55 protein-coding genes, 1 tRNA gene, 1 rRNA gene, 1 pseudogene and 1 CRISPR repeat array are annotated in these 46,037 nt (G+C 48.3%); of the genes and pseudogenes, 32 read left to right on the forward strand and 26 right to left on the reverse strand.

The window, feature by feature from the left end; all coding sequences use genetic code 11:
- Positions 1–2 precede the first annotated feature (2 nt).
- Positions 3–2,470: a CRISPR direct-repeat array (repeat unit 28 nt; unit sequence GTATTCCCCGCACACGCGGGGGTGATCC).
- Between the two features lie 62 nt (positions 2,471–2,532).
- The 6 genes and pseudogenes from BLQ16_RS09945 to BLQ16_RS07135 all read right to left on the reverse strand — a co-directional run.
- Positions 2,533–3,006 (reverse strand): annotated as a pseudogene (locus BLQ16_RS09945) (phage scaffolding protein); the annotation flags it as partial.
- Between the two features lie 161 nt (positions 3,007–3,167).
- Positions 3,168–3,479 carry a YjcQ family protein gene (locus BLQ16_RS07120; protein WP_091792050.1) on the reverse strand — a complete coding sequence of 104 codons (312 nt, stop codon included), beginning with the start codon at positions 3,477–3,479 and terminating at the stop codon, positions 3,168–3,170.
- 42 nt (positions 3,480–3,521) lie between these two features.
- Positions 3,522–3,704, reverse strand: coding sequence for a hypothetical protein (locus BLQ16_RS09560; protein WP_144019677.1), 183 nt, complete (start codon positions 3,702–3,704; stop codon positions 3,522–3,524).
- Positions 3,686–4,186 carry a hypothetical protein gene (locus tag BLQ16_RS07125; RefSeq protein WP_091792051.1) on the reverse strand — a complete coding sequence of 167 codons (501 nt, stop codon included), beginning with the start codon at positions 4,184–4,186 and terminating at the stop codon, positions 3,686–3,688. The genes BLQ16_RS09560 and BLQ16_RS07125 overlap by 19 nt, the downstream gene beginning before the upstream one ends.
- A 64-nt stretch (positions 4,187–4,250) precedes the next feature.
- Entirely contained in the window at positions 4,251–4,520 is a 270-nt protein-coding gene (locus BLQ16_RS07130; RefSeq protein WP_091792052.1) for a type II toxin-antitoxin system HicB family antitoxin, read from the reverse strand.
- 150 nt (positions 4,521–4,670) lie between these two features.
- Complete coding sequence (locus BLQ16_RS07135; protein ID WP_091792053.1) at positions 4,671–4,967, reverse strand: type II toxin-antitoxin system HicB family antitoxin; 297 nt, start codon at positions 4,965–4,967, stop codon at positions 4,671–4,673.
- Between the two features lie 420 nt (positions 4,968–5,387).
- Between BLQ16_RS07135 and BLQ16_RS07140 the strand changes: the two genes are divergently transcribed.
- Together BLQ16_RS07140 and BLQ16_RS07145 are read left to right on the forward strand one after the other, a co-directional pair.
- Positions 5,388–5,642, forward strand: coding sequence for a type II toxin-antitoxin system Phd/YefM family antitoxin (locus BLQ16_RS07140; RefSeq protein WP_091792054.1), 255 nt, complete (start codon positions 5,388–5,390; stop codon positions 5,640–5,642).
- Positions 5,635–5,898 carry a Txe/YoeB family addiction module toxin gene (locus BLQ16_RS07145; RefSeq protein ID WP_091792055.1) on the forward strand — a complete coding sequence of 88 codons (264 nt, stop codon included), beginning with the start codon at positions 5,635–5,637 and terminating at the stop codon, positions 5,896–5,898. The genes BLQ16_RS07140 and BLQ16_RS07145 overlap by 8 nt, the downstream gene beginning before the upstream one ends.
- 120 nt (positions 5,899–6,018) lie before the next feature.
- On the opposite strand, the gene BLQ16_RS07150 is transcribed toward BLQ16_RS07145, so the two are convergent.
- Complete coding sequence (locus BLQ16_RS07150; protein ID WP_091792056.1) at positions 6,019–6,243, reverse strand: hypothetical protein; 225 nt, start codon at positions 6,241–6,243, stop codon at positions 6,019–6,021.
- An 89-nt stretch (positions 6,244–6,332) separates the two neighbouring features.
- Positions 6,333–6,488: a hypothetical protein gene (locus tag BLQ16_RS09660; RefSeq protein ID WP_159428029.1), complete on the reverse strand. Its 156-nt coding sequence runs from the start codon at positions 6,486–6,488 to the stop codon at positions 6,333–6,335.
- 415 nt (positions 6,489–6,903) lie between these two features.
- Between BLQ16_RS09660 and BLQ16_RS09730 the strand changes: the two genes are divergently transcribed.
- The 4 genes from BLQ16_RS09730 to BLQ16_RS07170 all read left to right on the forward strand — a co-directional run bounded on the left by BLQ16_RS09730 (position 6,904) and on the right by BLQ16_RS07170 (position 9,181).
- Complete coding sequence (locus BLQ16_RS09730; protein WP_200781893.1) at positions 6,904–7,854, forward strand: hypothetical protein; 951 nt, start codon at positions 6,904–6,906, stop codon at positions 7,852–7,854.
- A complete protein-coding gene (locus BLQ16_RS07160) occupies positions 7,847–8,113 on the forward strand; it encodes a hypothetical protein (RefSeq protein ID WP_091792057.1) in 267 nt (88 codons plus the stop codon). Before BLQ16_RS09730 ends, BLQ16_RS07160 begins: the two co-directional genes overlap by 8 nt.
- Before the next feature lie 142 nt (positions 8,114–8,255).
- Positions 8,256–8,501: a YjcQ family protein gene (locus tag BLQ16_RS07165; protein ID WP_242868974.1), complete on the forward strand. Its 246-nt coding sequence runs from the start codon at positions 8,256–8,258 to the stop codon at positions 8,499–8,501.
- Between the two features lie 458 nt (positions 8,502–8,959).
- Positions 8,960–9,181 (forward strand): hypothetical protein, encoded by a 222-nt coding sequence (locus BLQ16_RS07170; protein WP_091792058.1) that lies wholly within the window; start codon positions 8,960–8,962, stop codon positions 9,179–9,181.
- A gap of 22 nt (positions 9,182–9,203) precedes the next feature.
- Here BLQ16_RS07170 and BLQ16_RS07175 read toward each other — a convergent pair whose 3' ends face one another.
- The 6 genes from BLQ16_RS07175 to BLQ16_RS07185 all read right to left on the reverse strand — a co-directional run bounded on the left by BLQ16_RS07175 (position 9,204) and on the right by BLQ16_RS07185 (position 11,870).
- Positions 9,204–10,139, reverse strand: a complete 936-nt coding sequence (locus BLQ16_RS07175) for an IS3 family transposase (protein ID WP_200781895.1) — start codon at positions 10,137–10,139, stop codon at positions 9,204–9,206.
- The gene (locus BLQ16_RS07180; RefSeq protein WP_091792060.1) at positions 10,055–10,567 is read right to left on the reverse strand and encodes a helix-turn-helix domain-containing protein; all 513 of its coding nucleotides are present in this window, start codon (positions 10,565–10,567) and stop codon (positions 10,055–10,057) included. Before BLQ16_RS07180 ends, BLQ16_RS07175 begins: the two co-directional genes overlap by 85 nt.
- Positions 10,568–10,630: 63 nt before the next feature.
- A complete protein-coding gene (locus tag BLQ16_RS09665) occupies positions 10,631–10,798 on the reverse strand; it encodes a hypothetical protein (protein WP_159428030.1) in 168 nt (55 codons plus the stop codon).
- 23 nt (positions 10,799–10,821) lie between these two features.
- Complete coding sequence (locus tag BLQ16_RS09670) at positions 10,822–10,977, reverse strand: hypothetical protein (RefSeq protein WP_159428031.1); 156 nt, start codon at positions 10,975–10,977, stop codon at positions 10,822–10,824.
- Positions 10,964–11,134: a hypothetical protein gene (locus tag BLQ16_RS09755; protein ID WP_207645062.1), complete on the reverse strand. Its 171-nt coding sequence runs from the start codon at positions 11,132–11,134 to the stop codon at positions 10,964–10,966. Before BLQ16_RS09755 ends, BLQ16_RS09670 begins: the two co-directional genes overlap by 14 nt.
- Complete coding sequence (locus BLQ16_RS07185) at positions 11,124–11,870, reverse strand: integrase core domain-containing protein (protein WP_091792061.1); 747 nt, start codon at positions 11,868–11,870, stop codon at positions 11,124–11,126. Before BLQ16_RS07185 ends, BLQ16_RS09755 begins: the two co-directional genes overlap by 11 nt.
- 204 nt (positions 11,871–12,074) lie before the next feature.
- Here BLQ16_RS07185 and BLQ16_RS07190 point away from each other — a divergent pair, with 204 nt between their 5' ends.
- From BLQ16_RS07190 to BLQ16_RS07200, 3 genes are read left to right on the forward strand one after another with little or no spacing between them, the layout of a single operon-like run.
- Positions 12,075–12,959 carry a YitT family protein gene (locus BLQ16_RS07190; RefSeq protein ID WP_091792062.1) on the forward strand — a complete coding sequence of 295 codons (885 nt, stop codon included), beginning with the start codon at positions 12,075–12,077 and terminating at the stop codon, positions 12,957–12,959.
- A gap of 18 nt (positions 12,960–12,977) precedes the next feature.
- Positions 12,978–13,721, forward strand: a complete 744-nt coding sequence (locus BLQ16_RS07195) for an acyl-ACP thioesterase domain-containing protein (protein WP_091792063.1) — start codon at positions 12,978–12,980, stop codon at positions 13,719–13,721.
- 44 nt (positions 13,722–13,765) lie between these two features.
- Positions 13,766–14,380 carry an HD domain-containing protein gene (locus tag BLQ16_RS07200; protein ID WP_200781894.1) on the forward strand — a complete coding sequence of 205 codons (615 nt, stop codon included), beginning with the start codon at positions 13,766–13,768 and terminating at the stop codon, positions 14,378–14,380.
- Between the two features lie 83 nt (positions 14,381–14,463).
- On the opposite strand, the gene BLQ16_RS07205 is transcribed toward BLQ16_RS07200, so the two are convergent.
- The 8 genes from BLQ16_RS07205 to BLQ16_RS07240 form a co-directional block, all read right to left on the reverse strand.
- On the reverse strand, positions 14,464–15,639 hold the full coding sequence (locus BLQ16_RS07205; RefSeq protein ID WP_091792064.1) for an MFS transporter: 1,176 nt from the start codon (positions 15,637–15,639) through the stop codon (positions 14,464–14,466).
- Between the two features lie 243 nt (positions 15,640–15,882).
- Positions 15,883–17,205, reverse strand: a complete 1,323-nt coding sequence (gene thiC, locus BLQ16_RS07210) for a phosphomethylpyrimidine synthase ThiC (protein WP_091792065.1) — start codon at positions 17,203–17,205, stop codon at positions 15,883–15,885.
- Positions 17,202–17,801, reverse strand: a complete 600-nt coding sequence (locus tag BLQ16_RS07215) for a thiamine phosphate synthase (protein WP_159428032.1) — start codon at positions 17,799–17,801, stop codon at positions 17,202–17,204. The genes thiC and BLQ16_RS07215 overlap by 4 nt, the downstream gene beginning before the upstream one ends.
- On the reverse strand, positions 17,794–18,954 hold the full coding sequence (gene thiH / locus BLQ16_RS07220) for a 2-iminoacetate synthase ThiH (RefSeq protein ID WP_091792067.1): 1,161 nt from the start codon (positions 18,952–18,954) through the stop codon (positions 17,794–17,796). The genes BLQ16_RS07215 and thiH overlap by 8 nt, the downstream gene beginning before the upstream one ends.
- On the reverse strand, positions 18,947–19,741 hold the full coding sequence (locus BLQ16_RS07225; RefSeq protein ID WP_091792068.1) for a thiazole synthase: 795 nt from the start codon (positions 19,739–19,741) through the stop codon (positions 18,947–18,949). The genes thiH and BLQ16_RS07225 overlap by 8 nt, the downstream gene beginning before the upstream one ends.
- 12 nt (positions 19,742–19,753) lie before the next feature.
- Complete coding sequence (gene thiF / locus BLQ16_RS07230) at positions 19,754–20,380, reverse strand: sulfur carrier protein ThiS adenylyltransferase ThiF (protein WP_091792069.1); 627 nt, start codon at positions 20,378–20,380, stop codon at positions 19,754–19,756.
- Positions 20,380–20,574, reverse strand: coding sequence for a sulfur carrier protein ThiS (gene thiS, locus BLQ16_RS07235; RefSeq protein WP_091792070.1), 195 nt, complete (start codon positions 20,572–20,574; stop codon positions 20,380–20,382). The genes thiF and thiS overlap by 1 nt, the downstream gene beginning before the upstream one ends.
- Before the next feature lie 178 nt (positions 20,575–20,752).
- Positions 20,753–21,781 carry a PTS sugar transporter subunit IIC gene (locus BLQ16_RS07240; protein WP_091792071.1) on the reverse strand — a complete coding sequence of 343 codons (1,029 nt, stop codon included), beginning with the start codon at positions 21,779–21,781 and terminating at the stop codon, positions 20,753–20,755.
- Positions 21,782–21,888: 107 nt separating this feature from the next.
- Here BLQ16_RS07240 and BLQ16_RS07245 point away from each other — a divergent pair, with 107 nt between their 5' ends.
- The 6 genes from BLQ16_RS07245 (at position 21,889) to cuyA (ending at position 29,341) form a co-directional block, all read left to right on the forward strand.
- On the forward strand, positions 21,889–22,548 hold the full coding sequence (locus BLQ16_RS07245) for an HAD family hydrolase (protein ID WP_159428033.1): 660 nt from the start codon (positions 21,889–21,891) through the stop codon (positions 22,546–22,548).
- Positions 22,549–22,758: 210 nt separating this feature from the next.
- A complete protein-coding gene (iadA, locus tag BLQ16_RS07250; RefSeq protein ID WP_091792073.1) occupies positions 22,759–23,892 on the forward strand; it encodes a beta-aspartyl-peptidase in 1,134 nt (377 codons plus the stop codon).
- A 25-nt stretch (positions 23,893–23,917) separates the two neighbouring features.
- Positions 23,918–25,318 carry a Na+/H+ antiporter NhaC gene (nhaC, locus tag BLQ16_RS07255; RefSeq protein ID WP_091792074.1) on the forward strand — a complete coding sequence of 467 codons (1,401 nt, stop codon included), beginning with the start codon at positions 23,918–23,920 and terminating at the stop codon, positions 25,316–25,318.
- A gap of 911 nt (positions 25,319–26,229) precedes the next feature.
- On the forward strand, positions 26,230–27,630 hold the full coding sequence (locus tag BLQ16_RS07260) for a Na+/H+ antiporter NhaC family protein (RefSeq protein ID WP_091792075.1): 1,401 nt from the start codon (positions 26,230–26,232) through the stop codon (positions 27,628–27,630).
- A gap of 18 nt (positions 27,631–27,648) precedes the next feature.
- Positions 27,649–28,299 (forward strand): helix-turn-helix transcriptional regulator, encoded by a 651-nt coding sequence (locus BLQ16_RS07265; RefSeq protein ID WP_091792076.1) that lies wholly within the window; start codon positions 27,649–27,651, stop codon positions 28,297–28,299.
- Positions 28,300–28,315: 16 nt separating this feature from the next.
- A complete protein-coding gene (gene cuyA / locus BLQ16_RS07270; protein ID WP_091792098.1) occupies positions 28,316–29,341 on the forward strand; it encodes a D-cysteate sulfo-lyase in 1,026 nt (341 codons plus the stop codon).
- A 154-nt stretch (positions 29,342–29,495) separates the two neighbouring features.
- Here cuyA and BLQ16_RS07275 read toward each other — a convergent pair.
- Together BLQ16_RS07275 and BLQ16_RS07280 are read right to left on the reverse strand one after the other, a co-directional pair.
- Positions 29,496–29,582: transfer RNA gene (locus BLQ16_RS07275), tRNA-Ser, on the reverse strand.
- A gap of 4 nt (positions 29,583–29,586) precedes the next feature.
- The gene (locus BLQ16_RS07280; RefSeq protein ID WP_091792077.1) at positions 29,587–30,039 is read right to left on the reverse strand and encodes a nucleoside deaminase; all 453 of its coding nucleotides are present in this window, start codon (positions 30,037–30,039) and stop codon (positions 29,587–29,589) included.
- Between the two features lie 164 nt (positions 30,040–30,203).
- Here BLQ16_RS07280 and BLQ16_RS07285 point away from each other — a divergent pair, with 164 nt between their 5' ends.
- Positions 30,204–30,797, forward strand: coding sequence for a nitroreductase family protein (locus BLQ16_RS07285; RefSeq protein WP_091792078.1), 594 nt, complete (start codon positions 30,204–30,206; stop codon positions 30,795–30,797).
- A 67-nt stretch (positions 30,798–30,864) separates the two neighbouring features.
- Here BLQ16_RS07285 and BLQ16_RS07290 read toward each other — a convergent pair whose 3' ends face one another.
- Complete coding sequence (locus BLQ16_RS07290; RefSeq protein ID WP_091792079.1) at positions 30,865–31,371, reverse strand: acyl-CoA thioesterase; 507 nt, start codon at positions 31,369–31,371, stop codon at positions 30,865–30,867.
- A gap of 548 nt (positions 31,372–31,919) precedes the next feature.
- Here BLQ16_RS07290 and BLQ16_RS07295 point away from each other — a divergent pair.
- The 4 genes from BLQ16_RS07295 (at position 31,920) to BLQ16_RS07310 (ending at position 35,517) form a co-directional block, all read left to right on the forward strand.
- Positions 31,920–33,236, forward strand: a complete 1,317-nt coding sequence (locus tag BLQ16_RS07295) for an MATE family efflux transporter (protein ID WP_159428034.1) — start codon at positions 31,920–31,922, stop codon at positions 33,234–33,236.
- Between the two features lie 282 nt (positions 33,237–33,518).
- A complete protein-coding gene (locus tag BLQ16_RS07300) occupies positions 33,519–34,346 on the forward strand; it encodes an exodeoxyribonuclease III (RefSeq protein ID WP_091792081.1) in 828 nt (275 codons plus the stop codon).
- 32 nt (positions 34,347–34,378) lie between these two features.
- Entirely contained in the window at positions 34,379–34,747 is a 369-nt protein-coding gene (locus BLQ16_RS07305; RefSeq protein ID WP_091792082.1) for an ArsC/Spx/MgsR family protein, read from the forward strand.
- A 266-nt stretch (positions 34,748–35,013) separates the two neighbouring features.
- Entirely contained in the window at positions 35,014–35,517 is a 504-nt protein-coding gene (locus BLQ16_RS07310; protein ID WP_091792083.1) for a CBS domain-containing protein, read from the forward strand.
- 51 nt (positions 35,518–35,568) lie between these two features.
- Here the strand turns inward: BLQ16_RS07310 and BLQ16_RS07315 are convergent, their stop codons facing one another.
- On the reverse strand, positions 35,569–36,411 hold the full coding sequence (locus BLQ16_RS07315) for a metallophosphoesterase (RefSeq protein ID WP_159428035.1): 843 nt from the start codon (positions 36,409–36,411) through the stop codon (positions 35,569–35,571).
- Between the two features lie 141 nt (positions 36,412–36,552).
- Here BLQ16_RS07315 and BLQ16_RS07320 point away from each other — a divergent pair, with 141 nt between their 5' ends.
- From BLQ16_RS07320 to BLQ16_RS07375, 12 genes are all read left to right on the forward strand, one after another.
- Positions 36,553–36,879 carry a nucleoside triphosphate pyrophosphohydrolase gene (locus BLQ16_RS07320; protein ID WP_091792085.1) on the forward strand — a complete coding sequence of 109 codons (327 nt, stop codon included), beginning with the start codon at positions 36,553–36,555 and terminating at the stop codon, positions 36,877–36,879.
- A 67-nt stretch (positions 36,880–36,946) separates the two neighbouring features.
- Positions 36,947–37,747, forward strand: coding sequence for a carbon-nitrogen hydrolase family protein (locus BLQ16_RS07325; RefSeq protein WP_091792086.1), 801 nt, complete (start codon positions 36,947–36,949; stop codon positions 37,745–37,747).
- Positions 37,744–38,028, forward strand: a complete 285-nt coding sequence (locus BLQ16_RS07330; RefSeq protein ID WP_091792087.1) for a DUF503 domain-containing protein — start codon at positions 37,744–37,746, stop codon at positions 38,026–38,028. The genes BLQ16_RS07325 and BLQ16_RS07330 overlap by 4 nt, the downstream gene beginning before the upstream one ends.
- 25 nt (positions 38,029–38,053) lie before the next feature.
- Positions 38,054–38,812, forward strand: a complete 759-nt coding sequence (gene surE / locus BLQ16_RS07335) for a 5'/3'-nucleotidase SurE (RefSeq protein WP_091792088.1) — start codon at positions 38,054–38,056, stop codon at positions 38,810–38,812.
- A gap of 223 nt (positions 38,813–39,035) precedes the next feature.
- Positions 39,036–39,467 (forward strand): 50S ribosomal protein L13, encoded by a 432-nt coding sequence (gene rplM, locus BLQ16_RS07340; protein ID WP_091792089.1) that lies wholly within the window; start codon positions 39,036–39,038, stop codon positions 39,465–39,467.
- 16 nt (positions 39,468–39,483) lie between these two features.
- Positions 39,484–39,876: a 30S ribosomal protein S9 gene (gene rpsI, locus BLQ16_RS07345; RefSeq protein WP_091792090.1), complete on the forward strand. Its 393-nt coding sequence runs from the start codon at positions 39,484–39,486 to the stop codon at positions 39,874–39,876.
- A 234-nt stretch (positions 39,877–40,110) separates the two neighbouring features.
- The gene (locus tag BLQ16_RS07350; RefSeq protein ID WP_091792091.1) at positions 40,111–41,076 is read left to right on the forward strand and encodes an acyltransferase family protein; all 966 of its coding nucleotides are present in this window, start codon (positions 40,111–40,113) and stop codon (positions 41,074–41,076) included.
- 149 nt (positions 41,077–41,225) lie between these two features.
- Entirely contained in the window at positions 41,226–42,365 is a 1,140-nt protein-coding gene (locus BLQ16_RS07355; RefSeq protein WP_091792092.1) for a glycosyltransferase, read from the forward strand.
- A 31-nt stretch (positions 42,366–42,396) separates the two neighbouring features.
- Positions 42,397–43,104, forward strand: coding sequence for a response regulator transcription factor (locus BLQ16_RS07360; RefSeq protein ID WP_091792093.1), 708 nt, complete (start codon positions 42,397–42,399; stop codon positions 43,102–43,104).
- On the forward strand, positions 43,082–44,461 hold the full coding sequence (locus BLQ16_RS07365; RefSeq protein WP_091792094.1) for a sensor histidine kinase: 1,380 nt from the start codon (positions 43,082–43,084) through the stop codon (positions 44,459–44,461). Before BLQ16_RS07360 ends, BLQ16_RS07365 begins: the two co-directional genes overlap by 23 nt.
- Before the next feature lie 90 nt (positions 44,462–44,551).
- Entirely contained in the window at positions 44,552–45,532 is a 981-nt protein-coding gene (locus BLQ16_RS07370; RefSeq protein ID WP_159428036.1) for a DUF4097 family beta strand repeat-containing protein, read from the forward strand.
- Between the two features lie 300 nt (positions 45,533–45,832).
- Positions 45,833–46,037 (forward strand): 16S ribosomal RNA (locus BLQ16_RS07375); the annotation flags it as partial.

The raw sequence follows: 46,037 nt of genomic DNA on the forward strand, positions 1-46,037 counted from the left end.
GAGTATTCCCCGCACACGCGGGGGTGATCCTACGCTGTACCGTGTCCGATTCCCCGGTCGTGCGTATTCCCCGCACACGCGGGGGTGATCCTCATTGCCTTGCCCTACAAGTCCGAGCCCTGAAGTATTCCCCGCACACGCGGGGGTGATCCCGCTTGCGACGGTGTGTTCGCCCATTAGGGCCTGTATTCCCCGCACACGCGGGGGTGATCCTGAGCCGCGAGTTGCCCTACTCCCGGGAAGAAAGTATTCCCCGCACACGCGGGGGTGATCCCACCACCGGCCTGGTGGAATACGTTTTTGCCAAGTATTCCCCGCACACGCGGGGGTGATCCCCAATAATCCAATAGCACCTGCAACAAGAGCAAGTATTCCCCGCACACGCGGGGGTGATCCTCGGCCCGGTAGCTCCGGTGTCTGAGCTTGACTGTATTCCCCGCACACGCGGGGGTGATCCTGCGCCGGAGGGGGTGACGGCAGTCAGCAATACGTATTCCCCGCACACGCGGGGGTGATCCTTCTTGTGATAGTTTTTAAAGATCATCTACGAAGTATTCCCCGCACACGCGGGGGTGATCCCTACTTGCGTGAGCAGACGGGCATCTACTGGATGTATTCCCCGCACACGCGGGGGTGATCCTAAAGCCGCTCTTGAACAAAGCCTTCCTGAAGGTATTCCCCGCACACGCGGGGGTGATCCTGCCGCCCGGGAATTTGCCGAGTATGAGTACGAGTATTCCCCGCACACGCGGGGGTGATCCTATAAAATGACTCTATTTCTTCTTTAGTGGTAAGTATTCCCCGCACACGCGGGGGTGATCCTTCCGGCAGTGGCTGCAGCCGAGTAGCCCATCTGTATTCCCCGCACACGCGGGGGTGATCCTGACGCATGAAGTTGAAAAATAACGTGATATACGTATTCCCCGCACACGCGGGGGTGATCCTTTGCAGAGGTTGCCGGCATGACGCAACAGGAAGTATTCCCCGCACACGCGGGGGTGATCCCCAAAGCCGAGACCCCTCGACAGAGCACCGGCCGTATTCCCCGCACACGCGGGGGTGATCCCAAGCACCACATTGGATATTTACAGTCATATTCGTATTCCCCGCACACGCGGGGGTGATCCCGATAGCGATCTCGCAGGTACAGGCCTGCGCAAGTATTCCCCGCACACGCGGGGGTGATCCTAACCGAATCGTGAGATAAGCTGTTAGGGAGGGGTATTCCCCGCACACGCGGGGGTGATCCTGGCAGATTGGATACGTTCGGACGCCAGGGCGATGTATTCCCCGCACACGCGGGGGTGATCCCGAAAAATTGAGGAGTAAGTTTTGAATTGGGAAGTATTCCCCGCACACGCGGGGGTGATCCTACAATCGGGTCCACTAGGCCGTCACTCCTTTCGTATTCCCCGCACACGCGGGGGTGATCCTAGACGTACTATCATCAAGCGGACTTACTTGAAGTATTCCCCGCACACGCGGGGGTGATCCCGGGATTCACTGAAGCGGAATGCAAGGAAACGAGTATTCCCCGCACACGCGGGGGTGATCCTGCGTGATTGGATGACGTTTAAAGAAGTGGAGGGTATTCCCCGCACACGCGGGGGTGATCCCGGTGTCGATGGTGCGGCGTCCGTAGATGATAAGTATTCCCCGCACACGCGGGGGTGATCCCGTGATTGATATTCACGAGGGGGAATTGGTCCGGTATTCCCCGCACACGCGGGGGTGATCCCGATATACGTTTCCCAAAATTCCTGCGCCCTATGTATTCCCCGCACACGCGGGGGTGATCCCGGCAGCTCAAAACCTTGTTTTGGCTTATGTGGGTATTCCCCGCACACGCGGGGGTGATCCTTAGCATGGTTTTTTCTTGCATATTGTGCCATTGTATTCCCCGCACACGCGGGGGTGATCCTTAATTTGTCGTATACATCGCCAAGCCCGTCCCGTATTCCCCGCACACGCGGGGGTGATCCCCGGTTGATGATTCCGTCCCTCTCTTCTGCCGGGTATTCCCCGCACACGCGGGGGTGATCCCCTTGCATCATCTTTAAAATTCTTTATGCTGGCGTATTCCCCGCACACGCGGGGGTGATCCCAGCACGCTGACCACGCAAGGCAGTAGCTACACGTATTCCCCGCACACGCGGGGGTGATCCTTCTCCAGCCTTGCTTTGCAAGTACTCGTCAAAGTATTCCCCGCACACGCGGGGGTGATCCCGTTAGTAGAATACGAAATCGCACACATGAAAAGTATTCCCCGCACACGCGGGGGTGATCCCTCAGCGACGCTCATGCCGGATACATCCGCAAAGTATTCCCCGCACACGCGGGGGTGATCCCGCATGAGGATTGGCAGGGACTTAGAAGCCTATGTATTCCCCGCACACGCGGGGGTGATCCCTCAGCAGCCACTACTGCAGCTCATGGGACAGAGTATTCCCTGCACACGCGGGGGTGATTGCTCTTACCGCTGGCGCCGTCGCCACTGGCCGGCGGTACAAAAGACTGGAAGCCGGCCCCGGTCGGCTTATCACCTGCGGGCGGTTCCTGTGCCTCCGGTTTCTTGGGCTCAAAGAGGTAGGGGCGCTTTTCCTGCATATGGGCCAGTTGCTTGTCCAGGCCTTCCAGCTTACCGTCTTTGACGATTAAAGCCTCCCGATCAAGCAGTTTTTTGACAATGTCGGCATCGTAGGCGCCGGACCCGGTCAGGCCCTTGTCTAAAAGGCTGTCAAAGCGCATGTCTTCTAGTTCTTTGACGCTGGCCTTGTACTTATCTTCCCAGTCGCCGGCGGACTTCTTGATGGCATCAATGTCCATGTCCTTGTAGCCCTTGATGGTTTCATTGGCTTCGGATAGCTGGCTTTGCAGGCTGTCCCGCTCCTTTTTGAGGCCTTCTGTCTTGTCCTGCTCGGCCTTGATGTCTTTACCGTTTTCTGCCATGATGGCGTCGATTTGCTCTTGCGTCAGGCCTAACTTTTTAAGATCTTCCGTTTTCATAAGTATGTCTCCTTTCGCGCCTAGGCTTTTTAGGTCGTCGCCATGACCGGGCGTTCCTGTTTTAGGTCGGGCAACCAAATTTTGGCATACAAAAAAGACCTTTTACCGACTTGTCCAGGTCGTGTGCTTAACCCTGCACGGGAGATAGTGGATCACCTCGCTTAAATGATATCTGCTATGCCTTTTGCCAGGTTGGCAGCTTTTTTCATCATGGAATTTTCCTGCAAGTATTCCAAACCTTTTAAGGTGATACGAGGATGGGATAATTTGATGCCGGCTGGTCTGCCTAAAAGAGGGATGACCGTAACCCCTTCAATATACCCGTTTTTAACCAGCATAGCCATTAGCTGCTCCCATTTAGGCTTACTAATATCTAGAGTATCGGGCGAAATAGCTGCAGTGTCAAACTCTTCATACTCCATGGCCTCCCGTAAGATTTTCAAAATGCGGTATATCGTACGAAATTCTTCCATAGCCGTCTCCTTTCAACACAAAAGCCACCCGAGTTGGGTGGCTTATGCTAATAATTCTTGTAAAGTGAAATCAGACCAGGCTTTCCCTTTTGTTTTTTTAGCCTCAGAAGCTATTATCTTATCGTAATCTGCAACGGTTTTCGAGTCAAAATCCGGGTCGGGCTCGTATTCAGGATAAAAATCTGTATAGCACTTTTGATGTTCTTTCATAGTTTTTCTACCCATATCCCGTAATCCCCCTTTAGCTGTTTAAATGCCTTTTTGTATGCCTCAAGGTCATTATACCCTGCTTTTTTATACTTGTCTATGGTTGTGTCAATCATTTCCCTGGTCACCGATTTTTTACCGGCTCTATATAGGTAAACGCTGCCATCATGGCAGGCGACAAGACCTATTTCATTGCCATAGTACCCATTAGCAACAATATCGCTTCCGCTCGGGGGGAGGTTTGAACCGTGGTTGTGTAAAACTAGCTTGTTAATGTTTTTGGCACGAGCAGCTTCTAGGCTGTGGTTTTTCTCGACCATGTTGACTACTGTACTATGCGTTTGCACGCCGATCACTTTTTTTGTTTCCATATCAATGACGGACATATCTTCAAACAGCGTTCCCGTACGGTGCGCTAGCATATCCACAGTCTTTTTATACGCTAATTGGTTTAGTTCTCGATTGTCTGAAATACGATTAAATAAATCTTTATAGGCCACTGAATGAACAACGTCCCAGGCAACTCTTTGCTCATTATTAAAGCGAGATTTTCTGGAATGCTCATTATTTTTCGGTGTAGGTATCCATATCCAGGACCAAAAGGTTTGTAAAGCCGGGCTGGTCTGGGGTAATATCTTGCATACTGCTTGCCGCGGGGATGGCGCGTCCATCTTCTAACTCATCTACCACCCAGCCGGAAGCAGCGTCTGTTGCCATTTCAACGGCTTCTGCCAGGGTGTTGCCTTCAGAGGTGCAGCCGGGGAGGTCGGGAACGGAAACGGTGTACCCACCGTTCTCAGAGGGATAAAAAATAGCCGGGTAGGTTAATTTCATGGTTGTATTCTCCTTTTAATGGTTTTTATACGCATAATGCATATAAAGGCCAAGTAGATGGTTTAGCAAAGCTTTTTGATTAAAGCATCTTGTAGGACCTTGGAGAAGTTGATGCTGTTTTGCTCAGTTTTTTGTTAAGCAGTGGGGTTGTCAGGGCTTTTTTGACCGGCTTGGAGCTATTTCTTGCCTGTAAAGGATGGTGTCGATAGGCACGAGGATGACAATATTGCCCTCGTCGATATGAATGTTTGCTATAGGTGACGGTTTCGGGGCCGGCTTGTTGCGCTCCTCGTAATCAAGAATACAAAGGTTAATATAGTCCGCTGCCATCTCTAAGCATTCGTTAAGGTTCTTGCCTTGGGTACAACCGTCTAAGTCCGGAATTTCTACAAAGTGGTAGCCCTCTTTGCCTTGGGGGTGAATGATGATGGGATAGGTTGTTTTCATGGGCCATACCTCCTTAACCGGGGCTAGCCTTGTAGCTCCAGTTTTTTGCTGGTGGCTTTTGCCAAGTTTTCGTCGATTCCCTTGTGTTTGGTAAAAGGCTTTTTCAGTGTCGTTTGTAAAAGTTTTTCCGGGCCTTTTCTCTTCATTAAATATCCCATTTCTATGCTTGAATTATGCGTGTTTACGCGTATTGAATCAATAGGAAAAGGTGAAGTTTATGGAAAGTTTATTTATTTCCGAAGGTGATACGCCATTGCCTGTGCAGGGTTACGCCTACTTGCAGAACAGGCAAGTGGGGGCGAGCAAGCCCATAAACAGAAAATGCTCTTGAGGGGTATTTTCTGCTGGATTTCTTCCTTAAATCGGCATTGACGTACAAGATATTGTACCTTATAATGGGCGTATAAGGGGGTTATAAAGATGATTGCCATCAATTATTCGCAGTTTCGCGGTAATATGAAAGAGCACCTTGATCAAGTCACCGATGATTTTGAAACGCTGGTGGTTACCAGGAAAGAGAATAAAAATGTTGTAGTTATTTCCGAAGAAAGCTACAATAACATGTTGGAGAATATCCACGTTATGGGCAATAAAGAGAACTTTGACTGGCTGATGGAATCAAAGGCCCAGTTGGAAGCCGGAAATATTGTCAGCAGGGATTTAACCGATGTATAGGCGGTTTACTGAAAACGCTTGGAAGGACTACACCTATTGGCAAACAGAAGATAGAAAAACATTGAAACGCATTAACAAGTTACTTGAAGATATCGAGCGAAACGGACATGGAGGCATCGGCAAACCGGAGCCACTAACCGGGGCTCTAAGTGGCTTTTGGAGCCGACGTATCAACGAAAAAGACCGGTTGATTTATCGGATATCGGGAGAAAACATAGATATTTTGGCGTGTAGATACCATTATAGTGATAAATAGACCAGGTCACGCATGCTATGAGCTGACAAGCACAAAAATGCCCCTCGACCACTATGAACTGCCTCCCCTTTCTTGGACCCTAAGAAAGGGGAGGCAGTTCAATGAGCGGGGTTTATTTTGTCATTCTTCCATTGGACTATTATCGTTATCCAGCTTTTGCGGGTAGCAAGCTTCCCGCAAGGCGATGAGCTCTTTTAGCTCTGCCAAATCTTCATCAGTTGCATCTTTGCGAATGAAAGATCGGGCTGTTCCTCTCTTGCTAATGTAACTGCGACGGGCTTTGTTTTTTTCATTCCAGCGTTTTTGTGCTTCTGGGTTGTAAACAGATTTTCTTTTTTCTGCCATTCAATCACCTCTTTTTTAGGGCTAAGACCAGGGCGGTAACACTGATAGCAAAGGCAATGACGCTAATAATAAAGGTTACAGTTTCCATTTTATTTAATGAATGATATACTTACTTCCTCCGAGGGGGGGCTTATTCGCTCTCCGTTTTTCTGGTCTTTCTTCAGGCTACTTATTAAGCTGATTATTGCCGTGGATAGATTTGTCAGCGCTGTAGCAAGAAGAAGGATTTTTGTTATATCATCCATATTTCTTCACCTCCTTGTTTTTACTCGGTTAGGTTATTTCCCCTTCCTGTACTTATAATATAATATGGCACGGGCACTATTTCGACGGTTTTTATAAATTTTTTAAAAACTTTTTTCGCTTGTGGTAAGGCTGTCTACTGCGACTGAGATGGATAAAAGATTGGCTAAATGTACCCCCAAAGTGCAACCGGGGGTGATCCTAATAGAAAAGTTGACCTGGCCGCCATCAGTGAGTATTCCCCGCACACGCGGGGGTGATTCCGGCTTTATCGACGGCACGCGGCTATTCGATGCGTATTCCCCGCACACGCGGGGTTAGCCCAATACAGCAAAAAGCCAAATCATCCAGGAAAAAATAAGGGCTTTAGCCAATAAAGAAGCAACCCACCAAGATTCAAATGCGTTTGCTATTGAGGTGGGTCAGCTACTGGCTGATGCCTTCGGCAGTGAAATTGTACCGGATGTTTTGCCGGATGATAAAATGTACTACAACATCGCCAAACGGATTATAGGGCCAAGTTTACAGTATAACTATGACATTGTTGGGGACTATGCACGCGATGTACAGACACTGTTGAACGAACAGGCCGGATTATCCATCAAGGGCATTAAACCGGAAATCAATCAAGATCGCATTGCCGGGATTATCAATAAGATCTCTAACTATGAGACCTTTGACCAAGGAAAATGGATGTTAGATGAACCGGTGGTTAATTTTTCTCAGTCTGTCGTCGATGATACCATCAAGGCCAATGCGGACTTTCAATATAAGGCCGGTCTAAAGCCTAAAATTATCCGGACAGAGGCAGGCAACTGCTGTGATTGGTGCAAGGGATTGGCAGGCGTCTATGCTTACCCGGATGTCCCGAAAGACGTGTATAGGCGTCACCGTTTCTGCCGGTGTACAGTGGACTATTATCCGGGCGATGGCAAAAAGCAGGATGTTTGGTCCAAAAAATGGAAAGACCCGGATAAAGATGATAAAATAATATTGAGAAAAGAATTAAATAAAATCCCTAATTCAACCTTAAATGCATATACGCTTAAAAAGTTAGAAGAAAAAAATTGGACGCCGGCGTTTAAGGCAAAGGCCATCAAATTCTACAGAGAGACGAGTAAGGCGGGAGTTGAGTTTTCCGACCATGCCGTGGCAAGAACTTTACAGAGGGTCATAAATGACGGCCTGATGAACCAAGAGGAAATTATTCAACTGCTTAAAGGAAAAGCTAAATATGTACAAGATGACGGCAGATTGATTTTTAATAAAGGAAAGGTGTATTTTATTAGAAATCAAAATACGGGTGATATTGTTTCTGTTGTGGTTTCAGATAAGATAAGAAAAGGGTGGGTGAAACACGATGAATGAAATAAAAGAAATACTAAAAAGAATAGAAATTTATTTAACTGATAAGACTGCAAAAGAAGATGATTTATCTTATTGGCTAGAAGTTTTTATCTGTGAAAACTATAGGAAAATAGAACAATTTTCACAGGATGTGGCAGAGTATTTAAACGACAGAGTTGTCTGGGAAATCTGTGAACAAACAGAACCCGGGCTTGAGGGTACGAATTTCAGAAAAGAAATTGAAGAGGCTTACAACGAAATTTTGCGCATGATGCCATAAAGCACACCTAACGTTTGTTAGATGTGCTTTTTAATTTGATTTTCTGAAGGACAAGACGCTTTATCGGTTAAAGGCCAATTCAATGGGTTAAAATATTTGAATCCGAGATAAAATCCATCGACATTTTGGAATAGGTGAGGATATGGAACAATTTAAGATTATATATAAGATTTTAAAGATACTATGCACCGGCATGGAATACGAGGAATTTGATAATACGTGGATTTCAGCAGAGGCACTTGGCGTAAGCGTGGCAATGTGGGAAGCTATTATGAAAATGCTTGTGGATAATGATTACATTGAAGGTGTTATAGCCACGGAAGAAATGTATGGTAATTTTGGTATCAAGCTGATACGCCCTCGTATCACACTCAAAGGCTTAGAATAACAGCATGATGAAAAAAGCCGCCAGCCTTGCAAAAGGCATAGCGGATATCATTTAAGCGAGGTGATCCACGATCTCCCGTGCAGGGTTAAGCACAATATGTTTGATACCGTTTCAAAATGTGGTATAATCTAAGTAAGACAGAGCCTTTGCCGCCTGTCAAAAGAAGCCAATGCCAGCATGTATGGCACAAAAAAAACCACCGGGGGTGAGCCGGTGGTTTTTGTTTTAGGCTGGTTGTCATTTGCTTTCTTCCTTATCCAGCCATTTGCAGATGAGGTGAGTGATGACACCTGCTATGATAGGGAAGCCTAAAGAAGCCAATACTTCTAGCATGCATGACACCTCCCTTCCGTTGCCGGAATGGGAATGACAACGCCAATAGTATATCACAATCGACCTGGACAAGTCGTTAAAAGGTCTTTTTCTTATGCTCACATTTTAGCAAAGGAGTTTGAGTCTTGAAAAAATATGGCAATCAAACTCCCACGCAAGCGGTCATTTTAGGCTATGAAAAAAGTCTTGGCAGTGAGGCGGTAGGCTTATATAAAAGGATAGGGCTGGAACCCTATCCCTGGCAGGAAAATCTGATTTCGACGCTTTTTGCGGTGAATGCTGAGGGGCTCTGGACGCATTCCAGGTTTGGCTATGCGATTCCACGGTGCAATGAACTGCACCCGTAATCTTGGACAAAATAAATAAAAACTATATCATAGACTGACTTCGGAATTCCTCCGGAGTCAGTCCTTTTAATTTGACCTGGCGTCGACAAGTATTCCAATGAACAATATAGGCATTTAATGCTTCCTTAAACTCCTCAAAGGAATGCCAATGCTGACCACGGAAAAACTCGTCTTTAAGGTGACCAAAAACCTGCTCTGTTGCAGCATTATCTAAGCAGTTGCCCAATCTCGACATGCTCTGGATAATCCCTTGCTCTTTAAGTTTCTTACACCAAGTGCCATGTTGGTATTGCCAGCCACGATCACTATGTAAGATGGGATGGGCGTCTTTGGGTAGCTTGGCGAAGAATTGATCTAACAGTTCATATTGCTGTGCCATCGTCGGGCTCTGTGAAATAGACCAGGCGACAATTTCCTTTGAGTCAAAGTCATAAATCGGTGCCAAGTAAGCCTTGCCCCAAGATAGCTGAAAGGCCGTCACATCTGTTCCAAGCTTTTCCCAGGGCTTCTTAGCATTAAAATCTCTCTTTAATATATTGTCAAATACTTTCTTCTGTTCACCATGATAGGCATTATATTTCGTGGATGCTCTTACCTTTCGAATTTGGCAATGAAGTCCCAGGTCATGCATGATTTTTAGTACGGTTTTGTTGGCTATCTTTACGTCTAATTCGGCACGTAAAGCCATAGCAATTTGCCTATGACCGCAACCGTTTGGTGTTCTCGAAAAAATTTCTTTGACCGCCTCATGAAGTTCCGGACGTGTAGGCTTTGGTGGGTGAGAAAGGAGGTAGTAATAGCTTGATCGTGCTAATGCTACACATTCGAGAAGAATGGCAAGTGAAAATTGCCCTGAAAGCGCCGAAACAATGGCTACTTTAGTTCGGTTGGGAAGTGCTCTAAGGCTTTCAGGGCTTGCGCTTTTTTTAAGCAGGCATTTTCTGCTTCTAGGCGTAATATTTTCGCCTTGAGCATGTCCACTTCAGTCACTTCTGTAGCTTTTGACTTGCTTGCACCGGGGCACCCTTTCGCTTTTGGAAGCAGAGCCATCTCACCACCTTCGCGGTATAGCTTGCACCATCTTTTTAAGGGTGCTAAAGAAGCAATCTTAAAGAGAGCCATTGCTTCTGAGTAGCTCATACCTCTTTCTACGACTGCTTTGGCAGCTTCCAGCTTTAGGTCATAGCTATACTTCTTTTGCTTTCCACCCATCATTAACACTCCTCCCGGGCCAATGGCACTGTATTTATAATACCATTGTCGCACAGTATCTCTAGGAATGCCAAGATGAGATGATACAAACTTGTACCCAAATCCCCGTTCAAATAATTTAAGAGCCAAGGATCGTGTCAATGGATCATGCTTGATTCGGTTATCTGAAACCATGAAAAAGCTCCCCTTTCTTGGTGTCCAAGAAAGGGGAGGCAGTTCACTTTTGGTAGGTGGTTTTTATGAAAACATTAGCTCTTTTTGCAGCTTTTCTTTTTCTTCAATCCAGGCGTTAAAACGTTTTCTTTTCTCCTCAATCTCGCGGGGAACCTTATCCTGACCACGATAAGGCTTTATCTCTTGGTAGAGCTTTTCAATTTCTGGCGGGTAGACAACTATAGCACTCACTTTTACGCCCCCTTAGTAGTTTCTTAGATTCCATGTTTATCTTCAAAAGCCTTATCAAGCACTGCAATCTCTTCATCTGTAATCGGTTCGCAGTCTCTGAGCACGTTCGTGTCGTCTTGCAAAATATAGATACATTCTTCGTCCGGATAACCTTCTTTTCTTACCCTATCTTTTTTCATAGTCAAAGAAATCCCCTTTCTCATAAATGTAGTCTAATGCCTTTGCTTCAGCAACCTTTTCAGGAAGACCAAGTGCTTTTAACTCATCATAAGCTTTTTTATAAAAGTCTTCAAGATTTTCTGTATTCCGTAAGTTCTGCATAATCTTAAATGTCAAGACATATGTTACACTTTGAGAAATACTCTTCTACTACCTGATTAGGACTTTTGAAGTCTATACTTGTCTTTGCCGTTCGGTTATAGCGGTCTTCATGTTTTTGTACTTGCTTTTTAAGTTCCGCTTCGCTGGTGAATACTTTTCTTTTATAAAGAATCTTTCCGTCTTCGCGATGGGAACGTTCTACTTTGCCGTTCTGCCAGGGGGAGTAGGGCCGCGTCTTTCTGATCTGCATCCCCAGGCTCTCTGCTATTTTCTGAAATAGGCCAAGTTTGTCGGTACGTTCTGCATCATTGACGAACTCTGCTCCATTGTCTACTTGTACTTTATGCCCCGGGTATTCTCCGTCCATTCTTTTGTAGTTTGTATAGCTCTTCCTGTGTATTGTCGGCTTCTTGTAACCTTTCTTGCGTATCTGCCGACACATGCTGCCGAAGCTTCTGGTGTAGCCTTTGCTTAGACATCTTACATAGACTTCTGCCAGGCCGTAGATTCCGTTGCGTTTCAGCATGCGTTTTATGAGGGCGAGTTCACCTTCTGTATGGGCGTTAGGGCTGTAATGAGGCTTTCGGGACTTCAGCGCAAGGCTCCTAACGCTCCCGTCGTACTTTTTCAACTGTCGGTATACGAACTGGCGGTTCGTATGATACTTTCTTGCTGCCTTTGTGACGCCATATTTGATTGTATATTCACATAGACGCTGGCGAAAGCGCATTTCTTCGGTTATACTTGCCATGAGAGATACTCCTTTTGATACTTGGTTTTTTGGTTGAAACTTATTGTATCAGAGTATCTCTCTTTTTTTATCTGTTTCTGTCACATATGTCTTATCACATTACACCTACGAGCGAAAAAAATAAAAAACGCCCGCCTCTTTTCAAATGGTCAAGTTCCCATTATAGTAGAGGGTGTAGACGGCAGGATTGCAAAGGAGTCGGACATGAACAAGTCGTTTTTGAAAGAAATCAAATGGGAAGCGGCCAGTCGCTATATTGCCTGTGTTTTCGGTGCTGCTTTGTATGGCATCGGGCTGAATATTTTTGTCGGGCCGATAGAACTGTACATGGGGGGCGTGACGGGTATTGCCCAGATTGGGAATATGCTCTCGTCTCAACTTTTCGGCATTCATGCGAATATGACCGGTTATGTGATCTTCATCATCAATGTCCCCCTGCTCTTTGTTGCCTATAAATACATGAACCGCGTTTTTTTTATCAAAACGGTCCTCACCATCATTGCGGAAACCCTTGCTTTTTCATGGATTCCCATTCCGGCGGCGCCTCTGGTGAACGACCCGCTGACCTTGTCCATCATCGGGGGCATTATCAGTGGCTTCGGCTGCGGCTTTATTTTACGCTACGGCGGGTCTTCCGGCGGGGTAGATATTTTAGGAGTCTATGCGGCCATGAAAAACCCCAATATCAGCGTGGGCCGCATCTCTTTGATGATCAGTGCAGTGGTCTTTATTTTTTGTTTTTTCGTCTACCCCTTTGAAACGGTCATTTACTCGGTCATTTATACGCTGGTGACCACCTTTGTTTATGAAAAGGTCTACCTGCAAAACATCAAGGTCAGCGTTTTGGTCATTACCAAGCAACCGGAAAACTGGGTCTACATCAATAATGTTTTAAAGCGGGGCGCAACCGTATGGCGGGGGGTCGGCGCATATTCAGGCAAAGACACCTATATTATTTTTTCAGTGGTCAGCAAGTATGAGATGCCGATTTTACGCCGCTATTTGCGTGAAAAGGACCCGAATTCCTTCATGGTGGCATGGGATCAGGTGACGGTGAATGGCCATTTCCAGAGCCATCTCTTTTCATAAGAGCAAGGGAGGGATTGGGTGACCAGCTATCAAACGGTTGTAGACGACGGTCAGTCGGAAGCGGGTGGGTATTTGTCGCTCCCCGGCCTAATGCATATCTTTGCGGCAGCTGCCCTCAAAGATGAGGCAGGCCCGGTGGCGGAGGCGGTGCAGGCGAACCGGCTCACCTGGATGGTGACGGATTTCACCTTGACCGTAGAGGCTTGGCCGCGGTCAGGGCAAGGGGTGACCTGCTCTACCCGGCGGAGCGCGGCCGATCACCTGTATTTTTACCGGGACTATGTTCTATCGGCAGGCCAGGGGCCTTATGCCCTTGGCCGGATGGCCTGGCTCTTGGCCGATGGGCAGACCCACCGACCGGTTCCGGTGGCCAAGGCACCGGCTTCGGTGATGGCCGCAATGGCGCCGGCGCCTTTAGGGGCGCGGCAGTTGGCGGTCAAACGTTTGCGCTTTCGCGGACTGGGGCCCTTTACGCCGGCAGGCGTCTGGCGGGCGGATGAAGCGACCATTGACTTTAACGGGCATGTGAACCATATCTGCTATGCCAACTGGATTGAAGAGGCCGTTCAGCGGCGCCGGGCGACCCTGGACCGGCCGACCTTTTTGCAAATGAGCTGGTTGCGTGAAGTTCGTCTGGGTGAACGTGTCGCCTTAGAAGTATTGGCGGAGGGAGATCGCTGGCTAGCCCAGGGCAAATTGGCAGATGGACGGCCCTGCGTTCGGGCTGTGCTGGCCTATGGCCCGGAAGATCCCCTTGTTTGAGGCCCTTTTATCTGTTATGCTACAGGCAAGAGGAGGGGATAGAGATGCAAACAGATATTCAACGAAATGATGCCATCGCCCTGTTAAAGGAATACAATCCGGACCCCTTTCACATGGTGCACGCCTTGACCATGGAAGGGATTATGGCCTATATGGCGGATAAATTAGGCTATGGCGCCGAGAAAGATTTTTGGGCCATGGTCGGTCTTTTGCACGATGTAGATTTTGGAACCTATCCGGAAGAACACTTGCAACATGCCCGTCGCCTTTTGGAGACCATTGACGCGGAAGAAGAGTTGATTCACGCGGTTTTATCCCACGGGTACGGGATTTGCAGCGATGTGGAGCCAACGCACGAGATGGAAAAGGTGCTCTTTGCCATGGACGAATTAAGCGGTCTGATCTGGGCCGGTGTCCTGGTGCGGCCTTCCGGATCCTTGCAGGACATGGAAGTCAAAAGCGTTAAGAAAAAATTCAAAGATAAGCACTTCGCCGCCGGTTGCAACCGGGACATTATTCGCCGTGGTGCCGAGCAATTGGGCTGGGAAATGGCGGATCTGCAGCAGCAGACCCTGGAAGCCATGAAGGCGGATGAAGCCCGTTTGCGTCAGGAAGTGGCCAAGTGGGCACCGGATTATCCGCTGCCCCTACAGCAATAAAGTTTATACGTAAGAGAATATAAAAATCCCCCGCAGCTGGTTTTATAAAGCCGGTTGCGGGGGATTCTCTGTAGGTCCATGTTTTACGGGTTTGTTTTTAAGGTTGGCAGGAAAAAGATAGCCACCACCGTCAAGACCATGCATAAGCTGGCGCCGATAAAGGCGGTGGTCAAGTGGTCGCCGGCCAGGGGCAAAATTACATGGCTGGGAATGACGACGGCGCCTAAGAGTTCAAAGGTTGCTATAAAGCCGCCGGCAGTCCCGGCCAGCCGAACGCCGATGCCCTGGAGGCTGAGGGGGATGGCTAAGAGCAGGGGCAGGACACCGCTGGTGGTGAAACCGCATAAGAAAAGTCCGGCCGTCAGGGGAAGGCCGGTCGGCAATTGCCAGGCCAGGGACAGGGCCAGGATGCCCACTGCGACGATGACGATAATCGCCCGGCGCAGGCTTTTAAGCCAATTGGCAATATAGGGCGTCATAAAACTGCCGACAATGGCGCCGACGGTAATCATTGAACTGTAGCCGCCGGCGGCGACAGCAGATAAACCGCGAGACGCCAGGGCCGTGGGCATGGTTGCATTAACCAGGAGGGCGCCGCCCATTATGAAAAAGAGGGCCAGGGCCGTGGCCCAAATGCCCCGGTGGGCCATGACCGCCTTTAGCCCATCGGTCAAGGATAAGTCCGAGTGATCTTTAACCACCGGCGCTTTCTCAACCAGCCCCCACCAAGCCGGGACCGCCAATAGCGATAGAACGGCGGCTATCAGATAGGCTGCCCGGATGGAGGGCAAAAGAGCGGTGGTGCCCATGCCCACCGTCATGCCCAAACAACCGAAGGCAAAGGATATCCCCAGTACGCGGTGGGCCCGCGTCAAGGTATAATAGGCCCCGAAGAGCTTGGCTGCATTGGCGTTTAAAAAGGCCGGGCCGAAGCCGGATAAAAACATGGCAAAAAAGAAAACGGCGTATTGGTCGCTAAAAAGACGGACCACCGTGCCAAGGGCCATGAGGGTCACAGCCAGGCCTAAAATAGGCCGTGCCCCATACCGATCCACCAAGAGGCCGCTGATTAGGCTGAAAAAAATCGCCGGAATCATCGGCGCCGTAAAGGCCGATGTAAAGGCCGCCGCATCAATCTGCATCAGATCCATCAGCTGCGGGGCCAAAGGTGACAGCTGGTACTGGGTGTAATTAGCTGTAAATAAAATAAAGGAAATGAGCACAAAAATAATGAGCCCTTGCGATGAATTTTTCCTCATGGACGTCCCTCCCTAAAAATCAGTTTAAGCCGATGGCATTCAGTATACCATATTTTCGCCTGTGCGGCCCTCTTTCTCAGGCCGGCAGCTTTTATGGGCGACGCCTTGGTGCGCTGCCGGCTTTGAAAGGGGCTGACTTGTCGATGGCGGTTGCCAGCTGGGGCAGGGCATGCAAAAAGCGGTACGCAATGGCAAGCGTACCGCTTTTTGTATATGGCATTAAAGCAGAAAAACCGAGGAAGATTAGCAGGATTCAATTTCCGTGACAAAAGATACGTCTTGTCCATTGAGAATCCGATTGGTGGTCCGCACGGCGCACATCTTGCCGCACATGGAGCAGGTGTGGCGTTCGGCGATGGGGGTGCTTTCGTAATAGCGCTGGGCCTTTTCCGGATCTAGGGCCAGTTTAAACATACGAGGCCAGTTAAGGGCATGCCGGGCATCGCCCATGGCGTTGTCCCGATCGCGGGCGCCGGGTAAGTTCAAGGCAATGTCCGCTGCGTGAGCGGCAATCTTGGAGGCCACAATGCCTTCGCGGACATCGTCCAAGTCCGGCAGGCGCAGGTGTTCCGCCGGGGTAACGTAGCAAAGGAAGTTGGCCCCGTTTTGGGCAGCGATGGCTCCGCCAATGGCGCTGGTGATGTGGTCGTAACCGGGTGCAATGTCTGTAACCAGGGGCCCTAAGACGTAGAAGGGGGCGCCATGGCAGAGACGCTTTTCAATGGCCATATTGGCGGCAATTTCGTTCATGGCCATATGGCCAGGGCCTTCGACGAGAACTTGGACATCGGCCTCCCAGGCGCGCTTGGTCAAGTGGCCGATTTCAATCAGCTCGGACAGTTGAGCGGCGTCGGAAGAATCATCAATGCAGCCCGGGCGGAGGGCGTCGCCGATGGAAATGGTGCAGTCATAAGCCCGCAGGATTTCCAGGACCTTGTCGTAATGTTCAAAGAAGGGGTTTTCATTATCGGTCATCATCATCCAGGCAAAGAGCAAGGAGCCGCCACGGCTGACGATGTTCATCCGGCGCCCGGCACGGCGGAAGGCTTCCACGGCCCGGCGGTTGATCCCGGCGTGGATGGTCATAAAGTCAACGCCTTCTTTGGCATGGGCTTCCACCACTTCTAAAAAGTCGTCAGCGGTGATGTTCATCAAGTCTTTTTCCAAATACCCGATGGCGTCATACATGGGCACGGTGCCGATCATGGCAGTGGACTCGTTGACCAGGGCGGTACGGAAATCGCGGGTCTTGCCGTAGTTGGACAAGTCCATGATGGATTCGGCGCCCATATTGATGGCCATGCGGACCTTGTCCATTTCCAGGTCATAGTCTTTGGCGTCACCGCTGATGCCTAGGTTGACATTGATTTTCGTGCGCAGACCGTCACCGATGCCTTCGGCGGAAATGCTTTTGTGGTTGATGTTGCAGGGAATGGCAATGGTCCCCTTGGCAACACGTTCGCAAATCCACTCAGGGGTGCGGTGTTCTTTTTCAGCGACGAGTTTCATTTCAGGGGTGATGTGGCCGGCTTTGGCGGCAGCCATTTGGGTTGGATAATTGCTCATTGGCGAGACTCCTTTTTTTCAAATTGATGAAAACGTTTTATAAGTGAAACCGGATCGGCAGCAGTCATCAGCGGACTGCGCACCGCATATCCGGCAGCACCGGTTGCTAGGATGTCAGGGACGCGCTCAGGCGTAATGCCACCGATTGCAATAACGGGTTGTCGGGCTGCGTGTGTACATTCAGTGAGAAAAGCTAAACCGCAGGCGGCTTTTCCGGGTTTACAGCTGGTTTCGTAAATATTGCCCACCAGGTAATAGGCGGCCTGGCTGTCATTTAATTGGTCAATTTCGGCGACGCTGTGCACCGAGACGGCGAAGGGGGTGCCGACAGGTCCGTTTTTGGCCACTGCATAGGGCAATTGCACCAGGGTCCCCGGATAGCGTATCATCGGATCACGCCAATTGAGAATGAGATGAATATCGGCGTTTTCACAAAGGGGTATCAACTGGTCGACCAAGCTCAAGTAGGCACTGAAAGATAAATCTTTTTCACGCAAGATAATGGCGTGCGGTCGTGCGGCGATGATGCGGCGCAAATGCTCCAGAAAATCGCCGGCGACCAGTTTGCGTTCTGTAACGACAAAGAGTTTAGACATAGATGTCGTCGGCAAAGGAAGGCTGCATGCCGTGGGCGCGAATGGTATCGGCCATTTCTTTAACGCTGCGGGTATCGTTAATGTCAAATTGAGCATCACCGGTTTTCTCTGCATCGGAAGTGTGTTCGCCGATGCCGGTGGAAACGCCGCCAGAAACCTTGGTGGCGGCAATGGTGATGATGTTATCGCGGAACCCGGCCCGTTCACGGGTGGATACGGTGATGGCTGCGTAAGGCGCTAACAGCCGATAGGCACAAATGATTTGCAGCAGTTGTGCTTCACTGATGCCACGGTGGGGGTAATCGCTCTGCCCCTTAATGGGACGCAAGCGCGGGCAGGAAAAGGCGATGGTGGCGTGGGGGTACTTTTTCTGCAGCCGGGTGGCGTGCAGGCCCGTTGCCAGCGCATCCCGGCGCCAGTCGGCCAAGCCCAGTAAAGCAGCAAAACCGACGCCGCGCATGCCGCCCATAAGGGCCCGTTCCTGGGCGTTAAAGCGGTAGGGGAAGATGCGCTTATGGCCGCCTAAGTGCAACTCGCTGTAGATATCCGGCTGGTAGGTTTCCTGGAATACCGTCACGTAATCGCAGCCGGCGGCGTGCAATTCGGCGTATTCATCAGAGTTAAGGGGATAAACTTCGACCCCCACGGTGCGGAATTTTTTAGAAGCCAGGCGGCAGGCTTCGGCAATATAGGAAACAGGGGAGGCATTGCGGCTTTCACCGGTTAAAATCAGGACTTCTTTGAGGCCGGTGGCGGCAATGGCATCCAGTTCCTTTTCAATGGTCGGAAAATCCAGCTTGGCACGGGCAATGTGGTTGTGGCTGTTGAAGCCGCAATAAACACAGTAGTTTTCGCAATAATTGGCAATGTAAAGCGGGGTAAAAAGGGATACCGTATTGCCGAAGTAGCGGCGCGTCAGCTGTTGGGCCTTGTGGGCCAGCTCATCTAAGAAGGGTTCAGCTGCCGGCGACAGTAAAGCCGTAAAGTCAAGCTCGGAAAGTTGGTCGGCATTGAGGGCCCGACGGACATCTTTTGCGGTAAAGGCATCAAAATCTGTTTGATGGATGGTCTTGACAATGTCCTCCATTAAGGCGCCATCTATGGCTTCCATGCCTTCTTGGTATTCCATGTGGTTGGTGTTTTGATCAATCATGGTCGTCCTCCGGATCTCTTAAAAAGCCGGTCAAGGGTGACGAGGCGCTGGCGCCTTCGCCGGCGTCCAGGACCCGGCCTAAGCGGGCATGGTAGGCCATGCGTCCGGCGTTAATCGCATCGGCGAAGGCCTTGGCCATGGCAGGAATGTTGCTGGCTGTGGCAATGGCGGTGTTCACCATGCAGGCAGCGGCGCCCATTTCCATGCAGGCGCAGGCTTCAGATGGGCGACCCAAGCCGGCATCAACGATGATCGGCAGGTCAATTTCATTAATCAAAATTTGGATAAAGTCCTTGGTGGATAGGCCGCGGTTTGAACCAATCGGTGCAGCCAAGGGCATGACGGCGGCAGCGCCGGCATTGACCAAGTCTCTGGCGGTGTTTAAATCCGGGTACATGTAGGGCAATACGGTAAAGCCTTCTTTGGCCAGAATTTCAGTGGCCCGGACCGTTTCCGCATTATCCGGCAATAAATATTTGCTGTCGCGGATGACTTCAATTTTTACCATATCGCCACAGCCCAGTTCGCGGGACAGGCGGGCGATAGTGGCCGCTTCATCTGCATTGCGGGCACCGCTGGTATTGGGCAGCAAGGTCACCCCTTGCGGAATAAAGTCCAAAATATTTTCTTGGCCGCCTTGATTGGCACGGCGCAAGGCCAGGGTGATGATTTCCGCTTTGGCATCATTGATCGCGGCCTGAATGAGTGGCAGGGAAAATTTCCCGGACCCTAAAATAAAACGTGAATCAAAGGAATGATTCCCTAAAATTAACTTATCGTCAGACATAATTCTCCTCCTTTAAGGCTGATCATAGCCTAAAACCAGGCGTAAAACGAGTAAGGCGGCGTGGTTGGCGCACAGGGCCACCCGCGGCGCGTAGAGATGACCGTCTGTCGCAACATCGCTTTCACCGTCGCCGCAGAGCCAAAGCCTGTCAAACCGCTTGCGGCTTTGGATCAAATTGCCGCTGGCACAGCCTGCCATGCCTGAATTGGCAATGATCCTTACAGCCGTATTCGTCAGCAAGCTGGTCACCAGCATGGCTTTTTGTTCGCTGTCGTCAAAGGCTTCACAGACAATGTCACACTGGCCGAACAGCGCCGGAATGTTGTCCGGCGTTAAACGGTGGTCGTACAAGCTTAGCGCTAAGGTCGGGTGAACGGCCATCAGGTTGGCAGCGGTGGCGGCGGTTTTCAACTCGCCCACCTGGGCGAGGGTGTAATTTTGCCGCTGAATATTGGATAAATCAACGCGGTCAAAATCCGCCAAAACCATATGCCCAACGCCCATACGGGCCAGCGCCATGGCAATATGCGAGCCCAAACCGCCCAGGCCGGCAATCCCGATGCTGGCTGCTGCCAGCTTCTCTGTGGCCTCTTGCCCGTGGCGGGCGATGCGAATGGCCTTTAATTCCTCCGCCAACATCAGCCGCCACCTACAAATTGAACGATTTCCAGCTTGTCCGCGGCAGACACTTCCGTCGTTGCGAAAGCCTCTTTGGGCAGGACCGTTCCGTTCAGCAAGATAGCAATTCGTGACGCATCATAGCCCAGAGATTGGACCAGGTCTGTGACAGAACATGGCGCCTCCAAGGGCATCTCTTTACCATTTACAAACATGTGCGCCTCCTTTCAGAACGAACCCATGAAAAAAGACCGGCCTTCGCCGGTCTGTCAGACAGATTTGCTCCCTATTGGTACTAACCAACAGGTTCTACGGGTTTAATCTCAGCATGTGCACCCCGGCTGATAACTAGTATAGGCGCCTTTTATACCCATGTCAAGGGGTGCGGGGCAATCAGTCCATTTTACTTAAGGTTAAATCGCCTGCCTTGATGATGCCTCGGCGGGTCATCCATTTGGCCACCAGGACGGAAATCATTGCCGGTGCGATGAAGTGCATCACCGCTATTTGCAAGAGCACCTCCGGTGAGTGACCCATCACTTCCAGCATGGCAAACTGACCCACCAAGCCGCTGGTCCCCATCCCTGCGCCGGCGGCGCTGGAGGTCATGCCCAAAAGGGCCGTTGAAATGGGCCCTAAAATAGCCGAGGAAACAATCGCTGGCAGCCAGATCCAGGGGTTGCGAATGATGTTCGGCACCTGGAGCATACTCGTGCCGATCCCTTGGGCAATAAATCCGCCGATGCCATTCTCTTTAAAAGAAATCGCCGCAAAGCCGATCATATTCGCGGCACAGCCGACCGTTGCCGCACCGGCCGCCAGGCCGCTTAAGTTCAGCGCAATCGCCAGGGCTGCGGATGAAATGGGCAGGGTTAAAATCATCCCCATCAAGACCGCCACCGCAATGCCCATGGGAATCGGTTGCAATTCTGTTGCCGTATTGATCAGGGCCCCGAGACTCTTCATCATTGCCGCAAAAAAAGGCGAAAGATAAATGCCTGTCATCCCGCCGGTAACAATTGTTACCAGCGGTACCAGGACAATGTCCACACTCGTCTTGCCTGCCACGCGCCGGCCAACCTCTGCCGCCACCAGGGCCGCCACAAAAGCCCCGACCGGCTCACCGATGACCGCCGTTGCCGTCCCGTCCGCAAAGACCAGCGTCCCCGCCCCGATGGTGCCCACCGTGGCGCAGCTCATCACCACCAAGGCCGGTGCCCGCAGGACATAGGCCACCCCGACCCCGATGGCCGGGCCCATCAGGCGTTGGGCCACATTGCCGATGTCCACCAAAATTTCCAGTCCGGCCAAGGTCCCAATCTGCTTAATAATCAGTCCGATTAGAAGAGAAGAAAACAGCCCCCACGCCATGCCGTTTAAGACATTCGTAATATAATCGCGCACGGGATATGATTTTGCCATGTAAATTCTCAGTCCTTTCTTGCGAAATACGCCAAATCCTGTACAATGAACGTTACGTGATTAAATAGATAAAAATAAGACCCTACAAATGGGAAGGAATGAACAACATGCAATACGCCATCTTTGACATGGACGGCACCCTTATTGATTCAATGCCCCTGTGGCGTGACGTCGGGCAGACCTTTCGCGAACGGCGGCAATTGCCCCCCTTAGGCGACATGACCCGTCTTTTTCATAAAATGACCATCGTTCAAGCCGCCACCTATCTGAAAGAGGCCTACCAATTGCCTGAAAGCACAGAAGCCGTTCATCGGGAAATTCAAGAAATTGCCTGGCAGGCCTACGCTGAAAAAGTCCCCTTGAAAGACGGCGTGGCCGAAGCCCTCGTCGCCTTCAAAGCCGCCGGGGTCCGCATGGCCATTGCCACCGCCAACGAGCGCAGCTTGGTCGAACTGGTCCTCAACCGCCTGAACATCTCCCCCTATATCGACACCGTTCGTACCTGTGGAGAAGTCGGCATGACCAAAAAAGAAGGCCCCAGTGTCTACCTCAAATGCCTACAAGACCTGGGCGGCAGCGCCCCTGAAACTTGCTATGTCTTTGAAGACGCTCCCCACGCCGCCGAAAGCGCCGCCCAAGCCGGCTTCCAAGTCGTCGCCGTTTACGATGACGCCTACGCCTACGACCTCCCCCGCCTCAAAAAGGCCGCCCGCTATTACTGCCAAAAGGCCAGTCAATGGCCCGCCTTGCTGGAAGATTCCTTTTAACCATCTGCATAAGACGAGTCAAGTATAGCACAAGAAAAGCCGACCGGCGAAGAAAATTTCCGGTCGGTTTTTTTGGCGTCATGGGGACGTTTGTGGAGATGGGGTAGGGTCATTTGTTTGCTTGCCTTGATGTTTTGCTCTATAATTTCCCGTATAAAGTTGAGCAGATATTACTTGGCTTTTATGAAAATAAAATAAGGAGGGATATTGATGTATTGTATTTATGGTGCAGATGTTTATACACCAGAAGCAATTGGTAAGCAGACTATTTATATTTCAGATGAAAAAATTGTTGCAGTGGACAAAGGCAAACCCTATGGACCACTAACAGAAATTATTGATGGTGAAAATCTAATTATAGTGCCAGGATTTATTGATTTACACGTACATATCACTGGTGCAGGGGGCGAAGCTGGTATGGCTTCACGAACTCCTGAATTAAGCATACAAGCGATGCTAGATGCAGGGATAACGACAGTGGGTGGTCTTTTAGGGACAGATACAGTGACCCGCTCTTTAGAAAATTTGCTTGGAAAAGCTCGTGGTTTGACAGAAGAAGGTGTTAGCGCAGTTATTTATACAGGAGGGTATAACTTTCCGTCGCCAACCTTGACGGGAAATATACGTAAGGATATCTTTCTAATACCTGAAGTTCATGGTGTCAAGCTTTCGTTAGCTGATCATCGATCCAGTTATCCTGAAAGAATAGAAATTGAAAGAATTTTATCTGATGTGCGGGTTGGAGGAATGCTCCGCAATAAAATTTTTCAGTTGCATATACATATTGGCGATGAAATGGAGAGACTTTCTATTTTACGTCGCATTTCAGAAGATAGACCTCATTTAGCTGCCCATATTACGGCTACCCACCTCAACCGCTCAGAAGAAGTATATCAGGATGGATTACTTTTAGTAAATAAGGGTGCCAATATGGATATTTCTACAGGTTTAACTTCAAAAAATCTTCATGCAGACACATTAACAGCGAGTGAGGCCGTCAAAAGATATGTAGATAAAAAGTTGCCGCTGTCAAACTTGACCCTATCTAGTGATGGGAATGGTAGCGCAGCAGAATATGGTATTGATGGGTCTATTATTGGTATGAGTGCTTCAAGCTTAAATAGCTTATATGAAGAATTTAAAATTATTGTACAGGAAAAAATATTGCCATTAGAAGGGGCTTTAAAGCTAATAACATGCAATCCCGCAGTACGATTAGGACTGGATAAGAAAGGTAAAATTGCTGAAGGGATGGATGCAGATATTCTTTTGTTAAGGAAAGATTTAAGTATACACTCCGTTATTGCCCGAGGGAAATGTATTTATAAAAATAAAGATATTTAAGTGTTTATAGGAGGATAGGAAGATTATGAGTGACACTATAAAAGAATATAAAAAACCAAGTTTTGGTTTTGCTTTAATATCAATTGGGACTATTGTTGTGCTAATGGCCGTTGGTCTTATTGTATTTAAAGCCAATATTCAATCGCTAATGCTTTTGGCTTGGGTCGTATTTGGACTTTTTGCATTTCGATTGGGCTGGCGATTTGAAGACTTGGAAGCTGCTGCCTTTCGAATGATTCATCAGGCTCTACAGGCAACAATTTTGATGGCAGCGGTTGGTGTATTAATTGCTGCATGGATTAGCGCTGGTACAGTGCCCACCATTATTTATGCGGGGCTCAAGGTTATCTCACCACAATTCTTTTTGTTAACAACAGCCTTAATATGTGCGATTACATCTACAGCAACAGGATCAAGTTGGACAACTATGGGAACGGTTGGCTTATCCATGTTAGGCGTTGGCCTTGGATTAGGGATTCCGGTGGGCTTAACGGCCGGGGCGATTATATCAGGGTCCTATTTTGGTGACAAAATGTCCCCTTTATCTGATAGTACACTCTTGGCTGCTGCGGTTTGCAAGGTCCCAGTATTCACTCATATTAGACATATGCTATACACTACCGGCCCTGCAATGATTATTGCATGTATTTTATATACATTTCTAGGCTTTAAATATGCTGGTAGTGGATTTGACCATGGGGATATTAATGCAATATTAAATGGTTTTAATTCTATCTTTAAAATTTCCTGGGTGACTTTACTCCCTGCTTTAGTAGTCTTAATAATGATTTTTAAAAGAGTATCGGCTGTTTTTTCTGTTTTAATAGGTGCCATAGTGGGTTTGGTAATAGCTGTACTTTATCAAGGATTTGATATTCAAACTGTTTTGAGCTCAGTTTGGATGGGGTTTGAACCGGAAACAAATGATGAATTAATGATTTCTTTTCTAAAACGTGGTGGTATTTCTAGCATGATGAGCACTATAGCCTTAATGCTTTTTGCCTTAGGTTTGGGTGGCATGATGCGTGAGACGGGCGTTCTTCATGTCATTTTGGAAGGATTATCTAAAGGAATTAAAAGTATTCCTCGTTTAGTTTTTTCAACAATGATTGTTAGTTATTTTAGCTCAGCTATTTCAGGTTCAATGCACTTTTCGGCAGTTATTACAGGTACATTAATGGAGGACTTTTTCCAGAAATTTAATCTTCGACCTGAAAACTTATCACGTATTATAGAAGATTGTGGGACATTGGGGGCTGCGTTAATACCTTGGTCAACAAATGCAGTTTTTATTATGGGGATGTTAGGAGTGGAGTATTTAGAGTACTTACCTTATGCATTTTTGAACTGGATAGATCCGTTAATTTCTCTTTTCTTGGGGATTACTGGTATTGCCATGACTAAGCTTGTCGTAAAAAGACAGTAAATATAGACTATGGGTGTATTAAAAGGCCAGGCTTGTGGCATGCTATAGTAATAATAATTAAGTTTCAGAAATAAATTGCTCAATACTCTTTGAGAATATTGGGTAAATCAAATTGATCTCGGTAACTTTTCTTAGAACGGCAAATCTTTGTTATAGTCTCACTTTGAATGTGGATGATATTAAATATAACTTTTATTTCTTGCCAAGAAATAATCATAAGACATAGACATATTCTTTTTAGATGTACGGGCTTTCCTCAAGACGAGTACATCAAAAAGAATATGTCTTTTCTTTTTGAAAAATATTTCACAACAAGAATTTTAATTACAAAAAAATTTTAACATATAAAAAATATTGACAAACAAAACGCCTGGTGATAGTATTATAAAAAAAAGAAATAAAATCTATAAGGGAGGCGGGAATACTTTTATTAAATAAATCATGAAAAAATTGGAAATAATAAGGAGGTGTTTTATATATTAAAAGTAAAATGGCTGGTGTGTTCAAATTTAAGAGGCTAAGAATAACGGTTGGTTTTATGAAGGAGGTAATTAATTATACCTATAAGATTAAAGTGCAGGAATGCGTCGAGTATAGTAGAGCGTCATTGATATAAATAAAAAATAGAAATGAATATAAAGAGATTGAATGGAAGATTTCTGAAGATGGAGTGTTTATGACCTGCTTTTTGTAGGAGAGATTGCTTTAGATATACGTATATTCACATCTAATAAGCATATCATTTCAAATGAATAAAATTCAGAAAATTTAGCCTTTACAGATTTTAGCAGTATTTTGAAGAAGATAAAACGCTATTAAGTTTCCCTGAGTGAAAATATTGTAAAGATGCTCCAAATGAGAACAATAAAAAGGCGTTTAAAGTTCGAGTGGATTTTGAAAGGAAGATCTTCATGGGAAAAGATCACAAAAAGCTTCAAATGTATGGTGGTGTTTTTGGTGGAATTGCACCCTTAATTGTTTTTGTAACAGTTTTAATCTACTTATCCGTAATGGAAAAAGGTAGTATTACAGCTTTTTGGGTTGGCGGATGGTTTGCATTAGTTGCGGGTCTGTTTTTAGCAAAAGAAAAAACAGATTATTGCAATTCGATTTTGCGAGGTTTGAGAAATCAAAACGGTATGGTAGTCATTATGGCTTGGCTATTTGCGGGAATTTTAGGTAAACTAATGGTAGCAGGCGGTCTGGTTTCTGGCTTATTGTGGTTTGGCTTAAACTTTCATGTTACAGGAAGTCTGTTTACGGCCCTTACTTTTATTTCAGCTATGCTTTTTTCGATGGGAACAGGAACATCAACGGGAACGGTATTATCTCTGATTCCGGTATTATATCCAGCAGGTGTTTACTTAGGAAGTGATCCCTTATGGTTAGCCGTAGCTGTTCTAGCTGGAGCGGCTTTTGGGGATAATGTGGCGCCTATATCTGATACCACTATTGTTTCTGCTTATACTCAAGGAGCCACAATGAAAGAAGTCGTAAAAAGTAGACTTCCATTGGCTTTATGTGCAGCGGCTATTTCTCTCATTATATTTTTGCTTTTTGGCGGAGGCGGATCGGTTGAGCCCGTACCTTCTATGAAAGTTGAAGTAGCGCCACAAGGCCTACTTGTTTTTCTGAGCTTTTTTATTGTAATATTTGCTGCCTTAAAAGAACGTCATATTATTGAGGCTTTAATATATGGAAATTTAAGTGCGGTGATTTTTGGCTTACTTAATGGATGCTTAAAATTAAGCACATTGTTTTCTCTGCCCGAGACACGTGGTGAGAGCACTGGTCTAATAGAAGATGGCATTGCTGGAGTCTCGGGTCCAATCATATTTACACTTTTTATTTTAGCCATCACACAAGTGCTGGTGGATTCAGGAATTATGGCACAGTTTCTAAATTTTGCTTCTAGAACAGTCGCAAAATCGGTTCGTCAAGCAGAAGCGACTATCATAATGGTTTCTCTCCTTGCCTCTATTCCCATTGCAGCCAACGCACCAGCTATTCTTTTAGTTGGGCCTAGCATTGTAAAACCTCTTGGAGAAAAATATAATCTTGCTCCTGCTCGGAAAGCGAATTTAATGGACTGTTCTGTATGTACTTTATTTTTCATATTACCTTGGCATATAGCAGTTATAGTCTGGTATAGTACATTAAGTTCAACGGCAGATACATGGAATGTCACAAAACCCTTAATTTCAGCAGCTTTACTTAATCCTTATTGCTGGGCGTTGTTAATCGTTTTAATAGTTTCGGTTGTTACTGGATGGAATAGACAATATGCTAACAATACAAATATTAAGTCTTAAATTAAAAAGGAGAGGTCAATGGATTCGAGGTTATCTCAATATGTGGTATTTGCGGATGCTTTATATGAATTTTGGGGAGATATCTCTGAAATCGTCATTCATGATCTAAGAAAACCAAATAGTTCGATCGTATATATTAAGGGCAATTTAACGCAACGGAAAATAGGTGAAGCGACTACAAATATTATCATAAATGAATTATCTAAAAAACCGGAAGAAAGATCTCGATATTTAATAACGGATATGAAGACAAAAAATGGTAAAATATTAAGATCTTTGAGTATTTTTTTATCAGATGAACAAGGGGTCTATGGATGTTTTTGTATTTTAATAGATCCAACCTATTTAAATTTAGTAATCAAGTATTTCGAGAGTTTCCTTAATAAAAACAATACCAAGGTTATAGAAAAGGAAATTGTTGATAAAAGTGATATTGATATTCCTTTTGTGACAGAAAGACTAATTGATGAAGCGATTTCCGATAGCCAGGTAACCGTTGAATTCATGCAAAAAGAAGATAAGTTGAAGGTAGTATCTAGGTTGCAAAATAAAGGTATTTTTCTAATGAAAGGGAGTGTTGAGCGTGTAGCTTCAAAATTAAAAATATCAAAATATACAGTGTATAATTATTTGGATGAAATTAAAGCAGAAAAAACTTATGGAAAATGATATGGAGGATGAAATCATGAATTTAGCTCAATTTCCGAGAAAAAGATATACTTATGGCAACACTCCTATTGAATATTTGCCACATTTTAGTAAAGCTTTAGGAGATGTTGTAAACATCTATATCAAGAGGGATGATTTATTAGGGCTGACAGCTGGTGGCAATAAAACAAGAAAATTAGAATTCCTTATGGCTGATGCGTTGCAGAAGGGTGCAGATACAATTATTACTTGTGGAGCTGTACAATCGAATCACTGCCGACTAACGTTAGCTGCAGCAGTTAAAGAAGGGCTGGCTTGTCATTTAGTTTTAGAAGAACGTGTTAAAAATTCTTATAATAAAGATGCAAATGGGAACAACTTTCTTTATCGCTTATTAGGCGCTGATGGATATAAAGTGGTGGATGGCGGAAGCGATATGATGCAAGCGATGGAGGAGCTAGCTGAGGAATTAAAATCTTGCGGAAAGCGGCCGTATATTATTCCTGGTGGCGGTTCGAATGAAATCGGTGCTTTAGGATATGTTTCATGTGCTCAAGAAATTATGGGGCAAATGTTTGAACAAGGATTAACCTTTGATTCGCTAGTTTGTGCAAGTGGAAGTGCTGGAACACATGCAGGATTACTTGTGGGCATGGAAGGCAATCGTATGGAGATGCCTATCGTGGGCATTAGTGTAAATAGAAAAAAAGATGTTCAAGAAAAAGTTGTGCATGGTTTAACGCAAAAACTAATAAAAAAATTAAACTTGAACTTTGAAATAGCGAAAAGTAAAGTAACAGTATTTGATGATTATGTTGGTGACGGTTATTCACTTCCTACAAAGGCAATGGTTGAAGCGGTTAATATGTTGGCCAAAACAGAAGGTATTTTATTAGATCCTGTATACACGGGCAAAGCAATGTCAGGTTTCATTGATTTGATTAGAAAGGGATATTTCGCACAAGGCAGTGATGTTTTATTCCTTCATACTGGTGGGTCCCCGGCTCTTTATAGCTATACAGAAGTAATTAATGGGAATACTTTAGAATGGAATAATCGGTAAATCAATATGCGTTTGCAGAAATTTTTATGATTTTTCATCTATTGAGAAATTTATTAACTACCTGCAACGCTGGTAAAAAATCATATAATAAAGCGCGCCTATTTGCTGAATTTCGGCAAATAGGCGCGCTTATGTGTGATGCTAATTCTTTTTACGGAGAGTCAGGGATTCGAACCCTGGGTACCCTCTCGGGTACACGACATTTCGAGTGTCGCACCTTCAACCGCTCGGACAACTCTCCAAAATTATCTGCGCTTTGCTGCAAAAAAGCGACGGGTTAATGCGGCGCATTTTTCTTGTGCCAATGGACCAACGATGTGAACGTTGTGGGGGAAACCGGGAAACTGAACCAGGTTGAGGCAACTGCCGCAGGCGCCGGTTTTGGGTTCATCGCAGCCGTAGTAAAGGGTGTGGATGCGGGCCATGACCAGGGCGCCGGCGCACATGGGGCAAGGTTCATGGGTGACGTAAAGGTCACAATCCTTTAATTGCCAGCTGCCGAGTGCTTTTCCGGCTTCTCGGAGGGCGATGATTTCCGCGTGGGCGGTGGGGTCATGGTGGGCTTCGCGCAAATTATGGGCACGTGCGATGATTTGATCTCGCAGGACAATGACGCAACCGACGGGAACATCGCCGCTGAGAAGGGATTTTTCCGCTTCTATGATGGCTTCGTTTAAGAATTGTAGATGCTTGCTCATAAGGCCCCTCCTGAGAGTTCCGTAATATCATAGCGAAGGATGATTTTTTTGTCAAGTTTCAAGGCTGATACGGATGGGTATATGTTTGACTGTAAGCTGATTTGCAAAACATGCCCCTGAGATGTTTTTAGGGTGGCGTGGTCACATAGGATAGGAGGAATAGCATGGCTAAAGAGGTAAAGGAAGCGATGCTTTGGCGTCGTTCTAATTATGATTTAACGCCTAAATTGCCGATTTCAGATGCGGCATTGCAGGCATTGCTTAAGACGGTTGCGGAAGCGGCGCCATCGCCGATGAATGTCCAGAGTGGGCGCTTGGTTTTATTGCTGGGTGATCGGCATAAAAAACTGTGGGAAATTGTTCGCGAAACCTTGCGCCGGGTGGTCAATGATGCGGAGGCCTTTAAAGCGACGGAGGCAAAGATAGAGGGCTTTGCGGCCGGTTACGGCACGATTCTGTATTATAATTTACCCCAGAAGATCACAGACTTACAGGAAAAATATCCGACTTATGCGCATAACTTTCCGCGCTGGGCGGATCAGGTCCAGGGCGTCCTCTTACAATCGGTTTGGACGGCGCTGGCCGGAGAAGGCATTGCGGCCAATATTCAGCATTACAATCCGCTGATTGATGAAGCGGTAGCCGAGGCTTTTGATATTCCGTCAGATTGGGAGTTGATCGGGCAAATGCCCTTCGGCCTTCCCGGGAGCCTACCGGAACCGCGGGAGACGGATGAGTTGTTGACGGTTCGGGCATAGACATATTGGTTCAAGCTCTGCGCATGCGTAGGGCTTTTTTATTTTGGGGCAGCGGGCCCTTTGGCCATTAGGCGTTAAGGACTTTGATGGCGGTGGTGACTGCTTTTGACTGTTGGCGGATTTGCTCAGCAATGCGGGCGTACTGGCAGGCAGTTTCTGTGGACTTTGCCAGTGGCGGCACCTGGGCCTTGCTGCCATCAGGATAAACGGCGACATAGGTGACAAAGCCAATGGCGGCAAGAATCGCCGGGCCTTGTTCCGGAACAATTTCACCGTAGACGATGGCGTCCATGGAGCTGCTGCCGGTGTCGATGATAGTTGCGGTGAAGCGGATCAAATCGTCCAAGAGTGGCGATTGTAAAAAGCGAATGTCGTGGAAAGCGGCGGTGAAGACTTTCTTGCCGTGCTGCCGGTCGGTCTTGCCCTGGTTGGCCCAACTGTGGCAGCAGGTACCGGTGGCATCGTCCATGTAGGTCATGATGACGCCGCCGTGCATGGTTTGATTGGGGTTCATGTCGGCGGCGGTGACCTGGTAATAGAATTCTCTGGTGCTGATGTTTCGATAAAGAGCCATAAGACGCCTCCAAAAGAGTTTATATTTTTGCCTTACTTGAGCCTCGGCTTGCCAAAAGAAAAGGGGCAAACAAAAAACCACCGGCTATACCGGTGAGGGTCAAGAAGCCTCAGATGTTAAGATAAGAGGGGCACCAACCACCCTATCCAAACAAAGAGACAAATTCAAATGAATAATAAAAGTCTATCACATACCTGGTGGAATTGTAACCATCATATTGGCCTTGACCTCAGTGGCCTTGGCATGAAATAAATGGGGAAATAAGACAAATAGACGAGGACCTTCTTGCAAGCTAGTATAGCGGGGGCCTTTAAAGGGCGTATCACTCCGGTTGCAGGCGAGCAGGATAAGATGCCGTGCTGATCATTTCAGGGCAGGCGGCCTTTTCCTTTTTAGGGATGGTGCGATCGGCCGGTTAAGCCGGTGGGGCTTAGACTTTTTCTGCCTTGACAAGTAAAAATGCCATGGCTAAGATAAATTCATGTAAGAAACCGCCTTTTGCATCAAAGAGGCGGCCTTATCCTATTTGGTGCAAAGGAGGCAGCGGCATGGCGACAAAGGAGCTCAGGCGTGATTTTACCCACTATGTCAGTTTGAATGCGATTGCCATGCTGGGCTTTTCCCTGTATATTTTAGCGGATACATTTTTTATTGCCTATTACATTGGCGCCGATGGCCTGGCGGCCCTGTCCTTGGCCTGGCCGGTATTTTATTTGGCCATCACTGGGCCGGGGATTCTTTTGGGCATCGGTTCGGCGACACTGTTTTCCATTTCCATCGGCCGGCGACAGTTCAAACAGGCCACTTGCTATGCGCAGACGGCACTGGCAGCAGGGATTATTTATGCGCTGCTGATTACGGCTCTGTTTTGGCTTTTTCGTGATGACTGGTGCCGGTTAATGGGGGCCCAAGGACAGATCTTCTTCTATTTGCGGGATTATCTGTCGTATTTGGTCAGCTTTACCTTGGTTTTCGTCGTGTTCCAGGTCTTTTTGGCGACCTTACGCAATGATGGTAGCCCACGCTTGGCCATGGCAGCCATGCTGGTGGGTAACCTGGTCAATATTTTTTTTGATTGGCTCTTAATGGGACCCTTGGCCATGGGCTTGGATGGAGCCGCCTTGGCGACGGGGGCGTCGCCGTTAAGCTCTCTCTCGGTGGTGGCCCTTCATTTTCTGAAAGATGACCGCTACCTATACTTGCGGCCTTTTCAGCCCAAATGGTCGGGCTTGCCGCATATTGTGCGCACCGGTTTGCCGGCCTTTATCAGCGATGTGTCCAACGGGATTTCAATCTATGCCTTCAACCGCACCATCTTGGTCATTGCCAATGCATTGGCGGTATCCGCCTACAGCATTTTGCTCAACACGGGCGTGGTCATCATCTATATTTTAACCGGTATTGCCCAAGGGGTGCAGCCTCTGCTCTCCCTGTATTTCGGCCGGGGGGATAAGGCCGCTGTTAAACGACTCTGGCATTGGGGGTTGCGGACTATTTTTCTGGTATCGGTGGCGATTGTCGCTGTAGGGGAACTTTTTGCGCCGCAGATTGTGGCCTTTTTCAATACGCAAGGCAATGAGGTCTTGGCGGCCTTGGCCACGCCCGGCCTTCGCCTTTATTATTTGGCCTTTATTCCGATGGGGTTGAATATTTTGGCGGTCAACGCCTTGGCCGCTGTGACCGATGCAAGGCCTTCGGTGATCCTTTGCCTGTGCCGCGCCTTGCTGTTCCCCCTCCCCTTGGTCATCCTCATGGGCATGGGCTTTGGTTTGACCGGTGTATGGTTGACGACGCCTGTGGCGGAAAGCTTGACCTGCCTGGTCTTCTGGGGCCTTTATCGGCGGAGCCAATTGGCTCAGGTATAGGACATTTCGTATTTACAATCCAACGGCAACAAAAAATTAAATGAGCAGCAACAGAAGCAAACCCGAAATAGGGCAGATAAAGCGATAAAAGACAGGGGAAATCTTGTCACAAGGTCACCGGTGAACACAGCCACCAAGCCTTCCGGAGTCGGGGGAGCTTGGTGGCTGTGCTGATTTTGTTTGATAAGCGCGGGAGCGGTTATATATGAATTTGCAGTATTGTGCTAGGTTGTGCGGTCAATAAAAAGTATTTGACAGTTTGTCATGGAAAGATGTGATGAAATGCGGTTTATTTCTTGGAATATTGATTCACTCAATGCGGCTTTAACCGGGTCGTCTGCTCGGGCGGAGCTTTCACGGGCGGTGCTGGACACCATCCAAGAGGCAAATGCGGATGTTATTGCCATTCAGGAGACAAAGCTCTCGGCGACAGGTCCGACGGCCAAGCACCGGGAAGCCCTGGCCAATCTTTTTCCGGATTATACTTATGCCTGGGTTAGCTCTCAAGAACCGGCTCGCAAGGGGTATGCAGGCAATATGGTCCTTTATAAAGAGACCCTTTCGCCTAAGGTCTCCTACCCGACTATTGGGGCCCCGGTGCCCATGGACTTGGAAGGCCGGTTGATTACTTTAGAATTTGAGGACTTTTACTTTAACCAGGTTTATACGCCCAATGCAGGCAACGGCTTGGTTCGCTTATCGGAACGGCAAGTCTGGGATGAAAAATATGCGGCCTACCTGTCTAACTTGGATCAAGAAAAACCGGTGATTGCCACGGGGGATTTTAATGTGGCCCACCGGGAGATTGATTTGGCCAATCCAGCAGCCAATCGACGGTCGCCGGGCTTTACCGATGAAGAACGGGAAGGCTTTTCAGCGCTTTTAGACCAGGGCTTCATAGATTCTTTTCGCCACCTGCATGGGGATGTCACTGGGGCCTACACCTGGTGGGCGCAACGGGTTAAGACCAGCAAAATTAACAATTCCGGCTGGAGAATTGATTACTTCCTGGTTAGTGACCGCTTGAAGCAGCAGATCATAGCCTCTGAAATGATTTCTTCAGGTGACCGGCAAGACCATACGCCGATTCTTTTAGATATCCGCCAATAAATGGTCGGTGGTAATGAGAAAGGGAGGCCCTTATGGCAGATAAACAGTTACCTTTTGTTTTAATTGGATACCGCAAATGCTCCACCTGCCGTGCGGTTGAAAAGCTTCTCCAGTCCAAGGGGATAGACTACCGGTATCGGCCCATTGATACGGAGACGCCGACAGCTGAAGAACTGAAGCAGTGGCAAGGCCACTCCGGGCTGGCCATTAAAAAATTCTTTAACACGTCCGGGCGCATTTATCGCGAAAGAAAGCTTAAAGACGTCCTGCCTACCTTAGCGGATGAGGCCGCCTTTGCCCTTTTGGCTTCAGAAGGGATGCTGATCAAACGACCGATTTTACTGGCGGGCGCATCGGTCTACGTCGGTCGGCAGGTTAAGGAGTATCTTGAAGGCCTTTAGGCTGGGACCGGTTTTTCGTAAGGTGCCTTAAAATAGGACCAAGGGTTGGAAAATTTAGCAAGGGTCGCTTTTTTGTTAACTTAAGAAGAATGACGCATGGTTTTCTTGTTATGGCGTGTTTTCGTTAACATGTTCCAGCAGAAAACCAGGGGTCATTTTTCATTGGATTTAAAGTATAACATTAAGAGGAACTAAAAAATGATGTTCATCCTTTGCAAAATAGGGTAGACTACAGGTAAGGCTGATTGCATTGGAGGAATGATCACATGGAAGTTTCAAACATTATGGAAAAAGAGGTTTACTTTGTGACGACTGCTGCCGATGTGGCGGAAACGATGCGCTATATGGTGGATAAAAATATTTCCGGTGTGCCGATTTTAGACGAGGCCCATCGTTTGGCCGGGTTTGTATCGGATGGCGATTTAATGGCCTACTTGTTTAAATTAGGCAAGCGGCATGACCCCTTATTTGCAGAAAGCTTGGCAGCGCTGACAGACCATGATTTAGAAAAAAATAAGGCCCTGACGGAAGAACTGCAGAACACAAAGGTGCTATCGCTGGCAACGCGGAAGGTTATTACGGTGCAAGAACACGATACCTGTGAAGAGGCGTGCCGGTTTTTAGGCAAGAAGCAAATCAAAAAAATGCCCGTGGTGGATACGGATAACCGGGTTGTGGGCGTCTTGAGCCGGTCAACGGTGGTACGTTATTTATATGATTATTTGACGGGTCAGGCGGCGCATGGGACAGATGAGGCTTCAACAAATTAAATAAAGGACCCCCTTTTCGCTAGAGGCTTGCTCTAGTGAAAGGGGGTCCCTTTAGATTTCCAAAACATAGATGGTTTCCAGCAGTTCGCTGTATAGGTTGGTTTTATGCTTCCATTTAAAATTATGCCCGAGGGAGACGTTGACGTAGGTGGTGCCGTTTTTCGTCAAGCTGCGGCGAATGTGTGAGTGGGCGCAAATGCAGAGGTCCACGCCGTAGGTTTCATATAACTCGGCGTAGTATTTGCTGCCCATGAAGGCAACAGTGGTCGCCCAGACGTGGCTGCTTTTATACATCTCCGCCAGGGGCAGCATGTGGATGACAGAGCAGATCTTATAGTGCTTGCCATTTTCCCGTTCGCGAATGGTGCGCAATTGTCGCTCCATGAGCATTAGGCTTTTGGCGGTTATTTTTTCGTTGATAAAGGGGCTTTCTTTTTTATCCTGCAAGTACTTATACTCAGGATTGCGGTGTAAAAAGCGACGCTTGGCCAGGGCGTCCATCCGCCTGTAATTGCGGTGGAGGGAGTAGTCATACCAGCTTGGACCGCCGATGATGCACCATTGGCCGTGAACAATGGGGTTCTTAAACAAAGACGTGCGCTCATCGTTTAACATGAGGTCCATATACTCATCGGCGTCGAGGCAGAGCTTGTTTTTACTTTGCTCAGGCAGGCAATAGAGCTCATGGTTGCCGGGAATTTGCAGGACTTTTGTGTTTGTTCGACTGCGCAGCTTGGCGTAAAAGGTCAAGGCTTGTTCGGCCCCGGTCAGGGTGTCGCCGCAGAAAACAATGGTGTCCAGCTTGAGACAGTTACATGCCTCTGCCAAAGCGGTTAAAAAATCGTGGTGTGTGTTGTAATCAATGTGCAAATCGCCGATAAATCCGATGCGCATGTCCTCACCTCCATATCCTGTATAAGATGATGCTATCATTGGGGTAAAATCATGTCAAGACGCTAGATTTCCTGTTGCAATGACGCAGAATATGGTATACTGAAAAAAAGTAAACTGACTTTTGAAAAAAGAGGTGCGTTTATGGATAAACGAATTTACAATAAATTGGTGCGCGACCGGGTGCCGGAAGCCATTGTGGCCGGGGGCGATCAGTGTGTCCATACGGTGATTGATGATGACAAGGCCTTTTTAGAGGCCTTAGATGAAAAGCTGGATGAAGAACTGGTGGAGTACCAGATCAGCAAGGATGTTGACAAGCTGGCAGATGTGCTGGAAGTCATTTATGCCATCTGTGAAGCGCATGATATGCAGTTTCAGGATTTGGAAAAAATTCGACGGGACAAACGGGCCCTGCGCGGTGGCTTTAAGAAAAAATTTTTATTGCAGGAGATTCATGAAACCAGATAAGCGACGTGCCGCCGGTACGTCGCTTCTTTTATGTCAATAAAGGGTCAAGAAAAGATGGAGGATCTGTATGGACACACTTAAAGTTGCCTTGATTCAAATGCCTGTCGTTACAGATAAGGCGGCTAATTTGCAAAGGGCTGAGGCCGCCTTGCGTCAGGCAGCGGCAGAGGGGGCTCAATTGGCGGTATTGCCGGAAATGTGGAATACGCCCTATGATACGGCTGTTTTTGCCGACTACGCCGAGGATACTGAGGGGGCCAGCTGCACCCTCTTGCGCCGGGTGGCCCGGGAGACGGGCATGGTGGTTGTCGGCGGCTCGATTGCTGAAAAAGACGCCCAAGACCGCATTTACAACACCTGCTTTGTTTATGATGAAAGCGGCGCCCTCCTGGCCTTTCACCGGAAGCGCCACCTGTTTGATATTGATGTGCCCGGCGGACAATACTTTAAGGAGTCGGATGTGCTCACCTCGGGGGCATCCAGTACGACCTTTAGCGCCCTGGGCTGGACCTTTGGCGTCGGCATTTGCTTTGATATGCGCTTTCCCGAGCAAGCGGCAGACATGTGCGCCGCCGGGGCGGAGTGCCTGATTTATCCGGCGGCCTTTAACCCCACCACCGGGCCGATGCATTGGTCGCTCTTGCTGCGGGCGCGGGCCATGGACGCGCAAGCCTGGACCTTGGCCTGCGCGCCGGCCCGTCGCCTTGACAGCGGCTACACCAGCTGGGCCCATTCCATGGTGGTCAACCCCTGGGCGACAATTGAGCATGATTTGGGGACGGAGGCCGGTCTTCGCCTGGCAAGGATCGACAAAAGCAGCTTACAGGCGGTCCGGACACAAATCCCCCTCCGGGAGGCGCGCCGATGACCCTTTTTTACTTGGAATTACAGGGAACGCTCCCGATGGCGGAAAGTTTAAAAGAAAAGCGGATGCCTTTGGAAAGCCTAAAGGCCTCGCTTAAACGACATTACAATGTGTCTGTTTTGGAAGTGGGCGATCGAGATAAATGGCAGGTGGCCTTGATCGGGATTGCCGGGCTGGCCGGCAGCGATGCCCAAGCCGACCGCTCGATGGACGATATCATCAACCACGCCGATTTGAACTGGCCGGGAGATATTCGCGTTCAAGACCGTATTTTTCTACTGTAAAGGCAGCAAAGAAAAGGAGACAGGTATGCATATTTTACTGACCAATGATGATGGCGTTTTTGCGCCCGGCCTTGCAACCTTGGCCCGTCACATCATTGAAAAAACCGATCATCGCTTGAGCATTATTGCGCCGGAAGTGGAACAAAGCGGGAAAAGTCGCGCCATAACACTTTTTCGGTCCATGGCCCTCAAACACGTGCAAATCCCTACGTTGATGACGCCGACCTTCAGCGTTGACGGCACGCCGGCCGATTGTGTGCGCGTCGGCTTGCGGTACTTGCTGGAAGATGTGGACTTGGTCCTATCGGGCATCAATTACGGTGTAAACGTGGGCGGAGACGTGCCCTATTCGGGAACGGTCAGCGCTGCTTTAGAGGCAGCACGGTTGGAAAAACCCGCCATTGCCCTATCGGCGCAGATATCGGGCCGGCAGGTCTTCTTTGATACCGCGGCGGAGGTCTTGCTCCAATTGCTGGATATTTTGCCGGACGAATTTTACCACAGCCGAACGGTTCTCAGTGTAAACACCCCCGCCAGGCCCCATGCAGACCTGGTTGGCTTGAAAGTGATCAATTGCGATGCCCACATCACCGATGAATACGAATGGGTCGGCACAGCTGGCGATGTTGAGTACATCCGCATTTGCAACCGCTATCCGGAGCAACTGACCGTTGAGACAGACCTACACTATGTGCGTCAAGGTTACGCTACCCTTTCACCTTTATCGCAAATTGTCAGTTCCGAAGATGAGATGCTGCTTTTAGAGGAATGGCTGCAGTCTTAAAGGGCTGAGGCAAGGGTCAGCCACCGCAAAAGATGATGCGCCCAAGGATTTTGACGGGAAATCTTTATCAATTGGAGATAAAGTCTCTATTTTCCCTTGACAATCTATGGGCAACGGCATATAATAATGCGGTATGATTACCACCGATGACAGATCCAGAGCCCCGGATCACATGGTGAATAGTCACGAACACACATGAGATTCCGTATAAGGAGGATAAACAATGCGTACAACCTACATGGCCAAAGCCGGCGAGGTCGATCGTAAATGGTATGTCATCGATGCCGCAGGCAAACCTTTAGGTCGCGTAGCCACTCAAGTGGCAGCTATCTTACGCGGCAAACATAAACCTACTTTTACCCCGAATGTTGATTGCGGTGACTATGTTATCGTTATCAATGCAAAAGACGTTGTCTTGACGGGTAAAAAAGAAAGCCAAAAGAAATACCACCATCACAGTGGTTACCCGGGTGGCTTAAAATCCACCACCTACGGGGATTTGAAACAACGCAAACCGTCCTTTATGTTTGAACGCACCGTTAAAGGCATGCTGCCGCACAACCGTCTCGGCCGCAAAATGTTCGGTAAACTGAAAGTTTACGATGGTGCTGAACATCCGCATGCTGCACAACAGCCGATTGTTTTAGACAAATAAGAACAGGAGGACTCAAATGGCTCAGATTCAATATTACGGCACAGGCCGTCGCAAAAGCTCTGTTGCACGGGTCTACCTTGTTCCCGGCAATGGCAATGTAACCATCAACGGTAAAGACATGGCAGCGTATTTCGGCAAAAAAACGCTGGAAATGATTGTTCGTCAACCGCTGGAACTGACTGAAACCACAGGTCGTTTCGATGTGCGTGTCAACGCCACCGGCGGCGGCAGCACCGGCCAAGCCGGCGCCATCCGCATGGGCATTGCCCGCGCACTGTTGGAAGCAGATCCGGACTACCGTCTGCCGTTAAAACGTGCTGGCTTCTTGACCCGCGATTCTCGCATGAAAGAACGTCATAAATACGGTCTTAAGAAGGCCCGTAGAGCACCGCAATTCTCCAAACGTTAACCAGTATTTTTCCAACACAGACACCCTCGGCCGTTTTCGGCTGAGGGTGTTTTTGCTTTCCCGGAGGCTGGAGATGGAGGGGTGGGGTTGAGCCCTCTTGTGCCTCTTGCCAGCGCCTTGTAAGGGCGGCATGGTCCCGGAGGGCTTCTTGGCATAAGATTTTGTCGATTGGCGCAAGCCATATCTGTAAAAATTGAGCTGATGTGCTAAAATAATTGGGAAAGGAGGGCGGCCATGAGCCTTAATAACCGAGCCAAACGTGATTTAAGCATTGACGGGGTTAAGTTTGCGACCCTTTGGTTAGTGGTGCTGGGGCATGTTCTGCTTTTTTACGATCCGGCCTGCCCGTCGCTGTTCAACATGGTCCCTGTTGCTGTACCCGGGGCAGGTCCCATGGCCCGCGCTATTTATAGCTTTCATATGCCGCTCTTCTTCATGCTGGCAGGTATGGTTTATCGTCCAGGAAAGGGCTGTGGTGCTTTCATTTGGAAAAAGGTCAAGCGGCTCTTATTACCGAGCATGGCAGTCTTCATCAGTCTTATGATTCCGACGCTGCTGTATTTGGGCTATTACACACCTCTGACCTGGCGGGATTTTGTCTTTAATTATAATTTACGGCATGTGTGGTATGCCCATGCGCTTTTTTGCATCTTTGTTTTAAACCGGCTTTGCGATGCGCTTCATATGCCCAAATGGCTCAAACTGCTGGCGGCGGGGCTGGTGTTCTTCATCCACCCGGCTCTGCCAATCAATTGTTTGGGGCCGAACATTATCTATTTCCAGATTGGAGAGGTCTTTGGCAAGCGCTTTAATTGCCGCCCGGCAATTTGGCTGACGGCAGGGTTGGCCTTTGCCCTAGTATTTTACACTGCCGGTGGGCGGGAATGGCCTCCAGTGGTGCAGGACTTCTACGTTTTGGGGCTGGCTGTCACCGGCGGATTATTTTTTTACAATCTTGCCAAGCACATTCATTATCATTCTAAAGAACAACTGGGCGTGTATTTGCTCCATCCGATGATTATTTACCTGATTCATCATGCGCTGCAGGCCTACCATTTGCCCAGCTGGCCACTCATCATTGGCGTTACAGGGGTATCTTTTGCCCTGTCCATGGCCTTGACGCGCCTCTACCATTTGCTGGTAAGGGACCGGCTGATTCCGGCAGCGAAGTCGCTTTTAGCCGGCGGGGTTGGACGATGAGGGAGCTTACTGAAAAATAGTTGAAAGGTGTCTTTGTAACTTTTCCGATGATTGTTGTTACAGGCGCCTTTTGCTATACTTAAATGTGACCGGAAGCCGTTTATGGCGCGCCGGAAACATGTTTTTACTTTTTGGTAGGAGCGATAGAAATGAAAATTATCATTGTTACTGAGATCTTCTATCCTTCCATAAACGGCGTTGCAACACGTATCGTGGAGGCGATACGGTATTTGAAACAAGCCGGTCACGATGTAACGGTGTTAACATCAACGGGACAAACGAGGGTATTTGAAGGGGCTGAGGTCATTGCGCTGGGGCGCCACCGGTTTCCCATGTTGGGGCAATTGCGCTGGCTGAGCGTGGCGTCCGTATTACGGCGTTTGATTTATGAACAGGAGCCGGATGTGATTCACATTGTCAATGCGTCCTTATTCGGTGCCTGTGGGGCCCTGACTGCACGGCAGCTGGGGATTCCTTTGGTGATGAGTCATCATTTTGATGCGGCAGCCTGGTTTCGGACCCACCGTTTTTGCGGGTCGAGCTGCCGCCAGCTATACTGGAAGGTGGCTAAACGGTGCCACAATTGTGCCGATATTAATTTGGCAATATCTTTGGCACAGCGGGAGCGGCTTCGCGCCAAGGGTTTTGACCGGGTGGCCTGTATTAAGCCGGGCGTTTCGACAACGACCTTTCATCCCCGTCACGCCGATGCGGAGATGCGGCAGCGTTTAAGCGGTGGCCATCCAGATAATTTATTGCTGCTCTTTGTCGGCAAGTTAGATAAAGATAAGAACATTGACCGTCTGAAGGCCTTATTACAGCGGGCCCCGGATTTGCATTTGGCCCTTGTCGGCAATGGGCCCATGCGCAAAAAACTGCGCCGCCATTTCCCGGCAGACCAGGTGGTCTTTACCGGTCGCTTGACCGGTGACGTCTTGGCTGCGGCCTATGCGTCCTGTGATGTCTTGGTCTACCCTGCAGAAAAAAATGATTTGGCCCTGGTCGTCCTGGAGGGGATGGCCTCCGGTTTACCAGTGCTGGCTCAAGATACGCCGGCCATGCGTCTGCAACTGGAAGACGGGAAAACCGGCTACCTGGTATCATTTACATCTACCGATGATTTGATGGATAAAATCAATGAATTGCGCAATCCGGAACGGCTCAATGCCATGTCTGTTGCAGCCCGCCATTATTCGGAGCAATACAGCTGGACGGTCAGCAGTCAGCAATTATTGGACTATTATCACTTGGCTGTTGCCCACCGGCGTAAGCAGGCCTTTATCCGTTGACATCCAGTTGAGCAGTTGAAAGGAAGATTCCATGCAAGAAAAGATCTTAGTGGTGGAAGACGAAGAGAATATCCGCCAGAACATTGCCGATTATTTTGCAGACCAAGGCTATGCGGTATTAGAGGCAGCAGACGGTGAACAGGCCTTGGACGTTTTTGAGGCGCAGAAACCGGATTTGATTATTTTGGATTTAATGCTGCCTAAGATAGATGGCATCGATGTTTGTAAACAAATTCGTCGGGAACACACCACACCGGTTATTATGTTGACCGCCCGGAGCGAAGAAATTGATAAACTTCTCGGCTTAGAATTGGGGGCAGATGACTACATCACCAAGCCCTTTTCCTTACGTGAATTAAACGCGCGGGTCAAGGCCGTTTTTCGACGCAGCCGGCCGGTCGCTGATCACACAGAAGATGTCCGGGTTTTCGGGCCGCTTAAGATTAATTTGGACCGCCGTGAAGTTTGGCTGAACGGGAAAACTGCCGACTTGACGCCGTCAGAGTATGCCATTTTAGTGACCTTGTCCGAAAATGTCGGCCGTCCGTACAGCCGTTTACAACTTTTAACCGCCACCCTAGGCGAAAGTTATGCCGGCTATGAACGGGCTATTGATACGCATGTGAGCAATTTGCGGAAAAAGATTGAACCCAATCCGCAAAAGCCCATATTCATTCAGACCGTTTACGGGCTGGGGTATAAGTTTGGGGATAAGTATGAGCCTGTCAAAGAAGATTAGCCTGGTCCTTCTCTCGGTGGTTACCATCGGCGGGCTGCTCATTGGCGGACTGACCATTGACAGCACCACCCGGTCTTTTGACCAATATTTGTTTGAAACGCGCCAATCGGAAATCAACGAATGGTGTGACATCTATTTGGATTATTACACCAGCCACAACAACAGCTGGAAAGGCGTTGAACAGCTGAATGTGAGCGAAGAAACCGATTTGACGATTTACCTGGGGCAAGCCTACCAACGCCCCATCGTCTTAGTTTCAAAAGACGGGCGCATCTTGGTGCACCCACAGCGCAACTTTATCGGGCTGACCGTTAACGCCTCTTTGCTGAACCACGGCTTTCCCCTGGAAAAGAATGATAAGGTCATCGGCTACTTGCTGCCGATGGATTATTTTGACCATAAATTTTGGGTGCTGGAAGAAAGCTTCATTCGCAATGTTAGCCGGTCGGTGATTAAGGGGATTTTAGCAACCAACTTAATAGCCGCCTTGATTGCCCTTATTTTATCTCAAAATATGGTGCGGCCCTTGCGCGACCTCATTAAGAATGTGCGCGATATGGGCACCAACGACCACTTTGTCCCGGTTGCCGTTTATTCTGACGATGAAATTGGTGAATTGGCCGGCGCCTTCAACCAAATGGGACTGGAAATTGAAAAAAACAGCGAGGCACGCACTCGGCTGTTCGGTGATATCAGCCACGAATTACGGACGCCTTTGGCCGCCATCGGGGCTACCCTGGAAAATAAATTGTTGCGCAGCGAGGCCCTACCGCCGGAGGAAATATCCGCCCTATATGATGAAGTGCTGCGCATGAGCAATCTGGTCAAAGAATTACAAAGCATTTCACGATTGGATGCCGGGCATTTGGAGCTGTCCAAGACCTTGATTGATTTTAAAAGTTTTTTCTCCGAATTTTTTGTGCTCATGGAGGCGGATGCCGCCTCGCGGAATATCCGGGTTGCCATTCATATCCCGGATGACTTGCCCTATTGCTATGCCGACTCGGAGCGGCTGAAGCAGATTGTTTTAAACTTGGTCAGCAATGCCATGCGCTACAGCGATGACGGCGGTCAGGTCACCTTGACTGCCAGTGCCGATGACCAGTACTTCATTTTCACTGTTCAGGATACGGGGGTCGGCATGAATCCCCAGGATATGGCGCACGTCTTTGACCGTTTCTACCGATCTGATGCCTCCCGGGCACGCGATACAGGTGGCAGCGGTTTGGGCATGGCCATCACCAAGGGTCTGGTCGATGCGCATGATGGCATCATACAAGTGGCTAGCAAACCGGGAGAGGGCACCACGTTCACCGTTCGCTTGCCGCTCTATGAGGCGCCGGAAGAAGAAGGCTGATTTTTGTGTAAATGCTTGCAGTCCATGAAGCTGGCGTGTAGAATAGACACTAGAGAGAAATTAAAGTTTGCGATGATAGGAGGTTGTGCTTTGGACGCTAGAATCAGAATACTATTCCATAAAACACGGTTCCTGTGGATCGGTTTTCTTGTCCTCGCCGTATTGGCATTGATCGCCTTTGTCGTTTTAAACTTGACCTTTAATAAACCGGCCGGCGCTTTTGAAAAAGTTAAAGCCCCATATACCCTGGAAATACCGGCATCGCCCCGGTCATTTGAGCGCCTGACCATTGATGCACCGGATGTTAACCTGGAAGTCGGCATGACAGCCGCCGTTAAGAAGCCCACCGCTTACCTTTACGGCAAAAATTATACGAATCAAAAAGTCGTTGCCGATCTTAACCAAGACCGCGTACACATCCAATATAAGCCAACCCATCGTCGGGCCAATGAAGGCCGCCTCACCATGCGCGTTTTGTTGCCTGAAACGGATTTGCGGAATGTGCGCATCACCGGAGACCAAGGCAATGTTAATATTGACCACCTGCGGACAGATGGGCTCAGCCTGAAGAAAGGCAATGGCCGTCTTATCCTCAAGCACATCAACGCCGATTGTACAGAGATTTCCTATAAAAAGGGAAATGTCCGTATGGAAGACAATCGGGTAAGCGACTTTCAGCTAGACGGCGTCAGTGGTGAGATGATTTTGCGCAACAATGTCATGCGTCAACTGGACGTAGAGAGTAAAGAGGGGTCTATCTTTTTATACACCCCGAATTTTAAAGGCAATAGCAAAATCAAAACAGACGAGGGGCACATTACGGCCGTGACCAAGCGCCTTCCATGGTCCCTATTGATTAGCGCCAAGGCAAGCGGCGATGGAGACGTTCAAGTGAATTATCACAAGCGATTCTGGAAAAAACCGGATGTTATCCTTAAAAATAAGCGGGTCTGGCAGGGCGCCGTGGGAGATAACCCGCGGACGATCTTGACCTTGCAAACAAAAGATGGACACATCACCGTTGACCAGCGCAATCGCTACACCGACACCCAGGCCGATTCGGCTGCATAGCACACCTATCAAATACAGAGCATGGTTAAACCACCTTAGGGCTTAACCATGCTCTATTTTTCTTGGCCTTGCAATCCATGCTTGCATTTACAAATTTCATCGCCTATAATAGGGAGCACATCATCAAGATCTTGCTCAGCCGATGTGACTTGTAAAAAAATGCAAGTTATCGCTTGACAGGATGAATATGGTGTGCTAGACTAAATGAGTCGTTTTCTGAGGAAGACGGCAGCTCTTTGACAATTAAACAGCCAGACAAGCGTACGAATTAAGTGAACATGAGCTAGAGCTCTTACGTATAACACGGAGAGTTTGATCCTGGCTCAGGACAAACGCTGGCGGCATGCCTAACACATGCAAGTCGAACGGACGGAGGAAAGAGATCTCTTCGGAGTGACCTTTCCCGAGTTAGTGGCGGATGGGTGAGTAACGCGTGAGTGACCTGCCCAGCAGTGGGGAATAACAGTGAGAAATCATTGCTAATACCGCATACCTTACAAGTGCT

The organism is Peptococcus niger, from assembly GCF_900101835.1.
Taxonomy (GTDB): domain Bacteria; phylum Bacillota; class Peptococcia; order Peptococcales; family Peptococcaceae; genus Peptococcus; species Peptococcus niger.

Bases quoted from the DNA above. Each gene is read 5' to 3' on its own strand.
- BLQ16_RS07290 (WP_091792079.1), bottom strand. From the start codon at position 31,371: ATGGCTCTTTATCGAAACATCAGCACCAGAGAATTCTATTACCAGGTC.
- BLQ16_RS07240 (WP_091792071.1), bottom strand. From the start codon at position 21,781: ATGGCAAAATCATATCCCGTGCGCGATTATATTACGAATGTCTTAAAC.
- BLQ16_RS07315 (WP_159428035.1), bottom strand. From the start codon at position 36,411: ATGCGCATCGGATTTATCGGCGATTTGCACATTGATTACAACACACAC.
- BLQ16_RS07360 (WP_091792093.1), top strand. From the start codon at position 42,397: ATGCAAGAAAAGATCTTAGTGGTGGAAGACGAAGAGAATATCCGCCAG.
- thiF (WP_091792069.1), bottom strand. From the start codon at position 20,380: ATGTTGGCGGAGGAATTAAAGGCCATTCGCATCGCCCGCCACGGGCAA.
- BLQ16_RS07135 (WP_091792053.1), bottom strand. From the start codon at position 4,967: ATGAAAACAACCTATCCCATCATCATTCACCCCCAAGGCAAAGAGGGC.
- BLQ16_RS07225 (WP_091792068.1), bottom strand. From the start codon at position 19,741: ATGTCTGACGATAAGTTAATTTTAGGGAATCATTCCTTTGATTCACGT.
- nhaC (WP_091792074.1), top strand. From the start codon at position 23,918: ATGAGTGACACTATAAAAGAATATAAAAAACCAAGTTTTGGTTTTGCT.
- BLQ16_RS07120 (WP_091792050.1), bottom strand. From the start codon at position 3,479: ATGGAAGAATTTCGTACGATATACCGCATTTTGAAAATCTTACGGGAG.
- rpsI (WP_091792090.1), top strand. From the start codon at position 39,484: ATGGCTCAGATTCAATATTACGGCACAGGCCGTCGCAAAAGCTCTGTT.
- BLQ16_RS07310 (WP_091792083.1), top strand. From the start codon at position 35,014: ATGGAAGTTTCAAACATTATGGAAAAAGAGGTTTACTTTGTGACGACT.
- BLQ16_RS07200 (WP_200781894.1), top strand. From the start codon at position 13,766: ATGCAAACAGATATTCAACGAAATGATGCCATCGCCCTGTTAAAGGAA.
- iadA (WP_091792073.1), top strand. From the start codon at position 22,759: ATGTATTGTATTTATGGTGCAGATGTTTATACACCAGAAGCAATTGGT.
- BLQ16_RS07365 (WP_091792094.1), top strand. From the start codon at position 43,082: ATGAGCCTGTCAAAGAAGATTAGCCTGGTCCTTCTCTCGGTGGTTACC.
- BLQ16_RS09560 (WP_144019677.1), bottom strand. From the start codon at position 3,704: ATGGGTAGAAAAACTATGAAAGAACATCAAAAGTGCTATACAGATTTT.
- BLQ16_RS07265 (WP_091792076.1), top strand. From the start codon at position 27,649: ATGGATTCGAGGTTATCTCAATATGTGGTATTTGCGGATGCTTTATAT.
- surE (WP_091792088.1), top strand. From the start codon at position 38,054: ATGCATATTTTACTGACCAATGATGATGGCGTTTTTGCGCCCGGCCTT.
- BLQ16_RS07285 (WP_091792078.1), top strand. From the start codon at position 30,204: ATGGCTAAAGAGGTAAAGGAAGCGATGCTTTGGCGTCGTTCTAATTAT.
- BLQ16_RS07215 (WP_159428032.1), bottom strand. From the start codon at position 17,801: ATGTCTAAACTCTTTGTCGTTACAGAACGCAAACTGGTCGCCGGCGAT.
- BLQ16_RS07260 (WP_091792075.1), top strand. From the start codon at position 26,230: ATGGGAAAAGATCACAAAAAGCTTCAAATGTATGGTGGTGTTTTTGGT.
- thiC (WP_091792065.1), bottom strand. From the start codon at position 17,205: ATGAGCAATTATCCAACCCAAATGGCTGCCGCCAAAGCCGGCCACATC.
- BLQ16_RS07205 (WP_091792064.1), bottom strand. From the start codon at position 15,639: ATGAGGAAAAATTCATCGCAAGGGCTCATTATTTTTGTGCTCATTTCC.
- BLQ16_RS07140 (WP_091792054.1), top strand. From the start codon at position 5,388: ATGATTGCCATCAATTATTCGCAGTTTCGCGGTAATATGAAAGAGCAC.
- BLQ16_RS07185 (WP_091792061.1), bottom strand. From the start codon at position 11,870: ATGGCAAGTATAACCGAAGAAATGCGCTTTCGCCAGCGTCTATGTGAA.
- BLQ16_RS07350 (WP_091792091.1), top strand. From the start codon at position 40,111: ATGAGCCTTAATAACCGAGCCAAACGTGATTTAAGCATTGACGGGGTT.
- thiS (WP_091792070.1), bottom strand. From the start codon at position 20,574: ATGTTTGTAAATGGTAAAGAGATGCCCTTGGAGGCGCCATGTTCTGTC.
- BLQ16_RS07355 (WP_091792092.1), top strand. From the start codon at position 41,226: ATGAAAATTATCATTGTTACTGAGATCTTCTATCCTTCCATAAACGGC.
- BLQ16_RS07295 (WP_159428034.1), top strand. From the start codon at position 31,920: ATGGCGACAAAGGAGCTCAGGCGTGATTTTACCCACTATGTCAGTTTG.
- cuyA (WP_091792098.1), top strand. From the start codon at position 28,316: ATGAATTTAGCTCAATTTCCGAGAAAAAGATATACTTATGGCAACACT.
- BLQ16_RS09660 (WP_159428029.1), bottom strand. From the start codon at position 6,488: ATGGATGATATAACAAAAATCCTTCTTCTTGCTACAGCGCTGACAAAT.
- BLQ16_RS07165 (WP_242868974.1), top strand. From the start codon at position 8,256: ATGGAACAATTTAAGATTATATATAAGATTTTAAAGATACTATGCACC.
- BLQ16_RS07325 (WP_091792086.1), top strand. From the start codon at position 36,947: ATGGACACACTTAAAGTTGCCTTGATTCAAATGCCTGTCGTTACAGAT.
- BLQ16_RS07320 (WP_091792085.1), top strand. From the start codon at position 36,553: ATGGATAAACGAATTTACAATAAATTGGTGCGCGACCGGGTGCCGGAA.
- BLQ16_RS07300 (WP_091792081.1), top strand. From the start codon at position 33,519: ATGCGGTTTATTTCTTGGAATATTGATTCACTCAATGCGGCTTTAACC.
- BLQ16_RS07150 (WP_091792056.1), bottom strand. From the start codon at position 6,243: ATGGCAGAAAAAAGAAAATCTGTTTACAACCCAGAAGCACAAAAACGC.
- BLQ16_RS07180 (WP_091792060.1), bottom strand. From the start codon at position 10,567: ATGGTTTCAGATAACCGAATCAAGCATGATCCATTGACACGATCCTTG.
- BLQ16_RS07330 (WP_091792087.1), top strand. From the start codon at position 37,744: ATGACCCTTTTTTACTTGGAATTACAGGGAACGCTCCCGATGGCGGAA.
- BLQ16_RS07160 (WP_091792057.1), top strand. From the start codon at position 7,847: ATGAATGAAATAAAAGAAATACTAAAAAGAATAGAAATTTATTTAACT.
- thiH (WP_091792067.1), bottom strand. From the start codon at position 18,954: ATGATTGATCAAAACACCAACCACATGGAATACCAAGAAGGCATGGAA.
- BLQ16_RS09670 (WP_159428031.1), bottom strand. From the start codon at position 10,977: ATGAAAAAAGATAGGGTAAGAAAAGAAGGTTATCCGGACGAAGAATGT.
- rplM (WP_091792089.1), top strand. From the start codon at position 39,036: ATGCGTACAACCTACATGGCCAAAGCCGGCGAGGTCGATCGTAAATGG.
- BLQ16_RS07280 (WP_091792077.1), bottom strand. From the start codon at position 30,039: ATGAGCAAGCATCTACAATTCTTAAACGAAGCCATCATAGAAGCGGAA.
- BLQ16_RS07245 (WP_159428033.1), top strand. From the start codon at position 21,889: ATGCAATACGCCATCTTTGACATGGACGGCACCCTTATTGATTCAATG.
- BLQ16_RS07305 (WP_091792082.1), top strand. From the start codon at position 34,379: ATGGCAGATAAACAGTTACCTTTTGTTTTAATTGGATACCGCAAATGC.
- BLQ16_RS07130 (WP_091792052.1), bottom strand. From the start codon at position 4,520: ATGAAATTAACCTACCCGGCTATTTTTTATCCCTCTGAGAACGGTGGG.
- BLQ16_RS07190 (WP_091792062.1), top strand. From the start codon at position 12,075: ATGAACAAGTCGTTTTTGAAAGAAATCAAATGGGAAGCGGCCAGTCGC.
- BLQ16_RS07145 (WP_091792055.1), top strand. From the start codon at position 5,635: ATGTATAGGCGGTTTACTGAAAACGCTTGGAAGGACTACACCTATTGG.